Here is a 57,671-nt window from a genome sequence, read left to right as displayed (position 1 = left end):
CGTCAAAAGTCTGTCGTCGCTGTGTTCGGTCGCGTCGGGGGCGTCGATCGGCCGGGAAGGCCCGATGGTCCAGCTCGCGGCGATGTTCGCCTCGCTCGTCGGACGCATACTGGCGTTCCCGCCCGAGCGCTTGCGGCTGCTGGTGGCGTGTGGCGCGACCGCAGGCATCACGTCCGCTTACAACGCCCCGATAGCGGGGGCGCTCTTTATCTCCGAGATCGTCTACGGCTCGATCTCGACGGCCACGCTCGGGCCGCTGGTCGTCGCCTCCGTCATCGCCAATATCGTCATTCGTCAGTTCCTCGGTTACGACGCGGTCTATCAGATGCCGCGCTTCGACTTCGTCTCCGGCTGGGAAGTCTTTTTCTATGTGGGCCTCGGCCTGCTGGCCGGCGTGCTTGCGCCGTTGTTCCTGCGCCTGCTCGACAGCGCCAAAGCGCGCTTTAGCGCCTTGCCGGTCCCGCTGTTCCTGCGTCTTGCGCTCGGCGGACTGGTGGTTGGTGCGCTGTCGTTGCAGGTGCCACAGGTCTGGGGCAACGGTTACAGCGTCGTGAATTCGATTCTGCATACGCATTGGGCGTGGCAAGCGCTGGCGATGGTGCTGGTATTCAAGGTGCTGGCGACGGCATCGTCCGCCGGGTCGGGCGCCGTGGGCGGGGTTTTCACGCCGACACTTTTCGTGGGCGCTGCGCTTGGCAGTCTCTACGGCCTGGCGATGAATGCGCTGGCGCCTGCGACGGCATCCGTGGCGAGCAGCTATGCCGTGGTCGGCATGGGCGCGTTTCTCGCGGCGACCACGTATGCGCCGCTGATGTCGATTCTGATGATCTTCGAGATGACGTTGAGTTATCAGGTCGTGCTCCCGCTCATGCTGGCATGCGTTACCGCATACCTGACGGCGCACACGATTCGTGCCGACTCCGTCTACGCCAAGTCGTTGCGACGCAACCTCGTGGCCGGTCGCTGGCTGTCGATGACGGGCGAGGGCAGTGACATGCGACTGTCGTCGCTCGCCGTGGACAACGATGCGGTGGTGAGCGCCGCCGACAGCTCGGATGTCATCGGCGAGCGCCTCATCGAGACCGGCTATCGCAATCTCGTGGTGCGCGCGCAGGACGGTCGTCTGATCGGCACGCTCGACGCAGCGCGCTGGTGGCGGCGGCAGGCGACGGGCGAGCCGACGCTCTGGACCGAAGTGGTGACGCCTTGCAAGGCGCTCGACGGCGACATGGCGCTCGTGAGCGCACTGCGCGCCGTGGGCACGATGCACGCCGACTGGGTGCCGGTAGCGGACGTCGACGGGAAGTGGCTTGGCGTGGTGTCGTTGCCAGGACTGATCGACATCGTGACGCAAGAGCGGGGGAGCGAATGAACCGTCGTGCGGGCATGGGGCCACGGGTCCCGTTTGAGCCGATCACCCCGGCGCAGCCGTCGACCACGGAAGACGGCACGCCGTATTCCGAAGCGTTCGAGGACGTCTATCACAGCGTGGGCGGCCCGCTCGGTCAGGCGCGCTATGTCTTCCTCGGCGGCAACGGCTTACCCGAACGCTGGCGCGGCCGCGAGCAATTCGTCATCGTCGAGACGGGTTTCGGTCTGGGCCTGAATTTCCTCGCCACATGGGCCGCCTGGCGCGATGACCCGCAGCGGCCCGCACGGCTACATTTCGTGTCGGTGGAGAAGTATCCGTTCCGCCCTCAGGATTTGCGACGCATGCTCGAGCCGATGCTCGTGCAACCGGGCATGTCCGAGCTCGCGCCGCTGGTGCAACGCTTGTGCGATGGGTGGCCGGCGCCGGTGGCGGGCTGGCATCGACTTGAACTCGCCCCCGGCGTAGTGCTGAGCGTGGGCTTCGGCGACGCGCTGGATCTGCTGACGCTGCTGCGTGTCGGCGCGGACGCCTTCTACCTCGACGGCTTCTCTCCGGCCAAGAATCCGGATATCTGGACGCCGGACATCTTCAAGGCGCTTGGACGGCTGGCACGTGACGGCGCAACGCTCGCAACATACACCGCCGTGGGGCAGATTCGACGTGACCTGATCGCTTCCGGCTTTCAGGTCGCGCGCCATCACGGCTACGGCCCGAAGCGCTCGATGCTGGCCGGTCCTTACGCACCGCCGTACCGCATGCGGCGCTATGACCCGCCGGTCGCGCCATCGCCTCGCGCGCGTGAGGCGATCGTAGTGGGCGCCGGTATGGCCGGGGCCGCCATGGCGCGATGCCTCGTGGCGCGCGGATGGCGCGTGCGTCTGTTCGAACGGGCGCAGGCACCGGGTTCGGCGGCCTCGGGCAATCCCGCCGGGGTATTCCATCCGCAACTCTCGGCCGATGACAACATCTTGTCGCGCCTCACGCGCGCCGGCTTCCTCTATGCGCTCTCGCAGTGGCGCACCTTGCCGGGCGGCCTGCCCGGGCGGGCGGACGGGCTGCTTCAGGTCGCGACGTCCGACGACGAAGCCCTCGCCTTACAGCATCTGCTGGGTACGCACGCGTATCCGGAGTCGTACGCCAAGTGGGTGGATGTGGCGCAGGCTTCGGCACTCGCCGGGGAGACGCTGGCCCATAGCGGCGTCTGGTATCCCGAGGGCGGATGGCTCGCGCCCGCGATGCTGTGTCGCGCGGAACTGGTAGCGGCGGGTGCCTCGCTGGACGCACGTTACGGCGTGAGTGTCGAGCGCCTCGCACGTCGGGAGGACGGTCGGTGGACCGCGCTCGACGAAACCGGACGGGTGCTGGCTGAGGCCGATGTCGCCATCGTCACGGCAGCCGACGTCTCGCAAAAGCTGCTCTCCCCTTATCTGTCGTCCGAATTCGTGCCGCTCAAGCGCGTTCGGGGACAGTTGACCTTCTTGCCCCCGGACGCCTTGCCAGGCTTGCGCGTTCCTGTCTGTGGCGATGGCTATGTGGCGCCGTCGCCGCTGGGCGGCGCAGGTCCGATCACGGGGGCGACATATGGTTTCGACGATCCCTCGCCCGACGTGCGACTCGCCGATCATCAGGCCAATTTGCGGCGTCTGGCCGTCCTGTTGCCCGCCCATGCCGAAGCCTTCGGCGACAACGGGCTCGCCAACGAGCATGCAGCCGAGGCGCTCGGCGGACGCACGGCGTTCCGGGCGCTGCTACCCGACCGACTGCCAATGGCGGGGCAGTTGCCGGACATGAACGCGATCGAACCGCGAAGACGGCGTCTGACCGGGGGCCACCTGCGGGATCTGCCGCGACTGGACGGCCTTTATGCGAGTTTTGCGTTCGGGTCGCGAGGGTTGGTCTTCGCGTCGTTGTGCGCGGAACTCGTCGCCAGTCAGATCGAGGGCGAACCGTGGCCCATCGGCAGCGATCTGGCAGACGCCATCGATCCGGCGCGTTACCTGATGCATGCCCTGCGCAAGGCGTGAGCCGAAAGGCGGCGGACGGCTTGGGTGAACGCTCGCACGGGTATCCACCGTCAACATCATCAGACAAAACCCGGCGCCGTCCGCTGTTCACGTGGTTCGGACCGGATCGGGCCGCAGCCTCATGCGTCTTCACTCTGAAAAGTCGGATCTTGAGATTAAATCGAATCTGACCCTATAGGGGTGAAAAGCCCGCCCCATGCGGGGCCGACGCGCCCTCTGGCGCTCGCCCCCGTACTTTCCGACCTTTTCGATGAATGCGGCAATCTCCGACGCCACGCAGGAGTCTGCGTCAGCCGTTGGCAGAAGGTAAAACCGATCTCAGGAAGCTAATGCCCCGGACATGCCCGCCGGGCGGGGCTCGGAGCATCGTAACGACCGTTTGAAAGCCTCGGAAACCGACTGTGGCAAAATGACCCCAACCCTTCGGGTTCGTCGCGCATTTGTCCTTTGTCTGCAACCCCGCGCGCGACTTTCTTTCCTTTTCACCACTTGATGCGCCGTCAAGCGGCGCAAAGCGAGCATTAATGACGTCGGAACTGTCCCTTTTCCCGGGCTGGCCGCCGGCGCCCGATCCCGTTTTCTTCGCCGGGCTGGCATTGGTATTTGCCGGACTCGCCGGGGAAATCTGTTTCCGGAGACTGCGCCTGCCGCGCATCACCGGTTACGCCGTGGTCGGGCTGGTCGGTGGCGCCCTGGGTCTTTCATCCATGCTGGACGCGCAGACAAGCGCGGCCATCCGGCTGCTGATAGACCTGGCGCTGGGCCTGCTGCTGTTCGAACTCGGCAGTCGCCTCAACCTGAAATGGATGCGATCCAATCCATGGATCATCGTCACCAGTGCGCTGGAAGCTTTGCTTACCTTCGTCGCGGTCTACGCGGTGTTGCGTGTCTTCAGCGTATCGCCGCTCACGGCGGTCCTTATCGCGTCAATCAGCATGGCGACATCGCCGGCGGTGGTCATCCAGCTCAAGAACGAGTTGCGGGCCGAAGGCCAGGTGACGGAACGTCTGCTGGCCCTGGCGGCGCTCAACAGTGTGTATGCGGTCGTAGCGGTCAAGCTTGTCTACGGCTGGATGCATCAGGCGTACCACTCCAGCTTCTGGGTCGTGCTGTTCCATCCGCTCTACCTGCTGATCGGGTCGATCGTTCTGGCATTCGTGCTGGCCAAAGCCTGCAATCTGGTTTTCCGCAAGTTCGGCAGTCAGGACCACCATGCCTTCGTAATGCTCATCGGCCTGATCATGCTCATGGTTGCGCTGGTGCACATGCTCAAGCTGCCGAACTCGCTCACGCTGCTCCTCGCCGGAATCATTTTCCGGAATCTGGATGAGCGTCCGCAGCTGTGGCCGGCGTACTTCGGCACGGCTGGATGGTTGCTGGCCGTGGTGCTGTTCGTGCTCACGTCGCTCGCATTCCAGTGGGAATACCTGGTGCTCGGCGGATTGGCGGCGCTGGCGATCATCGTCGTTCGCGGCGCAGCCAAGGTCGTGGGCACGGTGGCCGTCGCGCATCAGGCCGGTATCAGCTACAAGCAGGCCATCGCGCTCGGATTGTCGTTGTGTCCGATGGCCAGTCTCGCGTTCGTACTCGTTGCCGATACGTACGACATCTACCCGCAGTTCGATCCGATGCTCAAGGCAGTGGTGATGTGCACCATTGCCGTGCTGCAACTGGTGGCACCGCTGGTGGTCTATTGGGCATTGGCCCTTGTCGGTGAACGGAAGGATTAAGCCATGTCACTAGAAGAATTCATTCCCTCGAAGCCCTGCACCTTCGGGGTGGAGCTGGAAATGCAGATCGTCAATCGTCACGATTACGATCTGACCAAGGCGGCCGCCGACGTCATGCGGCTTGTCGCCAAGGAAACGCACCCGGGCGATATCAAGCCGGAGATGACCGAGAGCATGATCGAGCTCTCAACCGATATCTGTCATCACCACAGCGATGCGCTTACGCAACTGCGTCGGGTGCGCGACGTGCTGGTCTCGGCGAGCGAGCAGCTCAATGTCGGGCTGTGTGGCGGCGGCACGCACGCTTTCCAGCGCTGGAGCGAGCGGACCATCTACGACTCGCCGCGCTTTCACTTCCTGTCCGAACTCTATGGCTACCTGGCCAAGCAGTTCACGGTTTTCGGTCAGCACGTCCACATCGGGTGCCCGGATCCGGACAGCGCGTTGTACCTCTTGCACGCGATGTCGCGCTACATCCCCCATTTCATCGCGCTGTCGGCCTCGTCGCCGTACGTGCAGGGGGTGGATACCGGGTTCCACTCGGCCCGTCTGAACTCCGTTTTCGCGTTCCCGCTGTCGGGTCGTGCGCCGTTCGTACTGAAGTGGTCGGACTTCGAAGCCTACTTCGACAAGATGGTGAAGACCGGGGTCGTGGAAAGCATGAAGGACTTCTACTGGGATATTCGTCCTAAACCGGGTTTTGGGACGATCGAGGTGCGGGTGATGGATACCCCCTTGTCGGTGGACCGCGCGGCCGCCATTGCCTGTTACATCCAGTCTCTGGCCCACTATCTGCTCAATGAGCGCCCGTTCGAGCTCAGCGAGGACGATTATCTGGTTTACACCTTCAACCGCTTCGAGGCCTGCCGTTTCGGTCTGGAAGGGGCTTACGTCGATCCTCAGACGGGTGAGCGCTCGATGCTGGGCGATCACATCGCCAAGACCCTGGACCTGATCAAGCCGCATGCCGTGGTGCTTGAAGCCGAGGCTGCCTGCGAAGACATCCGTCAACTCGTCTCGTCGGGCAAGAACGACGCCGTGTGGCTTCGCGAGGTGCACGCCGATGCGAAATCGCTTAACGAGATGGTGCGTCAGCAATGTCTGCGCTGGGCGACGTGATGAACGGGATCGCCCGAACCCCGCGCTATCGACCGTGAACCGGTCGGTGTGAGGAAACCCCGCCTTGGCGGGGTTTTTTATTGCCCTGGCTCCCATGGCGAGACATGCGGCAGCCGATCGGGGGCTGCTCGGCCGTCGGTATGTGCCCTTTCTGCAGTCATTCGTGCGGCACACCGCTTGGAGCGCATGCCTTTCGTGCCGCTCTCAGAGGCAAAACCCGTGGGAAGTGGCTTCCAGACACCGGAATTACGCATCGCCAGCGCTGCGTTTTCCACTGTTCAGGCCGACAGGGTTTTGCCGTTTTCGCGTCGCTCGTAGCAAGGTTTTAAGGTTTTAATAGGTTTACTGTATGTATACATAGTAGTAGTTAACAAAGGCAGCCAGCTCCTGTGGATAACCACAGTTAACGTTGTGTAAACAGGAAGTTGCCGGAATGAGAACTGGATGGACAAACAGCGGGTATCCCGAGAACAACTCTGAACAGTTTTCGACCCCTGTGGAAAGATTCGCGACTTATCCCGAACCCATGCACAACTAGTCCGATAAGTTATCCAGAAAGTTATCCACAGGCGCTTAAATTTTATGCAGAGCACCCCCGAAAACCCTGTTTTGTGGATAATTTTGACGTTCTCGCTTTGGCCAACCGGTTCGCGGCTACAATCTCGCCACTTGTTTTTGCGACCTGCCGGACGTGGTGTAAGAAGTGAGCGATGTTGGTTTTGCTGGCCGTAACGAGCGAGAGCGTCCTTACCGTCAAATTTCTCAATTCGCGTGTCCCGATGCCGCTGCTTGCGGACGCGCCGATCAGTGCTTTCCCTTTTTTCTCGCCCGACACAGACCTCGGAAGCTGACGACCGACGGTTGTGTTTCGAATCATTTGCGTTCTGTCCGAAACGCAGGGGAATTCGTGCGCGCGCGTCACGAGCGGAAGACGATGCGGGGATATCTCGAATATCGAGGGAATTTCGTGGGGGACGTAACAGGGACGCGGCGTTCGGCAAACGCATCGCTACGGTCTGCGAGCCACGTCCCACGCGGGTTTGCAGGCCGATTGAAAATTGGTGTGGGGTACGACGTGCTTTGATACGGCGCGACGCGTTACACCAATTCAGCAAACGATGTAATTCGCATGGGATGCGAAATGATTTTTGTCTATACGCCGCTTGATCAAACAAGTGCGCAGGACACCAATATTTTGTAAACATCGTGAGTAGGATTTGGGAGATCAGTACAAGAACTGATACGCCAAAATTCAACTCAGAACACACAATGGAATCGTGGTGGGGCGGCGCGTTCAACAGCGACTCGCCGTCGAGTATCGACACGGAAGTAGCTTAGGGTTTCCCCCGGGCGGGGCGCCAAAATATACGATGCATGAGGTCAAGACGTGTGATGCACCGCCCGTGAGTTCATTTGACAAGCTGTTTTATCGACGTATAGTTTTTAGAAATCCTAACGAAAATCATGGCTACCCCGACCCCACTTGATGAACCGCTCTCCAAGCGCGTAACGGCAGGCTTGTTGCGCATGGGAACCGCGTTACGGAGCCACGCCTGGGAAGGCGCGGCACTGTCTGGATTGACGCCGACGCAGGGTGAGATTCTTACGCTCCTGCTCATGCGCGGCGTACCGATGCGACTGGGCGAGATTGCGGAGGATGCCGCCCTGACGTCGGCCACGGTCAGCGAGGCCGTGAGTACGCTGGAAAGCAAGGGGCTTGTCGAAAAGCGGCGCGACGCCAACGATGGTCGTGCGCTGGCGCTGCGGCTCACCGCGAAGGGACGCACGTCGGCCAAGCGGGCGTCGCAATGGGCAAGTTTCGTGACCACGGCCGCCGATCTGCTGAGCGAAAAGGACAGGGCACAGCTGTACCGCATGCTCGTCAAGCTCATCTCGACAATGGAGAGCCGGGGCGATGTGCCGCAGCAGCGCATGTGCCTGACGTGCGAACACTTCGAGACGGCGGCGCGCGGCAAGGGCACCTACCATTGCAACTACTTCAATACGACCTACGACGACTCGCGACTCGCACTCGACTGCAATGCCCATGTCGAGGCGGATCTGGCGACGCGTAACAAGGTGTGGAAGCTGTACAGCAAGACCTGAGCATCGGGCCATCGTCTGTCGCGCTCGGGTGTTGCACCCGAGCGGCGCGAATCAGGGGGAGAACGTCATCCACGACCGGGTGACGTTTTTTTTTCGTCCGACGTTGTCACGCACATGTCCGTCGCGTGCCTGTACACTGCGCTTTTTTGCATCCACCAAACCTCATCGCATAGAGATGGCAGCCAAGCGCAGAATCGAAGTCAGAAAGTCAGGCGTCCACGGGAAGGGTGTGTATGCGGTCAAGCGTCTCAAGAAAGGGGACCGCGTGATCCAGTACAAGGGCGAGATCATTTCGTGGCGCGAGGCCTTGCGCCGCCATCCGCATGATCCGGCGCACCCGACGCATACCTTTTATTTCAGCCTGGAAGACGGACGCTGCATCGACGGCAAGGTCGACGGCAACAATGCTCGTTGGATCAACCATGCCTGCTCGCCGAACTGCGAGGCGCGGGAGGAAGGGGATCGCGTCTATATCTATGCGATGCGCGATATCGATGCGGGCGAAGAACTCTTCTACGACTACGGTCTCGTGATCGACGCCCGCTACACCAAAAAACTCAAACGCGAATACGCCTGTCACTGTGGCAGCAAGGCGTGTCGCGGCACGATGCTCGCGCCGAAGCGCTGAGCATGTGACGCCGGTGATGCGTCAGCCCGACGTGCGATCGCCGGCGTACTGATCGATGGCTGTTGCCAGATCGATGTCGCGCTGCGTGAGGCCATCGGCGTCGTGCGTCGATAGCGTAATGTCCACGCGGTTATAGACGTTGAACCACTCCGGGTGATGGTTCATGGTCTCCGCCTTGAGTGCGACCTGCGTCATGAAACCGAAAGCTTCGTTGAAGTCGTGAAACGTGAAACTGCGCTGGATGGCGTCGCGTCCGACCACCTGGTGCCACTCGGGCAGCACTTCGGCCAGCGTGGCGCGTTCCTCGGATGAGAGTCGTGTTGTCATGGCATTCCTTTCAAAGCATTTGATGCGAGTTGGTTGCAGCTTTGGTGCGATCAGGTGCCGATCGGGCGAATGCAAACATTCGAACGGATGGGAATCCACCGGCACCAATGCGGCGTCGAAGACGACTGCGTGCGGTGTGGGGGGACGACTCTTCAATATCCGACGCAGCACCATGCGACACCGACGAAACGGCGCGACGCCGTTTCATGGATCTATTGTTCCACAGCCGGACCGAGCCTGTGTGTAAGCGCTGTCTGATAGCGCGCGCGGGAAGGGCAGATCGGGCGCGTGGCGTTGGCTCGGGGCGCCCTTGATGGCGACGTCACGACAGCGGGCAGACCTTGGGACACTGCGGTCCGGAATGCCCGGGCCGTGCCATCATGCCGCCAGCAGAACTTCCGTGTCCTCGGGACGACGTGCGTTGGCCTCGAACGAGGGTTGCGCGGCGAACGTCCTGAACAGGGTCGGCAGATCCGAGAGCATGGCGTCGAACAACTGTGCGAAGTCGTCGATCACGAAGTACGTCTGCTGAAAGGTGTCGATGCGGTATTGCGTGCGTAACACGCGCTCCAACGAGAACCCGACACGGTTGGGCTCGTGCGAGGTCAGCGAGAACTCCGTTTCACCACGACTGGAGACGATGCCCGCACCGTAGATGCGCAGGCCGTTGCCATCACGCATCAAACCGAATTCGACGGTGTACCAGTACAGGCGAGCGAGCAGCGGCAACGCGCCGAGCGATTGGGCGACCGTGCCGGCTTTCCCGTAAGCTTGCATGAAGTCGGCGAACACCGGATTGGCGAGCAACGGCACATGGCCGAACACGTCATGGAAAAGATCGGGTTCCTGAAGGTAGTCGAGCTGATCCGGGCGACGCATCCACCATGTGGCGGGAAAGCGTCGATTGGCGAGGTGATCGAAGAACACGTGATCCGGCACGAGACCGGGCACCGCCACGACTTGCCAGCCGGTCGCAGCGATCAGTTTTTCGTTCAGCCGATCGAACTCCGGCACGCGACGAGCGTCCATGTCGAGAGCGCGGATGCCGTCCATGAAGGCATCGCACACGCGGCCCGGCAGCATGGCCGTCTGACGTTCGTAGAGTTGCTGCCACACCGCGTGATCCACCGCGCCGTATTGCTCGACGGGTTGATCGATGGTGAAGTCGGGGCGGGTCGCGAGACCCGCTTCGAATTGCTCCTGGAGCATGGCAGTAAGGGACATGATGCGAACGACTCAATCAAGCGGTGACAATGATTGAAAGTGTATTGCGCATGGCATGCGAAATGGGCGCATAATGCGCCTGTGGTGAAAGTCGTTTGCATAAATTTCGCATAAAAATGTGATTTATTGCGGAGAATCGTCATGCTTGATCTGGATAGCTTCGATTTGGCCCTTCTGGACGCCTTGCAGAAGGAAGGACGGGCCACCCATCACCAGTTGGCGGAGCATGTGGCGCTCTCGGCGTCGCAGATCGGTCGGCGCCTGCAACGGCTCGAAGCCGCAGGTGTCATCGAGGGGTATCGCGTGGTGTTGCGGCCCGAGGCATTGGGCCTGGCGGTGACGGCTTTCACGACACTGCGTCTGCAGCATCATGGCGATCAGGTCATCGAACGTTTCCAGGCGGAAATCGATCTGCTGCCCGAAGTGCTCGAATGCCACGCGGTCGTCGGCGAAGCCGATTACCTCTTGAGGATCGTGGTGCCGGATCTGAATGCACTGTCCGCATTCGTAATGAAGCGCCTCATGCAGGTGCCGGGCGTGGAGAACGTGCGTTCGAACATCGTGCTGAGCGCATTCAAGCGCAGCAACGCGCTGCCACTGAGTTACCTGTCGAACAACCGGCCGGCGTCGCGATAAGCCGCTGAGTTCTCGAGTCCATGCGGGCTCGGGCACGTCGATCTATCCAGAGGGCGTCGGGCGCGCATGGCACTCGACGCCACATCAGTCGTTTTCGCTCACGCCTGCGTCGCCCGATGCGCAGCGCTCAGTCCTCCGGCATTAGCAACGGCTTCACATATCGTCCGTAGATCAGCGACTGGATCAGCGCAACGGTCGACCCGATAAGCACTTCGATCACACGCAGCATGGCGAGGCTCAGTTCTTCGTGCAGGCCTTGCCCCTGCCCGCTGAGCGCCGCCGACATCAGAATGACCACAGTCGCGGGCCCGAGCCGCCAGTTCGCCGGGTAGTTCTGCACCAGCATTGCCGCCAGCGTGGCGATCGTAATCCCCACGAGCATCGCCGCGAGTCCCGGCCCCATCACCAGCAAGACGATACATGCCACGATCGCGCCCGTAATCGTGTTGACCGTGCGCGCCTTGAAATTGCTGCGCGCCTGCAGCGGGTCCGGCTCGGTCACGATAATGAGCGAAATCATCGCCCAATAGGGCTCGGGGAAGCCCGCCGCGCGCAGACCGAACCAGACGATCAGCGAGCCGCTGAGAATCTTCACCAGATAGACCAGTGCGTTCTTTTTCGGATGGAGAAAGGCGACGGACATGAGGGGTGTACGTAGAGAATGCGGAAAGATCGAGGAAAGATGTCAGTGTGACATAGCCCGATTCCCGGACGACGATCCGCGCAACGATTGAGACGAATTCCGAACGGATGACTAAGACGTTTCCGACCCGGGCGCGTCTCCCATCCTAAATATCGAATTCCGTCCCGGTTCTGTTGGGAAACGGTTCGAGATGCCAAAGACTGCGGGTTAGAATCGCCTCACCAGAACCCGGGAGGAGTCCGGCATGCATAGCCGAACGCAACGCGTCTGGCCGGCTGCGCCACTGGCGTGGGCGGCGCTGAGTCTTGGAATGCTCGCGGTATCGCCTGCGCAGGCGGCACGCGTGGTGAGCGTCAGCCCGCAGGGCGAAGTCGCCAGCGTGAGCCAGGTGGTCGTCAAATTCGACGAAGCGATGGTTCCCGCCGGTGATCCTCGCGCGACGGCACCGGCCGCCGTAAGGTGTTCCGATGCCTCGTTGACCGGCGACGGCCATTGGCTCGAACCCAAGATCTGGGTCTACGATTTCAAGGGCGATTTGCCGCCGGGGGCGAAGTGTTCCGTCGAGATGCGAAGCGGCCTGTCCGCCGTCTCGGGCACAGCCCTGTCCGGCGCCACGAAGTACGCATTCAATACCGGCGGCCCGGCAGTCTCGTCCATCCGACCGTCGTATGGCCCCATCGACGAGAATCAGATATTTATCCTCACGCTCAACGGTGCGGCCAATCCCGGGAGTGTGCGCCAGAACGCATGGTGCGAAACGGAAGGTATCGGCGAGCGTATCGGCGTGAAGTGGATCGAGGGCGACACACGCACGGCGTTGCTCAAGCGCTTCAATCTCGACAAGCAGTCGGGGCGCGTGGTCATGCTGCAATGCAATCGCACGCTAGCCGCGGGCGCGAAAATGCATCTGGTCTGGGGCGCGGGGATTGCCACGCCGTCCGGCGTGCCAACAAAGCAGGCGCGACGTTTCGAGTATGAGGTGCGCGAACCGTTCACCGCCAGCTTCAGTTGCGAGCGGGAGAATGCCAATGCGCCATGCACGCCGTTGCGGCCGCTGCGCCTCACGTTCAACTCACCGGTCGCACGTGACATGGCCGCCAGGATCCGGCTGCAGGGCGCCGGCGCCGAGCGCGCTCCGAAGTTTAGCGATACGGAACGTTCCTCCAGCGTGGTGGACGTCTCGTTCGAAGCGCCTTTCCCGGAAAAGGCCGAACTGACACTTTCGCTGCCGACCGGGTTCACGGACGACAGCGGCCGGGCGCTCGACAACGCCAGTGAATTCCCGTTGAAGACCAGAACGGCAACGATGCCGCCGTTGGCCAAGTTTGCGGCCGCGCCGTTCGGTATCGTGGAGCGCTTCGCGGAACCGGGCATGCCGCCCATGCTGCCGGTCACATTACGCAAGGTCGAACCGGCCTTGCAAATCCATGGTCTCGGCGTGTCCGGAGAAGCCGCAGCCGGTCGTACCTTGCAATTGCGGGTGGATGACGACGCACAGGTCATGGCATGGATGTCTCGCGTGCGGCGCTTCGACGAAACGACGATGACGCGCAAGCAGATCGCCGAGGAAATGCCTTCGATCCTGACTGCGCCAGCGGCAAAGGAATCGTTCGGACCTAACGCAGCGGCTATCGTCGAAGACAAGATCACGCGGTACGACACGCGCAGCCTGTCGCTGCTCTCTGGATTGCAGGGCGTTCAGGCGCTCACGCTGCCGGTGCCAAAGGAGAAGGATCCGCGACCGTTCGAGGTGGTTGGGATTCCCTTCCAGAAGCCGGGTTTCTATGTCGTGGAACTGGCATCGCAATCGCTCGGCGCAGCGTTGCTGGGCAAGTCGCTGCCAATGTACGTGCGCACGACGGTGCTCGTCACGAATCTTGGCGTGCACTTCAAGATGGGGCGTGAGAACGCGCTTGCTTGGGTGACCACGCTCGACAAGGGGCAGCCTGTCGCCAATGCCAAGGTGCGGGTGCTGGATTGCGACGGCAGCGAAGTCGCGAGCGCCGTGACCGACAAGACGGGGGTCGCCAGGTTCGACAAGGCGCTCGAACGTTACCGGTATTGCCAGAAGACGGGACGCTCCGGCTACTTTGTGGTGGCGCGCACGCAGGGCAACGATCCTGACATGGCGTTCGTGTCGTCCGACTGGGATCGCGGTATCGAGCCGTGGCGCTTCCATGTGCCGACCGACGGTGGCGACAGCCCGACGGTTCGTGCGCAGACGGTGTTCGACCGCATGCTGTTCCGCGTCGGCGAGACGGTATCGATGAAGCACTTCATCCGTCAGGAGACGATGCAGGGGCTCGCGTTGCCCGCCAGCTTGCCGTCTCAGTTGACGATCACGCATGAGGGCTCGGGTCAGACGTATACGCAGCCTGTCACGTGGCGTAACGGTCGGCTTGCCGAAAACACGTTCCAGATCCCGCCGGGCGCAAAGCTTGGCGAATATACCGTCACGCTGAACTACGCGGATAACGACTCGCGACCCAAGACGTATCCGCAGTCGCTCGATGCAGGGCGTTTCCGGGTGGAGGCGTTCCGTCTGCCCGTGCTGACAGGATCGATCGGCGTGCGTGACGCGGCAAAATCGCCCCTCATCAACAAGACGGAAGCCCCCGTCAACGTGCAGGTCAATTACGTCGCCGGCGGGCCGGCGGGCAACCTGCCCGTTCGTGTGTCGGCCTTGATGCGCGTGCGCGATCTGACGTTCGACGGCTACGACGATTTCAGTTTTACGCCGTATCGTCCGCCGTCAGCGCAGTCGGGTGGCGACGATGACGATGCCGGTAGCGACGAAACGTCGGGGTCCAGCGATCAGAAGCTTGTCGCCGATAAACAGAGACTGGTGCTCGATCGCAACGGCGTGGGAAGTCTGACGCTCAAGGATCTGCCAAAGGTGGATCGCCCGAGCGATCTGGTGCTCGAAGCGAGCTTTGCCGACCCCAACGGCGAGATTCAGACGCTGCGCGGCAACGCTACCCTGTGGCCGGCCAATCTGATTACCGGTGTGCGCAGCGAGAGTTGGGTATCGGTCACGAACAAGCTGCCGGTCAAGGCGTTGGCGCTCGACCTGCAAGGCAAGCCCAAGTCTGGCGTGGCAATGGAAGTGCGCGCCGAGGCGCGTATCACGACCAGTAGCCGCAAACGCATGGTTGGCGGCTTCTACGCTTACGACAATCGCACTGAGGTCAAGGATCTCGGCAAGGTGTGCAGTGGCAAGACTGACGAGCGGGGGCAATTGTCCTGCGATGTGTCGCTCTCACAACCGGGCGAAGTCATGCTGGTGGCGCAGGCGAAAGATGACAAGGGCAATCTGAGCACGTCGACAACCGCTGTCTGGGTCACCGGCCGAGGCGAAGTCTGGTTCGGCGGGGACAACACCGATCGCATGGACGTGCTGCCGGAGCGCCGCGCTTACGAGCCGGGCGAGACGGCCAAGTTGCAAGTTCGCATGCCGTTCCGCACGGCGACGGCGCTCGTGGCGATCGAGCGCGAAGGCGTCATGGAGACGCGAACCATGGAGATTTCGGGCAAGGAGCCGAATATCTCCCTGAAAGTCGATCCCGCGTGGGGACCGAACGTCTACGTTTCGGTGCTCGCGGTGCGAGGGCGGATTCATGAGGTGCCCTGGTACTCGTTCTTTCAGTGGGGCTGGAAACAGCCGCTGGAGTGGTTCCGGGCGTTCTGGTACGAGGGGCGCGAATATCAGGCGCCCACGGGGCTGGTAGATCTGGGCAAGCCGGCCTATCGCTTCGGTCTGACCGAGTTGCGTGTGGGGACGGCCGGGCAACGTCTGACGGTGGAGGTGAAGCCCGATGCGACCACCTATCCGGTGCGGGGGCGCGCCAAGGTGCGCATCAAGGTCACGCAACCGGACGGCAAGCCGGTGGCGGCCGGCTCAGAGGTGGCCGTGGCTGCGGTGGACGAAGCGCTGCTGGAACTCGCGCCGAACACCAGCTGGAATCTGCTCGACGCCATGTGGCAGCGCCGCAGCTATACGGTGACGACGGCGACCGCGCAGATGGAGATCATCGGCCGTCGGCATTACGGACGCAAGGCCGTGCCTGCCGGCGGTGGCGGGGGCAAGAGCCCGACACGCGAGTTGTTCGACACGCTGTTGCTGTGGCAACCCCGCGTGGTTCTCGACGACAAGGGAGAAGCGACGGTCGATGTGCCGCTCAATGACTCTCTGTCGAGCTTTCGCATCGTGGCGGTGGCGGACGACGGCAAGCCGGGCACGCAGGCGCTCGGCTGGTTCGGTACGGGATCGGCGACCATTCGCGCCACGCAGGATTTGCAGCTGATTTCCGGGCTGCCGCCGTTGGTGCGCGAGGGCGACAACTACCGTGCACAGTTCACCGTGCGCAATACGACCCAGCATGCCATGCAGGTGCAGTTGAGCGCGCGCGCGACCCAACTGACATCGGCGCCGCAGAGCGTGGCCGTACCGGCCGGCGAGTCGCGGGAAGTGGCGTGGGAAGTGACCGCGCCCACCGGGTTGGCGGACACCCGTGCACAGCGGGTGCTGTGGGAGGTCAGCGCACAGGCGCCTGCGGCCGGTGGCGCTCCTGCGGCAAGCGACGCCATCAAGGTGGGGCAGGACATCCAGCCGTCGCTGCCTGCGAGCGTCCAGCAGTCGGTCCTCATGCAGGTCGAAGGCAGTCTCACTTTGCCAATGGCCCCGCCAGCCGGTGCCGTCGCCGACAGTACAGGCAAGTTGCGCGGTGGCGTTCGCGTCAGTCTGCAGCCGCGTCTGTCGCAAGGATTGCCGGGGGTGAAGCGTTGGTTCGAGTTGTATCCCTACGCGTGTCTGGAGCAACAGGCATCGAAGGCGCTCGGTCTGCGGGACGTGGCGCAGTGGAAGCGCGTGATGGGCACCTTGCCGTCCTATCTGGACGAAGACGGTCTCGCGAGCTATTTCCCACCGCAGGAAGGCTTTGCCAACCAGGGCAGCGATACGCTGACGGCTTATCTGCTGGCGATGAGCAACGAAGCCAAGGCGCTCGACCCGGCATATGGCCTGCCGGACGACGCACTGGCGCGCATGGCGGATGGTCTGACGGCATTCGTGGAAGGGCGTCTCACCCGCCGTTTCTGGGCGCCGCGCGACGACCTCACCCTGCGCAAGCTCAGTGCCATCGAGGCGTTGTCGCGCTATGGCCGGGCGAACGCGCGCATGCTCGGCTCGCTCACGATTGCACCGAACGACTGGCCGACGTCAGCCGTGATCGACTGGTACGCGATCCTGCAACGGATGCCCGATGTACCGCAGCGCACCGAGCGGCTGGCGCAGGCCGAGCAGATCCTTCGGGCGCGTCTGACGTATCAGGGCACACGTGTGGGTTTCTCGACGCAAGGCAGCGACGGTCTCTGGTGGCTCATGGTCGGACCGGAAACCAACGCGGCGCGACTGGCGCTGCTGATGAACGCGAACCCCGCATGGAAGGACGAAATGCCGCGTCTCGTCATCGGTCTGCTGGGGCTGCAATCGCGCGGCGCCTGGTCGACGACGACGGCCAACGTGTGGGGCGGTCTGGCGGTGGATCGGTTCTCCGCTCGCTTCGAACGGGAGACACCGTCGGGGCACACCTCGGTTCAGTGGCAGAGCGACAATCAGACGAGCGGCGGTGTGCAGAGCGTGGATTGGGACAAGCTGAAGGCAGGCGCTGTGCCGCCCGCGATCTCGTTGCCGTGGCTTGCCAACGCCAAGGCCGGCGCTGACAACGGGCGAGATGTCCTGCGTCTGGAGCAGACGGGGGCAGGCAAGCCCTGGGCCACGATCCAGAGTCTGGCGGCGGTGCCGCTCAAGGCGCCTTTCGCGGCAGGCTACCGTGTGACGCGCAGTGTCCAGGTACAGGATGCCGCTGAACGGTCGGGGGACAGCTTCGTGCGCGGTGCGGTACTGCGGGTACGGCTCGATATCGATGCGCAGGCGGACATGCGTTGGGTGGTGGTCAGCGATCCCCTGCCCGGCGGTGCGACCGTTCTGGGCGGCGGTCTCGGACGCGACTCAGCTATCGCTACACAGGGCGAGAAGAGCGAAGGCGCAATGCCCGCATTCGAGGAGCGCGCGCAGGACGCCTATCGTGCGTACTACGACTATCTGCCGAAGGGGCAGCATCGGATCGAGTACACCGTTCGCCTGAACAACGTGGGCAAATTCGCGACCCCGCCAACGCGTGTGGAAGCGATGTATGAACCCGCGATGTATGGTGAGTCGCCCAACCCGCCGGTGCAGGTGGTGCCGGCAAAGCCATGAAGCACGCCGACGGAAGGGAACAGGCACGGGACGGCCGAACGGGAGAGGCAATGGGCGATGCAACAGGAGACGCAACAGGAGACGCAACGAGATGACGTCGAACTTCTTTGCACCGGCGGCGGCGCTACCGCGCGAGGCGCGTCGCTTCTGGTGGCTCGCCGCAATCGCGGGCGCTGCCTACGCCTTGTCGCTGCGTAGTACGCCATATGCCGACCAGGCCATCGCGAAGCTCTTCCTGTGTGCGCTGTTGCTGTTTGCCGCGATGTATCACCGCGTGCCCGGCGAACGCAGCTGGCTTTGCGCGGCGCTGATCTTTTCGGGCGCAGGGGATGTCCTGCTCGCCATTCCGACATTGGCGCAGGGCTTCGTCATGGGACTGGGGGCTTTTCTGGTGGCGCACCTCGCGTATTTCGTACTGTTCTGGCGCGTGCGTCGTCGGTGGGGCGCCGTGCCGATGTGGCACCGTATCGCGATTGGCGTCGTCTGGATCGCGGCGGCGCTGTCGTACGCCATGTACTGGCCCGGCATGGGCGCGCTCAAGGCGCCGGTCGCCTGCTATGTGATCGTGTTGGCCATGATGGCGACGGCGGCGCTGCTCGCCGAGCTTCGCGCAGAATGGGCTGCTGTCGGCGCGTTGCTGTTCACGGTATCGGATGCGCTCATCGGCACCACCCGTTTCGTGGGGTCGGTCCCCGCGCAGGAGTACGCCATCTGGATTCTTTACGCGCTCGCACAGCTTTTGCTCGTCGCGGGGGTGATGGCGCCGCGGGCGTCGCACCCGGCACAGGGCGCTGCGCAATAAACGCATGGCAAAGGATGGTGTGATGGTCGCAGTGCGTGGAGGGCGTGTAGCGCATGGCGGACGCGCAGTACGCGGAGTGCGTGGAGCGCGTGGAGTGCGTCGCTGCCGCGGCGTGCGTCTGATGTCGCGGGAACTTGCACGCAAGCTGATGCTGAGTTTAGCGCTCACGGTCGCCATGCTCACCACACCCGCGACCGCCAGCGCGGTACCGACTTTTGAGGAAGTGCGTCAGGACTGGCGCGCGTCGGACTGGATTCTGCTGGATCGCCGTGGTGAGCCTGTGCAGCGGCTACGCGCTGACATGCAGGCGCAACGCGGCGACTGGATCACGCTCGCCGAAGTCTCGCCCGCTTTTCGTCAGGCGCTGATCGTCTCCGAGGACAAGCGTTTTTACGAGCACAGCGGGGTCGACTGGCGAGGCGTGGCCGCTGCCGCTTGGGGCAATCTCTGGCATTCACGCACGCGCGGCGCGTCGACGCTGACCATGCAGCTGGCGGGGTTGCTCGACGACGATCTGCGCCCGAGTGCGCGAAATCGTTCGGTGACGCAAAAGATCGGGCAGGCCGCGACAGCCGTGTGGCTGGAGCAGCGCTGGCGCAAGGACCAAATTCTCGAGGCGTATCTCAATCTCGTGCCGTTTCGCGGAGAGCTCGTCGGCATTTCGGCCGTTTCTCAGACACTCTTCGGCAAACTCCCGAGCGGCCTGGACGCCCGTGAGGCGGCGCTGGCCGTCGCGCTGCTGCGTGCGCCCAATGCACCTGCGGCGCGTGTCTCGCAGCGTGCCTGCGGCATTCTCAAGGATATCGGGCAAGCGGCTGATTGCAGCGGATTGGAAGGCTATACGCAACTCGTGTTCTCGCGCCCCGCGAGCGTGATGGCCACGCGAGATGCCGTCAATCTGGCGCCGCATTTCGCGCGACGCGTCTTTAACGAAACTCGCCCCCCGGCAGGCACGCGGATTACCAGCACGCTGGACGCGAATCTTCAGCGGGTGGCCGTCAATACGCTCCAGCAAACCCTGCGTGAGTTGAGCGCACCGGGGCGCTCACGCAATGTTCAGGATGGCGCCATTGTCGTGATCGACAATGCGAGTGGCGACATTCTTGCTTGGGTCGGCTCATCAGGCGTGCTGTCGTCGGCGTCGCAGGTCGATGGTGTTACGTCGCTGCGTCAGGCAGGCTCCACGCTCAAACCGTTTCTCTACGCGCAGGCCATCGCCGAGGAACGTCTGACAGCCGCATCGCTGCTGGACGATTCGCCCATCGATTTGCCCACGGGCGGCGGTCTGTACATTCCGCAAAACTACGACCGTCACTTCAAGGGATGGGTAAGCACGCGTACGGCATTGGGGTCGTCGCTGAACGTGCCTGCCGTGCGCACGCTGGTGATGGTCACGCCGCGCCGGTTTGCGCAAACGCTCGTGACGCTCGGATTGCCGCTCACGCAAAGCGGCGACTACTACGGGTTCAGTCTGGCGCTGGGCAGTGCGGATGTCACTTTGTTGTCGCTCACGAACGCCTATCGTGCGCTGGCGAACGGCGGCATGGTGAGCGCAACGACTGAGCGTATGTCAGGCCGGGACGACAGGCCCCTCACGTCAACGCCGTCCACGTCGTCGACCTCGCGCCCATCCGACCCGGGCAAGAAAGGCACCGCGAAAGCCGCGACCCGACAGGGTGCGAATACGGTCGTTTTCTCGCCGCAGGTGAGCTTCATCGTCTCGGACATGATCGCCGACCGGCAGGCGCGCACGCGCACGTTCGGTCTGGACAGCCCGCTTTCCACCCGGTACTGGACAGCGGTGAAGACAGGCACGAGCAAGGACATGCGCGACAACTGGGCAGTGGGCTACTCGCGCCGCTACACGGTGGGCGTGTGGGTCGGCAATGCGGATGGCGCGCCGATGTGGGACGTCTCCGGTGTCTCCGGGGCGGCGCCGATCTGGCACCGCTTGATGGACTTCCTGCATCGTCGTACGGCCAGCGCGCCGCCCATGCCGCCGCCCGGGCTCGAACATGTCGCAGTGCAGTATGCCGAGCACGTTGAACCTGCACGTGAAGAGTGGTTTTTACCGGGCACGTCGCAAAGCACCATTGCGCTGTCGGCGCTCGCGAGCAAGGCGCCCGGCGGGCCGCTCTGGCGCATTGCGGGGCCTGCGGACGGAACCATCGTCGCCCTCGACCCGGACATTCCTCCGGCCAATCAGCGGGTGTGGTTCCAGGTGGCGGCCGCATGGCCCAAGGGCGCTGCGTGGCGACTCGACGGCAAGCCGCTCTCGGGCACTGCGCGTGTGGGATGGTTGCCGTGGCCGGGGCGTCACGTACTCGAACTCGTGGACGCCTCCGGTGCGGTGCGTGACAGTGTGCGTTTCGAGGTACGCGGTGCGAGCGTGAGCGACGACAAGCGCATGCGCAACGCGAGCCGCTGAGCGTATGTGCGCGACCCTGCCTGCAGACGCCGATGCCGACACCGATGCCGACACCGATGCCGATAGGGAAGCATCGATACGAATTGTCACGATTAAATTTTGATGTGGCAGACGCGTTACCGCGATGCGCGCTACACTGAAATCAGACTTGGCAAAGCGTGACGCGATGCAACGGCGATGAGTGCGAGCTCCGGCGTTCGATGGCGCACGCCCCGAAGCGGAGACAATCGATGATCACGCTGGATGCGCACCAGACCGCGCAGTTGTTGCCTTATCCCCAGTTGGCCGATGGCATCGAGGCCATGCTCATGGAGATGCGCTCAGGCACCGCGCGCGCACCGGAGCGTCTGCATTTTCCCCTGACCGAACCCGAACGCGGCCGCCGTGGCGGCGTGCTGCTCGTCATGCCAGCCGTCAATCGCGACGTCGCGATGACCAAGCACATTACCGTTCACCCCGAGAATTGTCGCGCGGGCAAGCCGTCGATCATCGGCGAAGTGATGGTGTTCGATCCGCACACGGGCGAGCGCCTGATGTTGCTCGACGGGCCGACAGTGACCGGACGCCGAACCGCCGCCGTGACACTCTTCGCTGCGCGAAAGTTTGCACCGCGTCCGAAAGGACCCGTGCTGATCGTTGGTGCGGGTGTGCAGGCCCGCGCGCATCTCGAAGCGTTCGCGGCGGGCATGGGGACGCGTCATTTCATGATCTTCTCGCGCAGTCCCGAGCGCGCGCATGCGCTGGCCGAGCATGCGGCGACCCTCGGCGTGGAGGCCACCGTCGTCGATGCCATCGAGCCGGCACTCAGTACTGTGAGCATCGTGGTCACGGCCACGACCAGCAGCGAACCCGTGTTGCCGGACAGCGACACGATGCGCTGGCGCGACGACATCTTCGTGGCGGGCGTAGGCGCGTTTCGTCCCGACATGCGTGAATTGCCGCCGCAGTTGTGCCGCGACGCAGCCGTGCGCGGCACGCTGGTGGTCGATACGTGGGAGGTGAAGCACGAGGCCGGCGATTTGCTACATGCCGCCATCGACTGGGCCCGTGCGGCGCCGCTCATGGACGCGATCATCACCCCGGATCGCTATCGCTCAAGCGGGCCGGTGCTCTTCAAGAGCGTGGGTTACGCGTTGTGGGATCTGGCCGCGGTGCTGTGTGCCCGTGCCAATCTGGCAAAGGATGGCGTGCCCGCGTCCTGACCGCTGCTCAGGCGGGTAACGCGAACGGCACGCTTGTTGCGGCCGTCGCCATCGATGCCGGATAGCCCATCGTCGCCTCGGGCGTCCCCGGCGTGATGACATGCACGGCAAGCCCCAGCGTCGTCTCGATGAGATCGGGACGCATCACTTCGTGCGGCGTGCCGGTCGCGAGAATGCGGCCATCGGCAAGCAGGGCCATCCGGTCGGCATGGCGCGCCGCGAGGTTGATGTCATGCACGATGGCCATCGCCCCGAACCCCCATGACTTTGCCAATTCGCGTGTGAGCGCCAGTAGGTGATGCTGATGCGCCAGATCGAGCGCCGCCGTCGGTTCGTCGAGCAGCAGATAACGTGGCACCGATGGCACTGATGCCACCGACGGGACCGAGGCGTCCGCGTCCGGCCAAAGCTGTGCCAGCACGCGGGCGAACTGTACCCGTGCCCACTCGCCGCCCGAGAGCGTCATGACGTCGCGATGCATCAGCGGCAACGCGCCAGCCTTCTCCAGCGCGAGGGCCGCGATGTCGTGATCGCGCTTGCCGGACTTGGGAAACGGCAACCGACCCATCGTCACGATTTCCAGCGCACTGAACGGGAACGACAACTGCGCGGTCTGCGGCAATACGGCGCGCAAACGGGCCAGCGCCGAGGCCGAGTACCGGGCAAGCGGTGCGCCGTTGAGCGTGATGGCGCCGCTGGTCCGGGTGCGTGGCGGCAGTGGTTCGCCGGCGAGTGCCTTGAGCAAGGTACTTTTGCCCGCGCCGTTGCGGCCGAGCAGCACGAGCAATTCGCCGGGACGAATGTCGAGCGACAGGCCGTGGAGCACGGGGAATTCACCGTGAGCAATCGTGAGGTCGTAGGCGCTGAGCATGGCGATGTCCAGGTATCCCGAGGGTCAAAGTCCGAACTGTGCGCGGCGTCGCCACAGCAGCATGAGAAAGAAGGGCGCGCCGAGCAGCGCCGTCAGAATGCCCAGCGGCAATTCGGCGGGTGCGACCCACGTGCGCGCCACGAGATCGGCGAGCAGCGTGAGAATCGCGCCGAAAAGCGCGGCGGCCGGAAGTACCGCGCGCGGATCGGGGCCCACGACCAGCCGGACAATATGCGGCGCGATCAATCCGATGAATCCGATCATGCCGCTCGATGCCACCAACGCACCCACGCACAGCGCACACGCGACCATGACGCGACGTTTGACAGACTGCACTGCCACGCCCAGATGCAGCGCCTCGGCTTCTCCCAGCAACAGCGCATTGAGCGACCGACACTGCGAGGCGAGCGCGACGATCCCCAACGCGACGGGCCATACGATCACCGCGAGCATGGACCATTGCGCGCCGCCGAGGCTGCCCAGCGTCCAGAAGGTGAGCGTACGGAGTTGCGTGTCGTTGGCAAGGTAGGTCAGCAAGCCGATGGCCGCACCGGACACCGCGTTGATGGCGATACCCGCGAGCAGCAGTAGCGGCAGGGCAAGGCGGCCACGTCCGGCCGCCAGTCGATAGACCAGCGCAGTGACGCCCAGCGCACCGACGAACGCAGCGACCGGCAGCATCCAGAGCCCGAGCGACGCGGCCAGCGCCGTCGGCAACAGCACGCCACCGAGCACAATCACACCGGCTGCGCCCAATGCGGCACCGCTGGCAACACCGATCAGCCCCGGATCGGCGAGCGGATTGCGAAAGAGCGCCTGCAACGCCGCGCCGGCCGCACCGAAGCCCGCGCCGACGAGGACCCCGAGCAAAATGCGTGGCAGGCGGATCTGCAACATGACGTTGCGCGCCTGGTCCTGAACGAAGTCGCCCGTCGCGCCCCGGAACAGCGCGCTGATGGCTTCGTGCGGCGCGATTCGATACGCACCACCGCACAGGGCAGCCAGTACCGCGGCTGCCAGCAGGCCGGCGAGCACCGTCATGACGAGCCATCGCGGCGGACGTCGGCGAGCGACGCCCGCACGCGCCGGCTCGTTGGTGTTGACGCTTGCGGGACTCGACGTCTCGGTGCGAAGAGCACTGGACGACGATGACCTCGTCGGTGGGCGGATCGGCGGAGCGGCTGACATGACTTCGTTCAATGGCGAATGGCGGGATGCTGAGGGGGCGCGAAGCGAACGAGTGCGACGCGGCGAAACACGAAAGCGTTCGGCGCGTCACCTCGCGCTCCGGGCAGGCGTTCACATGGTGATCACGTGGTGTGCACGCGTCTGGCGAGCTCGGCGATCGCCTGTGGCAGACGCGGGCCGAAACCGAGCAGATACAGCGCATCGAAGCTCACCACGCGTCTGGCGCGCCCGGCGGGAGTATTGGCCAGACCGGGTTGGGCAAGCAGGGCGGCGGTCGGATCCGCCGACGATGGCCCCGTCGTGGTGGTCAGCAGCACGTCGGGTTGGGCGGCGACGGCCGCTTCGGCCGTGAGGGGACGGTAGCCGTTGAAGCCGCGCAACGCATTCTCGGCGTTGGCGTAGGCAAGCATTGCGTCGGCTGCCGTGTCCTGTCCGGCGACCATCACCTGATTGCCGGTGTGCCCGAGAATGAAAAGCACGCGCGGGCGACGGGCAATGCCGTACTGCGTGTCGATACTGTCACGCGCCCGCACCCAGTCGCTCATGAAACGGCCAGCCACACGCGCACCGTCGTCGCCGATATTCAGCGCGTTAGCGACACCGCGAATGGTCTCGCGCACCAGTTCGGCCGTATAGCCGTGCCTGAAGTGCTGCACGGGAACGCCCGCCGCCTCGATTTGCGCCAGCACATTGGGCGGCCCGGCTTCTGCACCGGCGAGCAACAGGTCGGGATGCAGCGACAGCACGCCTTCGGCGGACAACGTGCGCAGATAGCCGATCTTGGGCAGCTTCGTGGCGGCTTCGGGATAGAGGCTGGTGAGATCGTTGGCGATGACCCGATGCTGCGCGCCGAGCGCGTAGACGATCTCCGTCAGTGCGCCGCCGGCGACGACCACGCGCTTCGGGCCGTCCTTGGCACCGGACGCCGCCGGGGCGGCGTGCGCGAGCGTCGGGAGCAGGGGCAGCATCGCGCCGAGGCAGGCGCCCGCGGTCAGCCGGGCGCCCGCCGTCATCAGGGCGCGGCGCGTGAGCACGGACATGCCACGCGCGTCGAGGGACCGGTTCACGCTGATGCCTCCGCGATCCCGTGCGAGCCCTCCACGCGCAGCAGCGCTGCGCGCCAGTCCTCGCGTTCTGCCTGCCCCGGCTTGCGTTCGCCAAAGAACATGGCGATCACCATGCCGGCGGCGTCAAGCAATTCGAGCGACGAGACGATGCCGTCCGCCGTGGGCTTGCGCACGATCCAGGCCGTATCGACGAGGTCTTCGCGCAGATGGAGGTTGAAGCCCGGATCAAGAACGTTGACCCAGGGGCCCATGACCTTGATGTTCGACACAGGACCGGTGTGGATCTGGATCATGCCTGCGTTGCCCACGAACACCATGATCGGCAATTCGGTGCTGGCGGCGTCGTCGAGCAAGGCGCGCACGGACGCGGCCGCGACCCGCTGCGCATGCCCTTGCGGTGCGAGACGCAACGCCTGTGCGCGCGATACGCCGTGACGCTTGAGCATATCGAAGAACTGATGCGTGTCGGTCATCGCGAGCCAGTCACGCTGGAAAGCGGTGGTGTCGATGTCGGCGTCCGGTGTCTCGGCCTTCGGTGCGTCGGCTGCCACGACTTGTTCGCCCGGCGTCTGATCGTCGGCACGGAAGCGGGCGACGAGCGCGTCGTAGGCGAGGGCATCGCTATGGTCGCGCAGGAACATCTTGTGCACGGCGGTGCCGGACTTGTCGAAGAACTGCAGCGAGCGGCGCGGCCCGTTTTCGGCGGGCGTCTGGACCGCGTAACCGTACGCCCACTGGTGATAGAAGATGCGCAGGTCGAGGTCCTTGCCCAGACCGAGGCCGATCGTGCCCTGATGCGAGAGTTTCTCGTACTGACCGTCCTTTTCATGCACGGCAGCGTTGTTGCGTGTGAGCGCCATGACGCGCCCGAGCGTCGGCAGCGCTTCGACGATTTCGACGAATTCCGGGCGCAGACGCACGACATGGTCGCCGACGAAGGCAGCGACCGTCTCGCCTTCGGACACACCGAGCGCGGCGGCGGCATCGCGGTCTCGCAGGTTCTGTTCGGTCTTCACCCGCTGGAATTCGCTGCGCAGACGGGCGACGGCGGCCGGCGCCGGGAATGTCGGGCGGGCGGTGGAGGTGGCGTTTTGAGCGTTCATCATGGTGATTCCTTGAAAAGCGTGTTGGCTGGCAATGTCATGCAAGGGGCTTGCAGTGCCTTGCGATGGCTGGCACGCGCCGGTCCACGTGCTTCCGTGCGAACCGGCGCGGTTCCGACAATCGATCCGAAGGATCAGTACTGAAGCTTCAGGCTCACAGCGACGCTGCGGCCCGGTGCCGAATACGCGTCCTTGACGGTCGAGTTCTCGGCGAGGTTGCGAACGTCCGACCAGTTCCAGTACTTGCGGTCGAACACGTTGTAAATGCCGGCGTACACCGTCGCGTGCTTGTTGATGTGATATCCGCCCGACAGATCGAGCACGATCGACGAGGGCGGCGCCCAGCAGTTCTGGTTCTGTTGCGTGCCTGCCGTGCAGGACCTGGCGATCTGGCTCTGCGACTTGGCCGCCTGGAACATGAGGTCCGCCTGAGCGAACCACGTGCTGTTCGGCTCGTAGCGCACACCCACCACCATCGAGAACGGGTTGACGGTGTTGAGCGGCTGGCTGGCCGCGCCGTTGTCCTCGGTCGTGCCATGCGTGTAGGCCATTGCCGTGCGCAGCGTGACGCCGCCCTTGAGCGCCCACGTGGCTCGCCCTTCCCAACCCTGAATGCTGGCGCGGCTGAAGTTCACATACTGGTAGATGAGCGGATCGTTGGGACGGCCCGAGCCGCTGATGTTCTGCTGCGAAATGAAGTTGCGGTACTTGCCCGCGAACACGGCGGTGCTGTACGTGACAGGGCCGAGCGTGGTCGCCAGGCGTCCGCGCAGCCCCAGCTCCAGCGTGTCGCTCGTCTCCGGCTTCAGGTTCGGATTCGCGATCGACATGTAGCCGTAGACCGGATTGGAGAAGCCGTTGTTGACCTGATCGGGCGTCGGCGTGCGGAAGCCGCGTGCGTATTGCACGTAGGGAATCAGCGACGGCGCGATCTCGTACATGATCGCCAGGCGCGGCGAGAACGCCGAATCGTTGGACTCGGTCGGCGGCGCGAGGGCGCCCGATGCCGTCTGCGAGACATACAGCGGATCGTTCTTCTTGGGCGAGAGCCAGTAAGCGTCGTAGCGGATGCCCGGCGTGACGGTGAGCGCGCCGTAGCGGATTTCGTCTTGCAGGAACGCGCCGAAAAGCGTGTAGTCGGTATCGGGGAACGCCTTGTTCGGGAACGACTCACCGACACCCGGCACCGTGCCGTTGCGGTAACTGGTCACATACGCGAGGCTCGCGTCGGTGCCGTACACGAGCTTGTGCGCGAGCGGGCCGGTCGTGAAGTTGCTCTCGGCCTGCAATGAGCCTCCGACGGTGCGTTCCTTGTACGTGTTGTCGCGCGTACGATCGCCTGCCGTACGTTTTTCGTACGAGTACTGGTTGTTCTTCGCGTCCTGGAAATAGAGCAGGGCGTGGGCGTTCTGGAAGTACGGTTGCGAGGCGTCCTGGAAGTCGTAGTCGAGGCTCACGCGATTGCGTTCGAGCCGGTCGCTCGTGTGCAGGCCGAGCGTGGTCGGCGGGTTGACGGCGGACAGGACGTCCGAGTCGGTGCGTCGGCGCACGGTCTCTGCCGTGAGCTTGAACGTCGAGAACGGCGTGGCCTTGAAGACAAGTTTGCCGAGCACCGAGTCGCCGTTGGTGTCCTGCGGGTTGGCGGTCGTGCGTGCCGTGCTGGCGGTGTCGTTGGTGCCTTTGCCGTCGAGTTCGTGGCCCTTGTTGCCATCGACGATCACCATGCCCTGCCACTGCTCGCCGCCCCACGCGGCCTGGGCCGTCGTGCCGAAGCTGCGGTCCATGGAGTTGTAGTACGGGCGCAGCGAGAAGTAGGTGGACTTGCCGAACACGTCGAGCAGGTCCTGCGGGTCTTTGGTAAGGAAATTGACGACGCCGGTGAGGCCGTCGCTGCCATAGAGCGACGAGGCCGGTCCGCGAAGGATTTCGATGCGTCGCAGCAGGTCCATGCTCATGTAGTCGCCGCGACCGGCTTCGAGCGGGCCGAATGCGTACGAGGAGGGCATGCGGATACCGTCTTCGAAGAGGGCGACGCGATTGCCTTCGAGACCACGGATGTTGATGCTGGAATTGCCGTCGCGACCGCCGCCGGCGGCTGCCGAGGCCGGTCGATAGGGAGCGCGACGCACCGTCACGCCGGGCTCGTAGCGCAGGGCCTCCTTGATGTCCTGCGCCTGTTGTTCTTCGAGGTCCTGATCGGTGATGACCGAAATGGACGCCGGCGTGCGTTCGCTCGACGTCGGCGTGCGCGTGGCCGTCACGTTCACTTCACGCAGATTGGCTTCGGCGAGTTGCAACGGGGCGCCGCGCATGCCGGGCGCTTCGGAGGTTTTCCGCGAGTTTGGCGATGCCTGCGCAATCTGGAGCGCTTGTGCGGCCTGGCCCGTCTGCGCGTGGTCGGCCGGCGCCTGTTGCGCGAAAGCGGCGGGCAGCCAGAAAGCGGCAATCACCGCGCCCGCGAGCGGGTGCAGACGCCGACGCGGCTCGGACGCGCGCGGGTGGCGCGAGGTCTCGATTCCGGCGAATCCGACGATTCCGGCGCGCTCGCCGCTTCGCGAATCGTTGACGCCGTAACCCCGGCGCATGGTCATGACAAAGGCGCGGCCCCCGCCGCTCGACGACTGCTTCACTGCTGCTCTCCAGTGCAAAAACCCCGTTGCTGGCTGGCAAGCGCTCGTGGCAATCGGCGTGCGCTCAGCGTCTTACTCGACGCTTCACGACACGCTGGCAGGCGCGGCTGGCGAAAAACTCTTGCGCCACCCGGCCGTTGTGTCGGCCTCGGACGAAGAACTTGATTCGATGTTTAAATGAGAATCATTTGCATTTTTAGCCGGGATTTTCCGGAACGTCAAGTGCGAATGTTGTGCAATGTCAACGTGTGGGAAGCAAACGAAGGGCGCGCGGGTGCCCGACAGCTAGCACGGCCGCCATGAGCGCCCCCCGCCCGTCGGGCTCAGATCGGAAGGCTCGTGTCGAACTTGATTTCGCGCAGTACCACGCTCGTCTTCACGTTCGAGACCGCAGGCAACCGGAAGATGTGTTCGTGCAAGAACGCGTCGTACGCCTTGATGTCCGGCGCCACGATTTTGAGGATGTAGTCGGCTTCCCCCGTGGTGCTGTAGCACTCGGTGACCTCAGGACACGAGCGAATTTCGCGCTCGAACTGCTCCGTGCCGCCTTCCGTGTGACGCGTGAGTTGCACGTGCGCGAGGGCACACACGTGCAGCCCCAGCTTCTCCCGGTCGAGCAGCACGGTGTAGCGCTGGATCACGCCGCTTTGCTCCATGTCCTTGATGCGACGCCAGCACGGCGTGGCCGACAGCCCTACGTTTTCGGACAACTCCTGCGCGGAGCGCCGGGAATCGATCTGCAACAGACGCAGGATCTGTCGGGCAAAGTTATCGAGTAATTCCATTTCTCAAAACTGCCTTTATCGAAATAAACGTTTCTTATTGTGCGCTCAAACGAGTGAAATAGTAAAAATCTTTCTCCAGCCTCCCCATACACTGCTTCCATAACCGACGCGTCGCCGTTCTATGCGATTCGCGTCGAGACGAACAGAACAAATGCCCCCGCAGTACCGCCGGATGTCGGGCCGACGCCGATGACGACAGCGCGACAGCCGGTGCGGGGATCAGGAGATATCGAATGAATGCCCCCATGCGCGCCGCACTCGCGACGCCCACCGCCAACCCGCTGGCCCATCCCGACTATCAACTCTCCGATGCACTGACGGCGCGCAAAGGGCAGATTTTCCTGACCGGCACGCAGGCGCTCGTGCGGATCTTGCTGATGCAGCACCAACTGGACGCCGCGCGTGGCTTGAATACCGCCGGTTTCATCAGCGGCTATCGGGGCTCGCCGCTGGGTGGCGTGGATCAGCAGTTGTGGAAGGCGAAGAAGTTGCTCGATGCGGCGAACGTGAAATTCCTGCCCGCCATCAACGAAGAGCTTGGCGGCACGGCAGTGATGGGCACGCAGCGCGTGGAAGCGGATCCCGAGCGCACCGTCGAAGGCGTGTTCGGCATGTGGTACGGCAAGGGGCCGGGGGTGGATCGCGCGGGCGATGCACTCAAGCATGGCAACGCTTACGGCGCGTCGCGTCACGGTGGCGTTCTGGTGGTGGCTGGCGACGATCACGGTTGTGTGTCCTCGTCGATGCCGCATCAGAGCGATTTCACGATGATGTCGTGGAGCATGCCGGTGCTCAATCCGGCGGATATCGGCGAGCTCGTCGAATTCGGTCTTTACGGATATGCACTGTCGCGTTTTTCCGGCGCGTGGGCGGGTCTGAAGGCCATCTCCGAGACGGTCGAGTCGCGCGGCACGGTCGACCTCGACAAGATCCGTACCGACTGGACGGAGCCGCTCGATTACGTCGCACCCGCGGGCGGCCTGCACAACCGCTGGCCCGACCTGCCGAGTCTTGCGCTCGAAGCGCGTCTTGCCGACAAACTCGACGCCGTGCGCGCGTTCTCGCGCGTGAACAGCATCGACAAGTGGATTGCCTCGGCGCCCGATGCCGATATCGGCATCGTGACGTGCGGCAAGGCGCACCTCGATCTGATGGAAACGCTGCGTCGTCTGGACATTACGGTCGACGATCTCGCCGCAGCCGGGGTTCGCATCTACAAGGTGGGCCTGTCGTTCCCGCTGGACATGTCCCGTCTGGACACTTTCGTTGCCGGGCTGAAGGAAATTCTCGTCATCGAGGAAAAGGGCCCGGTCGTCGAACAACAGATCAAGCAGTATCTCTACAACCGCACAACCGGCACGCGTCCGGTCGTGCTGGGCAAGACCGACGCCGAGGGGCGCGCCTTGCTCTCCGCGCTGGGCGAACTGCGTCCGTCGCGCGTGCTGCCGGTGTTCGCCGAGTGGCTGGCGAAGCATCGTCCGATGCTCGATCGCCGCGAGCGCGTGGTCGATCTCGTGGCGCACGACATCCTCTCGAACGCTGCCGACGGCGTGCGCCGTGTACCGTACTTCTGCTCGGGCTGTCCGCACAACACGTCGACGAAGGTGCCCGAAGGCTCCATCGCGCAAGCGGGGATCGGCTGTCACTTCATGGCGTCGTGGATGGACCGCGATACCACCGGCCTGATCCAGATGGGCGGCGAGGGTGTGGACTGGGCGGCGCATTCGCATTTCACGAAGCGCGCGCACGTCTTCCAGAATCTGGGCGACGGCACGTACTTCCACTCGGGGTTGCTGGCGATTCGCCAGGCCGTGGCCTCGAAGGCGAACATCACCTACAAGATCCTGTACAACGACGCGGTCGCGATGACCGGCGGTCAGCCGGTGGACGGCTCGATTTCCGTGCCGCAGATCGCGCGTCAGGTTGAGGCCGAAGGCATTGCGAAGCTCGTCGTGGTGAGCGATGAGCCCGAGAAGTATGTCGGTCACGAAGGGCAGTTCCCAAAGGGCACGACGTTCCATCATCGCAGCGAGCTCGACGCCGTGCAGCGCGAACTGCGCGAGATCCCGGGCGCGACCGTGCTGATCTACGATCAGACGTGCGCGGCGGAGAAGCGTCGTCGTCGCAAGAAAAACGAATTTCCGAATCCGGATCGCCGTCTGTTCATCAACGAAGCGGTCTGCGAAGGCTGCGGCGATTGCGGCGTGGCATCGAACTGTTTGTCTGTGGAGCCGGTGGAAACGGCGATGGGACGCAAGCGTCGTATCGATCAGTCGTCCTGCAACAAGGATTTCTCGTGCGTGAACGGCTTTTGTCCGAGTTTCGTGTCGGTCAAGGGCGCGCAGTTGAAGAAGGCGCTTGCGGCTGCGTTCGATCAGGCGGCGTTCGAGGCACGCCTTAACGCGCTGCCGCAACCGGTGGCACTCGCGGGCGACGCGCCGTTCGACATCATGGTCACGGGCGTGGGCGGCACGGGCGTCGTGACGATCGGCGCGCTCATCACGATGGCGGCGCACCTCGAAGGCAAGAGCGCTTCCGTGCTCGACTTCATGGGCTTCGCACAGAAGGGCGGCGCGGTGCTGTCGTTCGTGCGCTTTGCCAACACGCCGCAGGCGCTCAATCAGGTGCGCATCGACACGCAGCAGGCCGACGTGCTGCTCGCTTGCGACATGGTCGTGGGCGCGAGCGCCGACGCCTTGCAAACGGTGCGTCGCGATCGCACGCGGGTGGTCGTCAACACCCATGCCATTCCGAACGCGACGTTCGTGCAGAATCCTGACGCGAATCTGCATGCCGACGCGTTGCTCGAAAAGATGCGTCACGCAGCGGGGAACGACAAGCTCGACGCGTGCGACGCTCAGGCGCTGGCGCAACGCTTCCTTGGCGACACGATGGGGTCGAACATCATCATGCTCGGTTACGCATGGCAGTTGGGCCTCGTGCCGGTGTCGCTGCATGCACTGCAACGCGCCATCGAACTGAACAACGTGGCGGTGCCGATGAACCAGCTGGCTTTGGCCATCGGACGTCTGGCCGCAGGCGATCCCGCTGCGCTCACCGAGACGACGATGAAGGCAGTTAATGCCACCCATGCGCCGGTGCATGCACCGGTGGCGGACGACATGACGCTCGATGCGCTCATCGCCCATCGCGTGGCGTTGCTCACGCAGTACCAGAGTGCCGCGTATGCGTCCCAATTCAAGGCATTCGTGACGAAGGTTGCCGATGCGGAAACGCGTGTGGCCGGCGCGCCGGGGCGTTTGGCGCGTGCTGTCGCTCAGCAGCTGTCGCGTCTGATGGCGTACAAGGACGAGTACGAAGTCGCGCGTTTGTATGCGCAAACGGCATTCACCGACGCGCTGGGCGAGACGTTCGAGGGCAAGCCGGGGCGTGACTTCCGACTGGAATTCCACATGGCGCCGCCGCTCATCGCGCGTGGCAAGGACGGTGGCGCGCCGAAGAAGGTGACGATCGGCCCGTGGCTGTGGCCGGTGCTGCGTGGCATGGCGAAGCTGCGCGGCTTGCGTGGCGGTGCGCTCGACATCTTCGGTTACACGCTGGAGCGCCGCATGGAGCGTCAGTTGATCGTGGATTACCGTGCGACGATGGAGCGTGCGCTGGCGGGGCTCTCGGCCGATACGCTGGCGGATGCGATCGCACTTGCCGAAGCCCCGGCGAAGATTCGCGGTTACGGTCACGTGAAGCTGGCGAATCTGGCGATGGCCAAACGTGTGGAGGCGACCATCGCCGGCCGTCTGGGCATCACCCCGGCCACGGGCGACGCCGTCGAGCAGGCGTTGGCGCACGCACGCACCAGCGGCAAGTCGCTCAAGGGCATTCCGGTGGTGACGACGCGCTGAGTTAAATGCACCGCTTTCCGCCAGTGTGTCGGATTGCGGGGGCTGAGATGCGACGAAGTACGGTGGGCGTGAGCGATGTTTTGTCTCACGCCCTATTTTTATCGATGAGGCTTGTCCTGCGAGACGGGGACCGCCGCGGCGAATATCCCAAGTCCGACTGCCGTGGCGCCGGCGCAAAAGAATACGAACTCGAGACTGGTGATGTTCGACAGGGCGCCGCCCAACAGGGGGGCAACGATCATCAATAGGATCTGTGTACTCCGTGCAGTCGACGTTACCGTTCCCAGGACTTCGCGCGGACAGTGTTGCTGAAACGTGAGCATCACCAACATACTGCCTACACCGTATGCGAATCCGTTGACGACCCATAGCGAGAGCATGGTGGAAGGCGGTATGACCACGTCTGCGTAAACCATGACGGCAGGCGTCAAGACGGTAGCGCCGAAGAGTATTGACGACGTCGCGAGTAAAGTACGTGGCGACAGGTGTTGCACAGCGGTCTTGAATACCAGTGACCCAAGGATGGCGCCTGCTGCGGTGCACCCGACAATATTTCCGAAGGTACCGTCGGAATACCCGCGGGCCTTCAGGAACAAAGCGAGCAAGGCATCATAAAAGCCGAGTACGAACGCCTGGCATAACGTAACAACAAAGACTCGGCGCAAGCGTGGATGATTTCGCAAAACCGCGCAAAAGACGGCCCAGACAGGACGGGAGCCATTGGAGCCATTCAAGCCGCCGGCGCCACTTGCAGACTCGTAGTTTACCGACGGTCGTCGAGACAGCAGAATGACGCCGGTCATGCTCAGCGAAGCAGAAATGGCAAATCCTGGCAGGCGACATGCCACGCACATTGCAGCAAAAAGCGGAGCGAACAGCTTCGCCCCTTGGTCAATCAGGGCGACGCGGCTCGTATTGGCCACAAGCGCTTCATTGTTCAGCAATCGCCTAAACAACAATTGTTCTGCCGGGCCGGGAAGAAGATTGGCGAGGCCTTTCAACGCGATGCACACCAGAAAAATGGGAAGGGTGGGCGCGAGCCAAAGCGCCAACGCCGCTGTCGCCCGCAGGACATAGCTCCAGCGGAGCATTGACCATGGACAATGCCGGTCAACGACGGCCCCGACCCAGGGGCCGGCAAGTACGCCGGGAACGCCATAGAGCATCATGGCAAGACCGATGACCACGGTGTCGACGGTCCACTGAAACGCCAGACTTTCGAAGATCAAAGTGAAGTCTATCCACAGAACCGCGGCGCCAATCGCACGCGAGGCAAGCAGGCGCAGGTAGCTTCTTTCGCGCAAAGCAGAGGTCAAAGCAAATCTCTCAGTGGTGGCGCCGTGAGGCGGGGGGCGCATCTTGATATCCGGGGTTCCGTGGCGCTATTCCATTTGGACATTCCCTTTCGGTGTGGCGTCATCGGACTTCCGACATGACCCTGAAGCCTGGAACAGACTTCGTTTCGAACGGCTTCAGCCCCCGTTTCCATGTCGATGGCGCGCGATCGGGTGCCGTCGGCGGTGTCTCACCGAGCATCCTTGCGCGTGATGGAGAAGCAGGCTGTGGGAGGGGTTTCTGTACCGTCGTCGGGCCGACGCGCTACCATTCGGGGAGTGACGCTTGATTACGGAGAGGAAAATGAGTGTTTCGAAGGCGCCTGCGGATCGCAAGGTGATCCTCACGGGTGACCGTCCGACGGGCCCGCTGCATCTGGGCCATTACGTCGGTAGTCTGAAAAACCGTGTTGAATATCAGCACGAGTACAAGCAATTCATTCTGGTCGCCGACGCACAGGCCCTGACCGACAACACCGACGATGAAGGCAAGGGCCGCGACAAGGTCCATCGCAATGTCTCCGAGGTGGCGCTCGACTATCTGGCCGTCGGCATCGACCCGGACGTCACGACCATCTGCGTGCAGACCTGGCTGCCCGAGCTGACCGAACTCACGTTCTATTACCTGAACCTGGTGACCGTGGCGCGGCTGGAGCGTAACCCCACCGTCAAGCAGGAAATCAGCCTGCGCAACTTCGAACGCGATATTCCGGCGGGCTTTCTCACGTACCCCGTGAGCCAGGCCGCTGACATCACGGCATTTCGCGCCACGCTGGTGCCCGTGGGCGAAGACCAGCTGCCGATGATCGAGCAGACCAACGAAATCGTGCGCCGCCTCAATCGCATGGCCAACCGCGAGATCCTGACCGAAGCGAAGGCGCTCGTGCCGCCGATCGGTCGCCTGCCCGGCATCGACGGCAAGGCCAAGATGAGCAAGTCGCTGGGCAACGTCATCAACATTTCGTCGACGCCCGACGAGATCCGCGCCGCCGTGAAGAAGTGCTACACGGACCCGCTGCATCTGAAGGTCGAAGATCCGGGCCACCTGGAGGGGAACGTGGCGTTCGCGTACCTCGACGCGTTCGATCAGGACAAGGAAGGCTTGCAAGCCCTGAAGGATCATTACGTGCGGGGCGGTCTGGCGGACTCGAAGGTCAAGGCGCGTCTGGAAGAACGCCTGCAGGAAATGCTGCGCCCGATGCGCGAGCGTCGCGAGCAGTATGCGAAGAACCCGGACTACGTGTGGGACATGCTGCGCGCCGGTACCGAACGGGCGCGCGAGACCGTTTCGCAAACGCTCGACGACGTGCGTTCCGTGTTCGTCACGCCGGGCTGGAAAAAGTAACCCGCACAGACAACAACCGCAGTCGCAGGCTATGCGTGCCCCGCGCCGCACACTGCCCCCTGACGCGTTGGCGCGATCGCCAATACTCAGGGGGCAGTGCTTTTTGTGCGCGCTGTTTAGTGAGGTCCGCCCGCTTCAGGCGGTTGGGAAATAGCCGTGTCCGGTATTGGCGCGACCGGGTCGTGCGCCGTTTGGGGAACGTGGCTGGCGTCTTGCAGGGCTTGCCGCGTGACCGACGTCGATGTCAGCGACTCGGCGGCGAGCCCCGATCCGACGTCGGACGGTGTCGGCGATTTCGATTCACAGCGCTGCATGTCGCGCTCGAATGTCTCGCCGACATGCGCTTGCGCGTCGTTCGGGGGTGATGCGCCCTGCACTTCGCCGGACCGCTCGCCCGGCGTCCTGCGCTCGAGCATCTCCAATATCTGTGCGGCTTCTTCGGTAAGTTTCTGGGCGCGTTCGAACATGAGCGCGATCTCGTTTTCATAGAGCAGAAGGCGTTCCCGCGTCGAGAAGGCGACGCCGGTAGATGCGGCAATCTCGCTGGGCGCAGAGGCGGTAATCCTTGGCAACATGGTGATGTCCTGTTTGCGATGTCGCGATGAAGTAAAAGAAGGGGGATTTCGGGGTGTTGGGTGTGACGCCGCTAAGACACCGTGAGCTTGTGGGCAATAGTGGCTTGCGTCGTTTCCAGCCCCCCGAGCACGTTGGTCAGTCGCTTGAGCTGCTGACCCAGGTCGTCAGCCTCCAGCCATCCCGCGGCGGACTGCCGCGCACAGATGCCCGTGCTGATCACCACGTACACATTGCGCACCCGTTCGATGCAGCCCGACATTTCGGCCCAGCCCCGATTGCGGGAGTAGCCAATGACGCTGAACATGCTGTGAATGGCACCGAGTATGCCCACGCATATCGAACCGAATTTGAGACCGAGCGCCACCCCGGCGAGGGTGGGCAGCGCGGCTGGCAACAGGGCGGCGGCGATAGCGAGCGAGGCCGATATCGCGGCAAGTGCGACGATGACGCCGATCTTCGTTTTCCAGCGCCGCCGCTCCCTCGGAATGGCGGCCGTGGCTTGCTGAAGGTATTTGTGAATGATGAGGGCGGTCTGGAACAGCGCGCGGCCTATCGCGGCGAACGCCTTCGCGACATGTCTTCGCTTCTCGAGCGCAGATAACGAATGGGGAGCGTGCAGATACTCGCGCTGAATCGCCTTGCGTCGCGTCTCGGCACAATTCACGGCATCGAGCATCATGCCGATGTCCCGCACGGTGACCTCGATATGGGAGAGCGTGACGAACGCCGCCTTCGCGTTTGGCGTGAGCGCATCGATGTCCGTGATCGTCCTTTGTGAGCCGACCGTCTTCCAGGTCCCCCAGGGCAACTGACGTGAACGGTAAATCTTCTTCATGGCCATTTCGAGTTTCGGCGGCAGCGAGTCGATGGCGAGCATGTCGTCGCCCTGCGCGCGTAACGCCGCGCCCACATGTGCGACATATTCATTGATCGCCGAGAAGTCTTCGGGCAACGGCGCGTAATCGACTTCGGCATCCACCTCCGCGAGCATTGCCGCCCATTTCTCCCGGATCGAATTCAGCTCCTTCACGATAGACGCCTTCACGCCTTCCAACGAACGGGAAGTGTCCTTTTCTTCGAGCGACGGCACGTTGCGCTGCGTCACCGTCACGTGGCGCCAGCCCTCGGAAGACGGCGCCGAGGCGGCTGACGAAACGGGTGCCGCGTTGGGGGCGAGCGAAACGCCGAAGCGCTGCGGGAAGTCGAAAGGCGCATAGGAGATCATGGTGGGGACCCTGTTCCTCGTTTTCGTGTTTTGAGGCTAGTCCCACAACTTGCGTACTGCTTCAACTTTTTGCGCATGGGGGGCGGCGCGATTGGCCCAACGACATACGTCACGAGAATAAAAAACGCCACGACGCATTCGCTGTCGTGGCGTTGTTCATCGGACGCACGCGTCGTCCTTGCAGTTAGATACGCGCGATATCGAGGCGATTCCTATCGACGTGCCTGACGTCGCGGGGTCCTCTTCTCGTCGGCGAACGGCGCCAACCCAGGGCGCCTGACGATTACGGTTGCTTGGCGACCTTGCCGTCCTTGAAGACCCAGCGAATCGCTTCGCCCTGACCGGTCAGCACGTCGATCGATTCGAGCGGATTGCCGTCGACGACCAGCACGTCGGCCAACGCGCCCGCTGCGATCACGCCCAACTCGCCGGTACGGTTCAGAATTTCGGCGCCGATCACCGTGGCCGAGCGCAGGGTGTCGGCCGCGCCCAGCACTTCGGCGCGAATCGTCAGCTCGTCGGACTGGTACTTGTGCATGTCGCCGAGCAGGTCCGAGCCGAAGCCCATCTTCACACCGGCGTCGCGATAGATCGTTAGCGATTCGCGACCGGCGCGTTGCACGCTTTCGACCTTGGCGACGGATTCCGGCGGCAAGCCGAGCGATGCGCCGTCCTTGGCCAGTGCGTCATAGGTCACGAGCGTCGGCACGACATATGCGCCTTTTTCCGCCATGAGCGTGGCCGTTTCGGCGTCGCACAGGTTGCCGTGTTCGATGGTGCGCACACCGCAACGCACGGCACGGGCAATCGCCTTCGGCGTGTAGGCATGGGCCATGACATACGTCTGCGCGGCTTCGGCTTCTGCCACGGCCGCGCGGATTTCGTCTTCCGAATACTGCGTGTTGGCGATCGGGTCGACCGGCGAGGCCACGCCGCCCGAGGCCATCAGCTTGATCTGCGTGGCGCCCTTCTGGATTTCTTCGCGCACGGCAAGACGAATGGGATCGACGCCGTCGACGACGCGTCCGATCGCCCCGGCACGGAACGCGCACGAGCACGGCTCCAGGGTGTCGCTGCGCGGACGGAAGTCGCCGTGGCCGCCGGTCTGCGAGAGCGCCTTGCCCGAGGGGAAGATGCGCGGGCCCGGAATCACACCCTGCTCGATTGCCTGTTGCAGTGCCCAGTCGGCGCCGCCGGCGTCGCGCACGGTCGTAAAGCCGCGGTTGAGCATGCCCTGCATGATGGGCAGTGACTTGAGCACGGTCAGCACGTTCGGCTGACTGGCGTTGGTGCCGAGGTTCGGGTGCGATGCGAGTACGTGCACGTGGCAATCGATCATGCCCGGCATGACGGTCTTGCCGGTGACATCGATCACCGTGGCCCCTGCGATGTCGAGCGGCGTAGCGCTCACCGCCGTAATGCGATTGCCGGTGATGGCCACATCGTGACGCTCAAGCAGGCGACCAGCGGCCGCATCGAGCACGTTGCCGCCGCGAAGCACGGTTGTCGACGTGGGAGACGTGGAGGACATGTGGGAATTCCTTGAAAAAAAAGCACAAGGCGCGCCGGGTGAGGGGGCGCGCCTTGTTCGGGGGGAAACTCAGGCCTTCGGAAGCGGCTTGACGAAGCGGGTGCCGACCAGGCTGATGGCCGCCGCGACGATCACGTAGATCGCCGGGGCCATGTTGCTGCCCGTGCGGGCAATCAGCCACGTGATGATCAGCGCGGCAAATCCGCCGAAGATCGTCACGGCGAAGTTGTATGCCACCGACAGACCGGTCGAGAGCACCTTGGCCGGGAACAGCTCCGAGAAGGCGGCGAGGATCGGGCCGGTGTAGCAGGCGATCAGCAAGCCGAACACGATCTGGAACGTGAGCAACGAGGGCAGGCCGGGGGAGACGTTCAGATACGTGAACATCGGCCATGCAAGCAACAGGATCAGCAGCGCCGAACCCGACAGGAACGGACGGCGGCCGATACGATCCGCCATGCGTCCGACGATCGGTGCGAACACGAGGATCATGGCGCCGCCAACCATGCCGGCGGTGAAACCGTTCGAGGCGGGCAGGTGCAGCACGCGCTGGGCATACGTCGGCATGTAGAACAGCAGAACGTACGTGCAGATCGTCCACAACACGACCATCGAGAAGCTCGCGAGCGTTTCCTTGGGGTACTGGGAGAAGACGTCGCGCAGCGGCGTGTCCGACTTCTCTGCGTGCTGGAACGTGGGCGTTTCGTCGATCTTGGCGCGGATGTAGAAACCGACCGGACCAATCAGCATGCCGACGATGAACGGCACACGCCAGCCCCACGATTCGAGCGACGCCTTGTCGAGTTCGGTCGTCACGAACGTGCCCACGGCGGCGCCCAGCAGCACGGCGAAGCCGATGCTCGACTGAATCCATGCCGAGTAGTAAGCGCGCTGGTTCGGCGGTGCGTATTCCGTGAGGAATGCCGTCGCGCCGCCCATCTCACCGCCGGCCGAGAAGCCTTGCAGCAAACGCGCGAGCACGATGATCAGCGGTGCGGCCAGACCGATCTGGTCGTACGTGGGCGCCAGACCGATCATCGCGGTGCCGGCGGCCATCAGCAAAATGGTGAGCGAGAGCGCTGCCTTGCGGCCCACACGGTCGGAGTAGATGCCGAGCACGATGCCGCCGACCGGGCGCATGAAGAAGCCCACGCCGAAGGTGGCCACGGCCAGCAGGAACGACGAAAGGTCGTCGCCGGTGGGGAAGAACTGCTTCGCGATAATGGCCGCGAAGAAGCTGTAGACGGTGAAGTCGAACCATTCAAGACCGTTACCGATCACCGTCGCCACGATCGCGTGACGGCGCTGGCGGGCCATGTTGTCTTGAGGCACTGCGTAGGACGCCTGCATCTGGGTCTCCCGGAGGATGGGTGGCGTCCGTCGCGTGTCTTGCACTCACGTCATGCCGGTAATACGCCTGCTTTTTTGTCGGATCACGTTCGTCGGCATGGCCTGGCGAGCGAAGTTCGGCCAATATCGCCGACAAACGTGTGCGGATAGGACAGAAAGTAGTGCAGACAAAATGACAGGCAAAGCGATAATTCCGCATGTTGCCATGCGTACAGCGCATGGCAACTTTTGAGACCTCACGTAACCCCTATGATGGGAAACGGGTTTCCGAGTAAATCCAGTTGCGGAAAATTCGCGCTGCGGCATGCTCATGACGCTCGGCAGGCCACACGAGATAGTAGCCGCCGCCCAGACTTGCCGTTGCATCGCATGCGCGAACGAGCAGTCCTGCGTCGAGGCATGGGTCGATCATGTGTCGCCAGCCCATCACCAGTCCGCCGCCTTCAATGGCCATCTGTACCAGCAGCGGGTAGTAGTTGGCGCTGACCATTCGTGGAAACTTGGGGGTATTTACGCCCTGCAACTCGAACCAGTCGGGCCACGACATCCACTTGCGCTGGCCGTCCTCGATGAACAGCAGCGTTTCGTCGAGGAGATCGGCCGGGGCCAGTTTGCGCCCGGCGAGGTAGGCGGGCGAGCAGACGGGGAAGACTTCCTCGTCGAAAAGACGCCGTCCGGCAAAGTCGGGCGGCAGATCGTTGCGTACGTAATAGACGCCGAGATCGAACTCGGACGCAGAGAGCGACGTGATGCCGTCTTTCACGATCACGCGAATCTTGATGTCGGGATGCGCTGCGCGAAAGCGCATGAGTTGCGGTGTCATCCAGAGCACGGCGACACCGGACGAACAGGCGACCGTCAGTTCCAGGTCGCCACGCCGTTTCATGAGGTCGGCCGTGGCTTCTGCGCATTCGCCGAGCAGACGCTGGATCTGCTCGGCGTAGCGTTGTCCGGCCACCGTCAACCGCAGCGTGCGATGCTCACGGGTGAAAAGCGCGCGCCCGAGAAACTCTTCGAGCTGCGCGATCTGGCGGCTCACTGCGCTTTGCGTGAGATTGAGCTCCGCCGCCGCCCGGGTGAAGCTCGAATGCCGCACGGCGGCGTCGAAAGCAATCAGACAATGCAGCGGCGGCAGGGGCGAGATCGGCATGCGCAGTGACGGTGTAACGTTGTAACGGTGCGACGGGAGGGCGCTCAGCGCTTGCCGACCATTTGCTCCGGGCGCACCCACGCGTCGAACTGCTCGGCCGTGACGTGACCCAGCGCGAGGGCGGCCGCCTTGAGCGTGGTGCCTTCCTTGTGGGCCTTCTTCGCGATCTGCGCAGCCTTGTCGTAACCGATGTGCGGATTGAGCGCGGTCACGAGCATGAGCGACTCATCGAGCAGCGAGGCGATGCGCGCGCGATTCGGTTCGATGCCGATGGCGCAGTTGTCGTTGAAACTCACCGCGCCGTCGGCCAGCACGCGCACGCTTTGCAGGAAGTTGTGAATGAGCAGCGGCTTGAACACGTTCAGCTCGAAATTGCCCATCGAGCCGCCGACGTTGATGGCGACGTCGTTACCCAGCACCTGGGCACAGAGCATCGTCATCGCTTCGCACTGAGTCGGGTTGACCTTGCCCGGCATGATGGAGCTGCCCGGTTCGTTCTCCGGAATCTGCAACTCGCCGATGCCGCAACGCGGGCCGCTGGCGAGCCAGCGCACGTCGTTGGCGATCTTCATGAAGCTGGCGGCGAGCGTCTTGAGCGTGCCGTGCGCATGCACGATGGCGTCGTTCGCGGCGAGCGCTTCGAACTTGTTCGGGGCCGTGACAAACGGCAGGCCGGTGTCGCGCGCGAGCGTGTCGGCAACCTTCTTCGCGAATTCCGGGTGCGCGTTCAGGCCGGTGCCCACTGCAGTGCCGCCGAGCGCGAGTTCGGCCACGTGCGGCAGCGCGTCGTCCACATGCCGGAGGCCATGATCGATCTGTGCGACCCAGCCGGAAATTTCCTGACCGAGCGTGAGCGGCGTGGCGTCCTGCAAGTGCGTGCGCCCGATCTTGACGATGTCGTCGTAGGCGCGCGCCTTGGCGTGAAGCGTGTCGCGCAGCTGGCCGACACTGGGCTTTAGGTGATTCACGAGGGCGTCGAGCGCGGCCACGCTCATGGCGGTCGGGAACACGTCGTTGGACGACTGTCCCTTGTTCACGTCGTCGTTCGGATGCACGAGTCGCTCTTCGCCGCGCACGCCGCCGAGCAGTTCGCTGGCGCGGTTCGCGAGCACTTCGTTCATGTTCATGTTCGACTGCGTGCCCGAGCCCGTTTGCCACACGGCGAGCGGGAATTCCTCGTCATGCTGGCCGGCGATGACTTCGTCGGCGGCCTTGATGATGGCGTCTGCCTTCTTGGCGTCGAGCACGCCCAGATCCTTGTTGACCTCGGCAGCGGCACGTTTCACACGCGCGAGCGCCCGCACGAGTTCGCGTGGCATCTTCTCGGTGGAAATCTTGAAGTTCAGCAGCGAGCGCTGCGTTTGGGCACCCCACAGACGATCGGCAGGCACGGCAATTTCACCGAAAGTATCGCGTTCCATTCGCACATCGGACATGGTCGACTCCTTGAAGACAGACTTAAATTCTAGATCGTTGAAAGAGATCTGACACGGCAGGTCGCAGGCGGACGCGCCATGCCACGGGAATGATTTGCGAGGGACACGGCCTTTTCGAATGTCGTGAAGCGAAGGCCTGAGCAGGCATATACGCATGCAGGCACGGATTATGCGCCCGATTTGCGATGCGAGGGTGTCGGGCCGGGTGTCCGAAAGGCGTGCGGGAGGGCCCCGCCCGCCACCGGCTGCCGGCGGCAGGATTTCCGGCGATCAGGCCCAGACGCTCGCCACGAGCTGCAACGCGGCGGCGATGGCGGCTTCGTCGCGCCGCGAGGCGAGCGTAACGAAGGCGAGCTCGGTGGGCACCGACACGGCGTCGGCGATCACCAGACCGTGCGCGCGCGCCTCGCGCAGCGCGATGGAGTCGCGAACCAGCGACAGCCCGATACCCGACTTGACCAGATCGAGCATGGATGGCTCCTGATCGACTTCCGCAACCTTCAGCGGGGAGACACCGACCTCGCCGAAGGCGGCGCACAGCAGGCGATGATGGGCGGACTCCGGCGGTGTCCAGATCCACGGCAACGCCGCGAGTTCGCGCCAGCCGCGCCGGGCGACCCGCTCGCGCCATCCGGCCGGGGCCAGCACCTGGTACGAGAACGGCGTGAGCGTGATCGCGTGGAATTTCCCCGGATCCGGCTGGCCGATGTAGAACCCGACGTCCAGTTCGCTTCGTTCCAGGCGTTGCAGCACATCGCCCGACATGCTGTGGCGCAAGGCGGTTTCGATCTGCGGATACGACTCCACCAGGCGCTTCAGGAATGCGCCCAGTCGCGTGAATTCGGGATCGAGAATCGTGCCGATGCGAAGGCGTCCGCGTACCGTGTCGCGCAGGGCGCCCGCGGCCTGCTGAAAGTCGGCTAGTGCCGAGAGCATGCGTTCGGCCAGTGGCAGGAGCGCCTGCGCGTCGCGTGTAAGCGTGAGCCCATGCGCCGTGCGGGTGAAGAGCGTGAGACGCAGCGTCTCCTGCAACGCCTTGACCTGAAGGCTGACGGCGGGTTGTGTCAGATGCAGCCGTTGCGCGGCGCGGGTGAGATTGCCTTCTCGGGCGATGGCGACGAAGGCACGAAGATGGGCGAGTTCCATGGCGCGAGGGACGGAAAGTGGGCGGCGACCGGCAACATAAGGGAATCTTATATTGCTTTTGATAATTTCTCATTGGCTTGGCGCGCGGCGCGGCAGTACGCTATGCACACCTTGCAGCGCGGGCAGGGCCGGGGCGCATTGGTTGGCTTGTCCGGGCGCTAGTGCATGTTGGCAGGCTTGTGGCATCGACGACGTCATCCGGTTCGATGCAACGAACGCGATAAACATGAGTAATTCTGATGGGATACCGGGCATTCGACCGTCCAACGTTGCGTTGACGGCGTCACGACAAAAATGAACCCGACGCGTGGGGTGACAGTCCACCTCAGTCGGGTGCCGCATCAGGGCCGGCACCGCACCATGGCGAGTGCCGCGCCATCGACGGAGACGAGCGGGAATGAGCAAGCAGGGGCAGCAGCGAACCGACCAGCAAGAGCGATTCGATTACATCATCGTGGGGGCCGGCTCGGCCGGGTGTGTGCTGGCAAACCGTCTCACGCAGGACCCGGACGTCTCCGTGCTGTTGCTCGAAGCGGGCGGCAAGGACGACTATCACTGGATTCACATCCCCGTGGGTTATCTGTATTGCATCGGCAACCCGCGCACCGACTGGCTATTTCGCACGCAGGCGGAAGCCGGTTTGAACGGACGCTCGCTCGCTTATCCGCGCGGGCGCGTGCTCGGTGGCAGTTCGTCGATCAACGGCATGATCTACATGCGCGGCCAGCGCGAGGATTACGACCTTTGGGCCGACGCCACTGGCGACGACGGCTGGCGTTGGGACAATGTGCTGCCGCTATTCAAGCGCAGCGAAGACCACTACAAGGGTGGCTCGGAATTTCATGGCAGCGGTGGCGAGTGGCGCGTCGAGAAGCAGCGTCTGTCGTGGCGCGTGCTCGATTCGTTTGCCGATGCTGCCGAGCAGATCGGCATTCCGAAAACCGATGACTTCAATCGCGGCGATAACTTCGGCATTGGCTACTTCGAAGTGAATCAGCGACGCGGCGTGCGATGGAGCGCCGCGAAGGGTTTTCTGCGGCCCGCGTCGCAACGCCCGAATCTCACGGTCATCACGGGGGCGAGTGTCAGTCGTTTGCTGTTCGACGGCACGCGTTGCACCGGTGTGGCGTATCGCGGCGGGAACGAGGATTTCACGGCGCTCGCGAACGTCGAGACCCTTCTTGCGGCGGGGGCGGTGAATTCGCCGCATCTGCTCGAAGTCTCGGGCATTGGCGACGGCGAACGGCTGCGGGGCTTCGGCATCGACGTGGTGTCGCATGTGCCGGGCGTAGGAGAGAACTTGCAGGACCACCTGCAATTGCGCACGGTGTATAAGCTGCGCGGTGCGAAGACGCTCAACCTGTCGGCGAACAGTCTGATCGGCAAGCTGACGATCGGCATGCAGTATGCGTTCACGCAGCGCGGGCCGATGAGTATGGCGCCATCGCAGCTCGGTGCGTTTGCGCGCAGTCGCGACGATGTGGCGCGTCCTGATCTGGAGTACCACGTGCAGCCGTTGTCGCTGGAGAAGTTCGGCGATCCGCTACACAAGTTCAATGCGTTCACGGCATCGGTGTGCAATCTGCGACCGACTTCGCGCGGCAATGTGCATCTGACGTCGCCCGATGTGCGGGTCGCACCGAATATCGCGCCGCATTATCTGTCCACGGACGAGGACTTGCGAGTTGCGGCGGACGCCATCAAGCTCACGCGCCGTATCGTGGGGGCGCCGGCATTCGCGCGATACGAGCCGCGCGAGTATCTCCCCGGGCCGTCGTATCAGACGGACGACGATCTGAAGCGCGCAGCGGGCGACATCGGCACGACGATCTTCCATCCCGTCGGCACGTGCCGCATGGGACGCGACGACGATGCGAATGCCGTCGTCGACGCCCAACTGCGCGTGCGCGGCGTGCAAGGTTTGCGTGTGGTGGATGCCTCCGTCATGCCGACGATCACGTCGGGCAACACCAACTCCCCGACGATCATGATCGCCGAGCGCGCCAGCGACATGATTCGCGCGGCACGCAAGGCGGGGAAATGACGCTAAGGGAGGGACAGCGATTTTCTGGGACGGTGGGCGTCAGCATGGCTTGCTCCCTGCGGTAAGGAGCGCCGCTTCAATCAGACGAGTCTTGAAGGGGATGACGACTTGATCTTTGTGCGAGGGGATTGCTACGGGAACGTAAGGAGAATGCCGCTCGCATCATCTCGACGCTTGCGGTCCGTGTTACTGGCAAGCGTCGCTTCGTGGTGCCGAACGGCGTGCAGCAACGCACCAAGTCCAGACTGGGTTGCTAATCTCAGCGCTTGCGCGGACGTCATTAACCCATAGGTGTCCCACGCTCGCGACAGGCCATCCGTTCCCACCAAGATCTGTGCAGGCGTATGGAGAGACGTTTGGAGTTTCTTGGCATTGAAGGCGCTTACCGGGTTCAGCGTGAGGGCTGAACTCAGTTCGTTGCGTTGCTGCTCGCAGCGTCTTGCCTGTAGCTGCGAAAGTCGGTCGCCGGTGAACCCGGAGTGAGGTTTCCACGGATCGTAAGTCCGAGGTACTGACAAGGGCGCTCTGAGGTCGGTGTCCAACGGAATTGGACCTTCATGCAATAGTTCGAAGCAATCGGCGTAACGATAAATTGAGACCGCGACCCTCGATGAGGAGACCACATCCATCTCCACAATCGTCGCGGCGGCTACAGGCCACTCATGCACCGGGCGCTTCGATCCTGAAGCGCTAAAGTACGCCTGCTTTATCGAAATTAGCTCCTGGTGCAATCTTGACGGCATGAAGGCGGAATCAGCCATGTTCGAAAGTGCGTCGGCCACCTTTCGCGCGAACCAACCAGCGTCTGAAATATCGTCAAACGTGGTGAATGGCGATTCCGAGAGCGTTGATGCGCCATCGATAGCCCACGCGAGAACCGATCCTGGGCGGCGAAGGTATCCGACGACATCTTCGGTAGGAATGTTCGCGTAAATACCCTCGGAAATATGCGTGACGTCCGGCATCATAACGTTGACTCTCCCTTCAATATTTGGCCGATATCGTGTCCGTGGGGCGATCCGTCACACCATGCTTTCGGTCGCAAGGCGGACCATCGCGGGCTCCCGACGGGGCACCCAAACATCGTCACATGGGGAATGGATGGCGGGTTTGGAGATATTCTGATTTCTCATCTGCACTGACGGCTTCGTGAGTCTGCGGCCGAAAAAACGACCGAAATCCCAAAAGTGCGCTGCATGGCCACGACGTTCCGCTTCACGCGGTTTTCTGTGGCTTCCCCCAAAACTTACGTAGTAATACCTAATGTATGCGGAGGTGCGCGACGATGGCTGATCGAAATCGGCTATCGGACGTGCATTTGCGTGTGCCGCAAAAGCCTTGTCGCACTAGGGCGCGGCGTGCTGTCGGTCCATGTGACCGAACGTTCTGCAACACGTGTGAGCATGCGTGTTTCGACGGATGCGAAGCCTAGTGCAAATCCCAATGATCGCGTTGCAACAAACCACACACAATAACGATTCCTTATAGGCGACCGAACCAAGAATTCGGCGTCCTTCAAAGGACGCGGGGCACTCTGCCGACGACGCCAACCCGTGCGTCATCTGCCTGCCTTGCGGTTGTCACAGACGATGGTGCCCAAGCCTTTTGCTTCGCACCGCCAACCAGGAATGTGGCAGGAGACATGGCGAACAACGATTTCATTCTCGAAACCCGCGGACTCACGAAGGAGTTCCGCGGCTTCACCGCCGTCAATGGGGTTGACCTGCGCGTCGCGCGCGGCACCATCCATGCCCTCATCGGCCCGAACGGCGCCGGCAAGACCACCTGCTTCAACCTGCTCACGAAATTCCTCGTGCCCAGCGCCGGGACCATTACGTTCAACGGTGAAGACATCACCCGCGAAGCACCCGCGCAAATCGCACGCCGCGGCATCATCCGCTCGTTCCAGATCTCCGCCGTGTTTCCGCACCTGAGCGTGCTCGAGAACGTGCGCATCGGTTTGCAACGCAACCTCGGCACCGCGTTCCACTTCTGGAGCAGCAGCCGCACGCTGCGCCAACTCGACGCCCGTGCGATGGAACTGCTCGCGGAAGTCGGCCTTACCGAATTCGCCCATACGCTTACCGTGGAGCTGCCATACGGCCGCAAGCGCGCGCTCGAAATCGCGACCACACTTGCTATGGAACCCGAACTAATGTTGCTCGACGAGCCCACGCAAGGCATGGGGCACGAAGACGTCGATCGTGTCACCGCGCTCATCAAGAAGGTGTCGGCGGGCCGCACGATTCTGATGGTCGAGCACAACATGAACGTGATCGCCGGCATCTCCGACACGATCACCGTGCTTCAGCGCGGCGAAGTGCTTGCCGAAGGGCCGTATCACGAAGTCTCGAAGAATCCGCAGGTGATGGAAGCCTATATGGGCACAGCGGACGGCGAATTGCAGGGAGCCCACGGGTGAGGACGTCTATGTACGGAAACGGTGGTAACCAGGGTGGCGAGCGTGGCAAGGGCGGGGCAGGCGTGCCCGCACTGGAAGTCGAAGGACTTCAGGCCTGGTACGGCGAGTCGCACATTCTGCACGGGGTGGATCTGACGGTCGGGCGTGGCGAAGTCGTTACGCTGCTCGGTCGCAACGGGGCGGGGCGCACGACCACGCTGCGCGCGATCATGGGACTCACGGGGCAGCGTCAGGGCTCGATCCGTATCGCGGGGGAAGAGACCATTCATCTTCCGACGTACAAGGTCGCGCACCACGGCGTGGGGTATTGCCCCGAGGAGCGCGGCATCTTCGCGAGCCTGTCATGCGAAGAGAATCTGTTGCTGCCGCCGTATATCGGCATGAGCGGCAATCGTCGCGAAGATGGCGGGCGTGGCATGTCGCTCGAAGAAATTTACGACATGTTCCCGAACCTCAAGGAGCGACGCCACAGCCAGGGCACGCGCCTGTCCGGCGGCGAGCAACAGATGCTGGCCGTAGCGCGCATTTTGCGCACCGGCGCGAACCTGCTGTTGCTCGACGAAATCTCCGAAGGCCTTGCGCCGGTGATCGTGCAGACATTGGCCCGCATGATCACCACGCTCAAGGCGCGTGGCTACACCATCGTGATGGTGGAACAGAATTTCCGTTTTGCGGCTCCGCTGGCCGATCGCTTCTATGTGATGGAGCACGGCAAGATCGTGGAGCGCTTCGGCGCTCCGGAGCTGGAGACGAAGATGCCGGTGCTGCACGAATTGTTGGGCGTATGAGGTGAGCTACCCGGTGCGTTCGCGTGCCGGGCGATGGACCCAGGCGATCAAATCCACGAAGGAGACGAAGATGACGATGCGAATGAAGGCGTTGGCCGTTGCGGCTGCGTTCGGTTTTGCGGCAATGGCCTCGCAGGCCCATGCCGATGGCAACACGGTGAAGATCGGTTTCATCACCGATATGTCGGGCCTGTACACCGACATCGACGGTCAGGGCGGCGCGGAAGCCATCAAGATGGCGATTGCCGACTTCGGCGGCAAGGTGCTCGGCAAGCCGGTCGAACTGGTGACGGCCGACCACCAGAACAAGGCGGACGTCGCGGCGTCGAAGGCGCGCGAATGGTTCGACCGCGGCGGCGTGGACATGCTCATCGGCGGCACCAACTCAGGCACCGGCCTTGCGATGAACAAGGTCTCGGCCGAGAAGAAGAAGGTCTACATCAACGTGGGCGCAGGCTCCGACGCGCTGACCAACGACCAGTGCCAACCGTACGGCGTGCACTACGCCTATGACACCGTGGCGCTCGCGCGCGGCACGGGCTCGGCCGTGGTGAAGGCGGGCGGCAAATCGTGGTTCTTCCTGACGGCCGACTACGCGTTCGGTCATGCGCTCGAGAAGTCGACGGCCGACGTGGTCAAGGCCAACGGCGGCACGGTGGTGGGGCAGGTGCGCCACCCGCTCTCGGCGTCGGACTTCTCGTCGTATCTGCTGCAGGCCGGTAACTCCAAGGCGCAGGTGCTCGGCCTGGCCAACGCCGGCGGCGACACGATCAACGCGATTAAGGCGGCGAAGGAATTCGGGATCAAGGGCAAGATGCAGATCGCCGGCCTGCTGGTGTTCATCAACGACATTCACTCGCTGGGTCTGGACAACACCGAAGGCATGTACCTGACCGACAGCTGGTACTGGGACAAGGACGAGAAGACGCGCGCTTTCGCCAAGCGTTACTTCGACAAGATGAAGAAGATGCCGTCGAGCCTGCAAGCCGGTGACTACTCGGCCACGACCACTTACCTGAAGGCCGTTCAGGCGGCCGGCACCACGGATGCCGACAAGGTCATGGAGCAGCTTCGCAAGATCAAGATCGATGACATGTTCAGCAAGGGTTACATCCGCAAGGACGGCACGATGGTCCACGACATGTACCTGATGCAGGTCAAGTCGAAGAAGGAATCGAAGGAGCCGTGGGACTACTACAAGGTGGTCGCCACGATTCCGGGCGACAAGGCCTTCACTACCGAAGCCGAATCGACCTGCAAGCTCAAGTAAGCGCAGTAGCGTCAGCGTTTAGCAAAAACACGTAAGCGATGCACTGATAGCGGCGGGACGCGTGTCCCGTCGCGACCTTTCTCCCAGAGAATCGATTTCGATGGAATTCCTCGGCATCCCCCTGCCAGCGCTGTTGAGCCAACTGCTGCTGGGACTCGTGAACGGCTCGTTCTACGCCATGCTGAGTCTCGGCCTGGCAGTGATTTTCGGTCTGCTCAACGTGATCAATTTCGCGCACGGCGCGTTGTTCATGCTGGGTGCCATGCTCGCCTGGATGGGCGGCAACTATCTCGGCCTCAATTACTGGGTCATGCTGATTCTCGCCCCCGTTGTCGTGGGTGTCATCGGCATCGTGATCGAGCGCACCATGCTGCGCTGGATCTACAAGCTCGATCATTTGTACGGTCTTTTGCTGACGTTCGGCATCACGCTCGTGCTCGAAGGCGTGTTCCGCTCGATCTACGGCGTGTCCGGCCAGCCGTTCGATGCGCCTGAAGCGCTGTCCGGCGCAACCAACCTCGGCTTCATGTTCATGCCGAACTATCGCGCCTGGGTGGTGGTGGCGTCGCTCGTCATCTGCTTCGTGACGTGGTTCATCATCGAGAAGACGAAGATCGGTGCGTATCTGCGGGCAGGCACGGAAAATCCGAAGCTCGTGGAAGCGTTCGGCGTGAACGTCCCCCTCATGATCACGCTCACGTATGGCTTCGGTGTTGCGCTCGCCGCGTTCGCCGGCGTGCTGGCTGCACCGGTCATCCAGATTTCGCCGTTGATGGGGCAATCGATGATCATCACCGTGTTTGCGGTGGTCGTGATCGGTGGCATGGGCTCGATCATGGGCTCGATCGTCACGGGGCTGATGCTCGGTGTGATCGAAGGTTTCACCAAGGTGTTCTACCCGGAAGCCTCGGCGACCGTGGTGTTCTTCATCATGGTGATCGTGTTGCTGCTGCGCCCGGCTGGGCTGTTCGGCAAACAAAAGTAAGGGGCGGAACAATGCAACAACAGATGCCACAACGCGTGCTGTATTCCCTGCTGCTTCTTGCGCTGATCGTCGCGCCGTTCGCCGGCGCGTATCCGGTCTTCGTCATGAAGGTGCTGTGCTTTGCGCTCTTCGCGTGCGCGTTCAATCTGCTGCTGGGCTTTACCGGGCTGCTGTCGTTCGGACATGCGGCGTTTTTCGGTAGCGCCGGTTACATCACGGGGTACGCGATTCGCAATCTTGGATTCACGCCGGAAGTCGGGATTCTGGCGGGCGTGATCGCGGGCGCTGTCCTGGGGCTGGTGATCGGCTTGCTCGCGATTCGCCGCCAGGGCATTTACTTCGCGATGATTACGCTGGCGCTCGCACAGATGCTTTATTTCTTCTGTCTGCAAGCGCCGTTCACCGGCGGCGAAGATGGCCTGCAAGGTGTGCCGCGCGGCTCACTTTTCGGCGTGCTGCCGCTCGACTCGGATCTCACGCTGTATTACGTGGTGCTTGCGATCTGCGCGGCGGGGTTCCTGCTCATCATGCGTATCGTGCATTCGCCGTTCGGTCAGGTGCTCAAGGCGATCAAGGAAAACGAGCCGCGCGCCATCTCGCTGGGGTACGACGTCGATCGGTTCAAGCTGCTCGCCTTCGTGCTCTCGGCCACGCTGGCCGCGCTCGCGGGCTCGACCAAGACGGTCGTGCTCGGCTTCGAGACGCTCACCGACGTTCACTGGACGATGTCGGGCATGGTGATTCTGATGACCCTTGTCGGCGGTCTCGGGACGATGCTCGGACCGGTCGTGGGGGCGGTGGTGATCATCGTGCTGGAAAACAAGCTCGGCGATATCGGCTCCTGGCTTGCAACGGCCACCGGTGTCACGTGGTTCCAGACGCTCGGCGAGTCGGTCACCATCGTGATCGGTGCGATCTTCATCATCTGTGTGCTCTCGTTCCGGCGCGGGCTGGTCGGTGAGCTTACGGCGCGCAGCCGGTTTTTCCGGACGATGTCGCAGCAGTCGTAGGCATGGCATCGGCGTTCGAACAACGCCGCAAGCGCCCGGCGAAACGGGGCAGAGGGGAGATGGGGGGATGTCCGGGCAGGCGCTGACGCATGGCGGATGCACCGGTGTGGGGCATCCGCTCATCACCCTGGCGCACGAATGTCAGAAAAAACCTAATTTGTAGGGGTAAATGCTGACTTGTGGTGCATTGGGTGCTCCTTTATTCTCTCTCTCAGTTCGCGTCACGGCAGGATATAGGGGCGAGGAACGAGGAGACAACAAGCGCGATAACGCGCACCGCCAAAAAAGAAAGCGCTGTTGGAGCAGACTCCAACAGCGCTTTTTATATTGTGCTTCGCGCCTTCGTACCTTCGTACCTTCGCACCCGGCGAAGCGATCACATGCCGACCGACCGGCGTCCCGCAATTTCCGCAGTTTCCGCCATATTCGCCATTTCTGCGATCACGCTGCCCCATACGGTTCGCTCGCATTTCCCCGTCAAACTCGCATCGTTGCCGCGCCGATTCGTCTATTCGGGCGGCGATTTCGCCATGTCGCGAGAATTCACCCCTTCATGTACGCGCAATGCGCAATAAAAGCGCTATGCTCGCCGTTTTCGTCTGGCGGTCCGCAATGTGCGGAAATGCCTGTGTGGCGCGAGCGCCTTGTATGGGGAATGTATGTTGACGAGTTGGGCGCTGACCGATTTGCTGATGCTCGCCGGTGGCGCATTTCTGGCCGGTCTGGTCGATGCCGTGGTCGGTGGTGGCGGGCTGATTGCTGTGCCGACGCTGTTCGCCGTCTTTCCCAATGCCGCGCCGCCGCTGCTGTTCGGCACCAACAAGATGGCGGGTATCTGGGGCACGGCCTCTGCCGCGCTGCGTTATGCGCGCGGCATTCAACTGCGCTGGGCCATCCTTCTGCCCGCCACGCTCGCGGCATTCGTCTTCTCTTTCTGCGGTGCCTATGCCGTCACGCACGTGCCAGCCGACATGCTGCGCAAGCTGTTGCCGTTCGTGCTGGTGGCCGTGGCGGTCTACACGCTGCGCAAGAAGGATTTCGGGACGGTGCACGCCCCTGTGAGGGGCAGCAGCGGGGTGACCCTCATGGCGATCGCCGTGGGCGGCGCCATCGGCTTTTACGACGGTTTCTTCGGCCCGGGCACGGGCAGCTTCCTGGTGTTCCTGTTTGTCCGCCTGTTCGGTCAGGATTTCGTGAACGCGTCCGCGTCGTCGAAGATCGTGAACGTGGCGACCAACCTGGCGGCCCTGCTGCTGTTCGGCATGGGCGGACACGTGTGGTGGCAGGTCGGGGCGGGCATGGCGGTGATGAACGTCCTGGGCAGTCTGGTCGGCAGCCGTCTCGCGCTCAAGCATGGCGTGGGCTTCGTGCGGCGCATGTTCCTCGGCGTGCTCGCGGTGTTGATCGTGAAGACGGGCTACGACGCCTTTTTGCGTGGCTGATCACGCAAGATCGGGCATCATCGGGGGCGGCCCGCTGTGGTGGATGCCACACGTGGGGAAACCGCACTTTACGAACTGGCATCGGTGCCCGTAAGATGGGCGTCGATTTACCGACTGCGCGGTCGGTTAATGTAAAAAAACGAATTCGAAATTTTTGTGAGGAGACCCAAATGAAACTGAAGTTGCTGTGCATGGCATCGGCCATGATGCTCGTCGCGGGCGTTGCGAACGCTCAGGTGAAGATTGGCGTGTCGCTGTCGGCGACCGGCCCGGCGGCTTCGCTGGGCATCCCCGAGAAGAACACGATTGCGCTGATGCCGAAGACGATCGACGGCCAATCGGTGCAGTACATCGTGCTGGACGACGCGACCGACACGACGACGGCCGTCAAGAACATGCGCAAGCTGATCAGCGAAGACCATGTCGACGCCGTGCTCGGCTCGACCGTCACGCCGAACTCGCTGGCCATGGTCGACGTGGCGGCGGAGACGCAGACCCCGGTGATTTCGATGGCCGCCGGTGCCGCTATCGTCGAACCGATGGACGCCAAGCGCACGTGGGCCTTCAAGACCCCGCAAAACGACATTCTGATGGCGACCGCTATCGCGAAGCACATGGCTGACAGCGGCGTGAAAACGGCCGCATTCATCGGCTTCTCGGATGCCTACGGCGAAGGCTGGTACAAGGAGTTCCAGAAGGCCGCAGACCTGAACAAGATCAAGATCGTGGCGAACGAGCGCTTCAATCGCGCAGATACGTCCGTCACCGGTCAGGCGCTGAAGATCATGGGCGAGAACCCGGACGCCGTGCTGATCGCCGGTTCGGGCACGCCGGCAGCACTGCCGCAACGCACGCTCAAGGAGCGCGGCTACAAGGGCAAGCTGTATCAGACCCACGGCGTGGCGAACAACGACTTCCTGCGCGTTTGCGGTAAGGACTGCGAAGGAACCTACTTGCCGGCTGGCCCGCTGCTCGTCGTCGAGCAACTGCCGAACGACAATCCGGTGAAGAAGTCGGCGGCTGCTTACAAGGCGGCTTATGAAAAGGCCTATGGCGCCGGCTCGATCTCGACCTTCGGTGGCCACGCCTGGGACGGCGGTCTGCTGCTGCAAAAGGCGATTCCGGTCGCGCTGAAGAAGGCCAAGCCGGGCACCGCAGAGTTCCGCGCAGCCCTGCGCGACGCGCTGGAAGGCGTGAAGGACATGCCGGGCACCGCCGGTATCTTCAACATGAGCAAGAACGACCACAACGGTCTGGATCAGCGCTCGCGTGTGATGGTGCAAATCGTCGACGGCAAGTGGAAATTGGCGAACTGATGCGCGTCGGGGCTGCCTATAGCATGCAGGCATGCCCCGCTGTCACATCAGAAGTCATTGCGGTATCGATGTCCGGTTTGACCAGCCGGGCCGAAAGAACGGGCGTTCGCGCCCGTTTTTTTTAAGCGTGGTAGTTTCGCGCATCGCAAAGAGACGGCAGGACATGCATTTGCGAGCGGCACATGAGAGGCCGCATTGTCCCAACCTGATCGCCGCAGCCGGGGGGCTGAACGGCCGATCCTTTCGAGCGTAAATCCATGACGGGTGAATTCGAACACCGCAACCTATCTCTGGTGTTGCTGCAATCGCGCGAAGCGGTAATGGGGCTTTTTCGCCCCTTGCTCAATTGCTACGACATCACGGAACAACAATGGCGTGTCATACGGGCCGTCAACGATAGCGAATCCGGGGAAATGGAAATCGGGCAGGTCGCGCGTGAGTGCTGCATTCTGAGCCCCAGTCTCTCCGGCATGCTCGAACGCATGGAGGCGTCCGGTCTCATCATGCGCCGCCGGGTGGCCGCCGATCAGCGCCGGGTGATGGTGTCGCTCACGCCGTCGAGCCGTGCCCTGTGCAAGAAGCTCGGGCCGCTGGTCGAGGAGCGGTATCGCTATCTGGAAGACAAGGTCGGGCGCGACACACTCGCCGAAATCTACCGGTTGCTCGACGTCGTACGTGAGGCGCTGCCTGCGGAAGTGCTGGCCGAAGCGCCATCGCTGCCGACCAAGCCGCGCCGCCGCCGCAAGGCGGCCTGAGCCGGTCGGGGGCAAGAAGGGGATGAGAAGCGAGTGAGAAGGGAGTGAGATGGCGAGGTCAGTGGAGACCGGACTTCGCCGTCTCAGTAGTCACCCGGGTTTTACCAATGCATAACGATTTATACAATTCATAATTCGCTGCACTGCCGCACGGGGATGTGCGGGTGTGTCGATGTGAAGGGGAACGGGGCGGCAGCGCGCCGCACCGTGCATCACACCGGCTGTCTCGCCAGCCGGTTCAAGAAGTACTCAAACGAAGTGAGAGGAGCATGGATCTTTCGATTGCAGCCATCCTGGCGCAGGACGGCATCACCACGGGTGCGATTTATGCCTTGTTGGCATTGGCGCTCGTGCTGGTGTTCTCCGTCACCCGCGTCATCTTCATTCCGCAGGGCGAGTTCGTGTCGTATGGCGCGCTCACGCTAGCGGCACTCCAGACCCAGAAGTTTCCGCTCACGAGCTGGCTGCTCGTGGCGATGGGCATCTGCACGTTCATCGTGGAGACGTCGGGTGTGCTGCGTCATAGCGAGCGTCGCAAACTC

At 63.1% G+C, this 57,671-nt stretch carries 40 protein-coding genes and 1 pseudogene (1 of these 41 running past the window's edge); 23 read left to right on the top strand and 18 right to left on the bottom strand.

What is annotated here, in order from left to right:
- The 6 genes from PCA31118_RS05605 to PCA31118_RS05580 form a co-directional block, all read left to right on the top strand.
- Window positions 1–1,372, top strand: the 3' portion of a protein-coding gene (locus PCA31118_RS05605) for a ClcB-like voltage-gated chloride channel protein (protein WP_150625130.1). 329 nt of this gene lie to the left of the window's left edge; only the last 1,372 of its 1,701 coding nucleotides appear in the window; the start codon falls outside the window, past its left edge; it ends in the stop codon at window positions 1,370–1,372.
- Entirely contained in the window at window positions 1,369–3,396 is a 2,028-nt protein-coding gene (gene mnmC / locus PCA31118_RS05600; protein WP_246190094.1) for a bifunctional tRNA (5-methylaminomethyl-2-thiouridine)(34)-methyltransferase MnmC2/FAD-dependent 5-carboxymethylaminomethyl-2-thiouridine(34) oxidoreductase MnmC1, read from the top strand. The genes PCA31118_RS05605 and mnmC overlap by 4 nt, the downstream gene beginning before the upstream one ends.
- Before the next feature lie 524 nt (window positions 3,397–3,920).
- Window positions 3,921–5,126 (top strand): cation:proton antiporter, encoded by a 1,206-nt coding sequence (locus tag PCA31118_RS05595; RefSeq protein WP_150623867.1) that lies wholly within the window; start codon window positions 3,921–3,923, stop codon window positions 5,124–5,126.
- A 3-nt stretch (window positions 5,127–5,129) separates the two neighbouring features.
- Window positions 5,130–6,245, top strand: coding sequence for a YbdK family carboxylate-amine ligase (locus PCA31118_RS05590; protein WP_150623865.1), 1,116 nt, complete (start codon window positions 5,130–5,132; stop codon window positions 6,243–6,245).
- A gap of 1,464 nt (window positions 6,246–7,709) precedes the next feature.
- Window positions 7,710–8,351: a MarR family winged helix-turn-helix transcriptional regulator gene (locus tag PCA31118_RS05585; RefSeq protein ID WP_174990352.1), complete on the top strand. Its 642-nt coding sequence runs from the start codon at window positions 7,710–7,712 to the stop codon at window positions 8,349–8,351.
- Between the two features lie 175 nt (window positions 8,352–8,526).
- Window positions 8,527–8,979 (top strand): SET domain-containing protein, encoded by a 453-nt coding sequence (locus PCA31118_RS05580; protein WP_044457528.1) that lies wholly within the window; start codon window positions 8,527–8,529, stop codon window positions 8,977–8,979.
- 21 nt (window positions 8,980–9,000) lie between these two features.
- On the opposite strand, the gene PCA31118_RS05575 is transcribed toward PCA31118_RS05580, so the two are convergent.
- Together PCA31118_RS05575 and phhA are read right to left on the bottom strand one after the other, a co-directional pair.
- Complete coding sequence (locus PCA31118_RS05575) at window positions 9,001–9,306, bottom strand: 4a-hydroxytetrahydrobiopterin dehydratase (protein WP_150623863.1); 306 nt, start codon at window positions 9,304–9,306, stop codon at window positions 9,001–9,003.
- 378 nt (window positions 9,307–9,684) lie between these two features.
- On the bottom strand, window positions 9,685–10,530 hold the full coding sequence (gene phhA / locus PCA31118_RS05570) for a phenylalanine 4-monooxygenase (protein WP_150623861.1): 846 nt from the start codon (window positions 10,528–10,530) through the stop codon (window positions 9,685–9,687).
- Window positions 10,531–10,671: 141 nt separating this feature from the next.
- Here phhA and PCA31118_RS05565 point away from each other — a divergent pair, with 141 nt between their 5' ends.
- Window positions 10,672–11,166, top strand: coding sequence for an Lrp/AsnC family transcriptional regulator (locus PCA31118_RS05565; protein ID WP_039394205.1), 495 nt, complete (start codon window positions 10,672–10,674; stop codon window positions 11,164–11,166).
- 127 nt (window positions 11,167–11,293) lie between these two features.
- Here PCA31118_RS05565 and PCA31118_RS05560 read toward each other — a convergent pair whose 3' ends face one another.
- Window positions 11,294–11,809: an FUSC family protein gene (locus PCA31118_RS05560; RefSeq protein ID WP_150623859.1), complete on the bottom strand. Its 516-nt coding sequence runs from the start codon at window positions 11,807–11,809 to the stop codon at window positions 11,294–11,296.
- A gap of 244 nt (window positions 11,810–12,053) precedes the next feature.
- On the opposite strand from PCA31118_RS05560, the gene PCA31118_RS05555 reads away from it, so the two are divergent.
- From PCA31118_RS05555 to PCA31118_RS05540, 4 genes are all read left to right on the top strand, one after another.
- Window positions 12,054–18,068 (top strand): alpha-2-macroglobulin family protein, encoded by a 6,015-nt coding sequence (locus PCA31118_RS05555; RefSeq protein WP_150623857.1) that lies wholly within the window; start codon window positions 12,054–12,056, stop codon window positions 18,066–18,068.
- Between the two features lie 91 nt (window positions 18,069–18,159).
- Window positions 18,160–18,870, top strand: a complete 711-nt coding sequence (locus PCA31118_RS05550) for a lysoplasmalogenase (protein ID WP_150623855.1) — start codon at window positions 18,160–18,162, stop codon at window positions 18,868–18,870.
- A gap of 121 nt (window positions 18,871–18,991) precedes the next feature.
- Window positions 18,992–21,298, top strand: a complete 2,307-nt coding sequence (gene pbpC / locus PCA31118_RS05545; RefSeq protein WP_150623853.1) for a penicillin-binding protein 1C — start codon at window positions 18,992–18,994, stop codon at window positions 21,296–21,298.
- Between the two features lie 230 nt (window positions 21,299–21,528).
- Window positions 21,529–22,500 (top strand): delta(1)-pyrroline-2-carboxylate reductase family protein, encoded by a 972-nt coding sequence (locus PCA31118_RS05540; protein WP_150623851.1) that lies wholly within the window; start codon window positions 21,529–21,531, stop codon window positions 22,498–22,500.
- Between the two features lie 7 nt (window positions 22,501–22,507).
- Here the strand turns inward: PCA31118_RS05540 and PCA31118_RS05535 are convergent, their stop codons facing one another.
- From PCA31118_RS05535 to PCA31118_RS05510, 6 genes are all read right to left on the bottom strand, one after another.
- Window positions 22,508–23,371 (bottom strand): heme ABC transporter ATP-binding protein, encoded by an 864-nt coding sequence (locus PCA31118_RS05535; protein WP_150623849.1) that lies wholly within the window; start codon window positions 23,369–23,371, stop codon window positions 22,508–22,510.
- A gap of 24 nt (window positions 23,372–23,395) precedes the next feature.
- Window positions 23,396–24,559 (bottom strand): FecCD family ABC transporter permease, encoded by a 1,164-nt coding sequence (locus PCA31118_RS05530; RefSeq protein WP_246190093.1) that lies wholly within the window; start codon window positions 24,557–24,559, stop codon window positions 23,396–23,398.
- Window positions 24,560–24,681: 122 nt separating this feature from the next.
- Window positions 24,682–25,572: a heme/hemin ABC transporter substrate-binding protein gene (locus PCA31118_RS05525; protein ID WP_425495333.1), complete on the bottom strand. Its 891-nt coding sequence runs from the start codon at window positions 25,570–25,572 to the stop codon at window positions 24,682–24,684.
- 50 nt (window positions 25,573–25,622) lie between these two features.
- The gene (locus tag PCA31118_RS05520; RefSeq protein ID WP_150623845.1) at window positions 25,623–26,732 is read right to left on the bottom strand and encodes a hemin-degrading factor; all 1,110 of its coding nucleotides are present in this window, start codon (window positions 26,730–26,732) and stop codon (window positions 25,623–25,625) included.
- 131 nt (window positions 26,733–26,863) lie between these two features.
- Window positions 26,864–29,359, bottom strand: a complete 2,496-nt coding sequence (locus tag PCA31118_RS05515; protein ID WP_246190091.1) for a TonB-dependent hemoglobin/transferrin/lactoferrin family receptor — start codon at window positions 29,357–29,359, stop codon at window positions 26,864–26,866.
- A gap of 323 nt (window positions 29,360–29,682) precedes the next feature.
- Window positions 29,683–30,144, bottom strand: a complete 462-nt coding sequence (locus tag PCA31118_RS05510) for an Lrp/AsnC family transcriptional regulator (protein WP_044457521.1) — start codon at window positions 30,142–30,144, stop codon at window positions 29,683–29,685.
- Between the two features lie 233 nt (window positions 30,145–30,377).
- On the opposite strand from PCA31118_RS05510, the gene PCA31118_RS05505 reads away from it, so the two are divergent.
- Window positions 30,378–34,004 carry an indolepyruvate ferredoxin oxidoreductase family protein gene (locus PCA31118_RS05505; RefSeq protein WP_150623843.1) on the top strand — a complete coding sequence of 1,209 codons (3,627 nt, stop codon included), beginning with the start codon at window positions 30,378–30,380 and terminating at the stop codon, window positions 34,002–34,004.
- A 98-nt stretch (window positions 34,005–34,102) separates the two neighbouring features.
- Here PCA31118_RS05505 and PCA31118_RS05500 read toward each other — a convergent pair whose 3' ends face one another.
- A complete protein-coding gene (locus PCA31118_RS05500) occupies window positions 34,103–35,320 on the bottom strand; it encodes an MFS transporter (RefSeq protein ID WP_174990351.1) in 1,218 nt (405 codons plus the stop codon).
- Between the two features lie 322 nt (window positions 35,321–35,642).
- On the opposite strand from PCA31118_RS05500, the gene trpS reads away from it, so the two are divergent.
- Window positions 35,643–36,683 (top strand): tryptophan--tRNA ligase, encoded by a 1,041-nt coding sequence (gene trpS, locus PCA31118_RS05495; RefSeq protein WP_150623839.1) that lies wholly within the window; start codon window positions 35,643–35,645, stop codon window positions 36,681–36,683.
- A gap of 116 nt (window positions 36,684–36,799) precedes the next feature.
- Here the strand turns inward: trpS and PCA31118_RS05490 are convergent, their stop codons facing one another.
- From PCA31118_RS05490 to PCA31118_RS05460, 7 genes are all read right to left on the bottom strand, one after another.
- Window positions 36,800–37,258 (bottom strand): hypothetical protein, encoded by a 459-nt coding sequence (locus PCA31118_RS05490; protein ID WP_150623837.1) that lies wholly within the window; start codon window positions 37,256–37,258, stop codon window positions 36,800–36,802.
- A 71-nt stretch (window positions 37,259–37,329) separates the two neighbouring features.
- Window positions 37,330–38,484 (bottom strand): hypothetical protein, encoded by a 1,155-nt coding sequence (locus PCA31118_RS05485; RefSeq protein WP_150623835.1) that lies wholly within the window; start codon window positions 38,482–38,484, stop codon window positions 37,330–37,332.
- Window positions 38,485–38,767: 283 nt separating this feature from the next.
- Window positions 38,768–40,015: a metal-dependent hydrolase family protein gene (locus tag PCA31118_RS05480; RefSeq protein ID WP_150623833.1), complete on the bottom strand. Its 1,248-nt coding sequence runs from the start codon at window positions 40,013–40,015 to the stop codon at window positions 38,768–38,770.
- A gap of 69 nt (window positions 40,016–40,084) precedes the next feature.
- The gene (locus tag PCA31118_RS05475; protein WP_150623831.1) at window positions 40,085–41,365 is read right to left on the bottom strand and encodes an MFS transporter; all 1,281 of its coding nucleotides are present in this window, start codon (window positions 41,363–41,365) and stop codon (window positions 40,085–40,087) included.
- A 247-nt stretch (window positions 41,366–41,612) separates the two neighbouring features.
- Window positions 41,613–42,515, bottom strand: coding sequence for a LysR substrate-binding domain-containing protein (locus tag PCA31118_RS05470; RefSeq protein WP_150623829.1), 903 nt, complete (start codon window positions 42,513–42,515; stop codon window positions 41,613–41,615).
- A 44-nt stretch (window positions 42,516–42,559) separates the two neighbouring features.
- Window positions 42,560–43,951: a class II fumarate hydratase gene (gene fumC / locus PCA31118_RS05465; RefSeq protein ID WP_150623827.1), complete on the bottom strand. Its 1,392-nt coding sequence runs from the start codon at window positions 43,949–43,951 to the stop codon at window positions 42,560–42,562.
- 270 nt (window positions 43,952–44,221) lie between these two features.
- The gene (locus PCA31118_RS05460; protein WP_150623825.1) at window positions 44,222–45,097 is read right to left on the bottom strand and encodes a LysR family transcriptional regulator; all 876 of its coding nucleotides are present in this window, start codon (window positions 45,095–45,097) and stop codon (window positions 44,222–44,224) included.
- 397 nt (window positions 45,098–45,494) lie between these two features.
- Between PCA31118_RS05460 and PCA31118_RS05455 the strand changes: the two genes are divergently transcribed.
- On the top strand, window positions 45,495–47,141 hold the full coding sequence (locus tag PCA31118_RS05455; protein WP_150623823.1) for a GMC family oxidoreductase: 1,647 nt from the start codon (window positions 45,495–45,497) through the stop codon (window positions 47,139–47,141).
- Between the two features lie 131 nt (window positions 47,142–47,272).
- Here the strand turns inward: PCA31118_RS05455 and PCA31118_RS05450 are convergent, their stop codons facing one another.
- Complete coding sequence (locus tag PCA31118_RS05450; RefSeq protein WP_150623821.1) at window positions 47,273–48,109, bottom strand: hypothetical protein; 837 nt, start codon at window positions 48,107–48,109, stop codon at window positions 47,273–47,275.
- Between the two features lie 674 nt (window positions 48,110–48,783).
- Between PCA31118_RS05450 and PCA31118_RS05445 the strand changes: the two genes are divergently transcribed.
- From PCA31118_RS05445 to PCA31118_RS05405, 9 genes and pseudogenes are all read left to right on the top strand, one after another.
- On the top strand, window positions 48,784–49,563 hold the full coding sequence (locus PCA31118_RS05445) for an ABC transporter ATP-binding protein (protein ID WP_044457509.1): 780 nt from the start codon (window positions 48,784–48,786) through the stop codon (window positions 49,561–49,563).
- An 8-nt stretch (window positions 49,564–49,571) separates the two neighbouring features.
- Window positions 49,572–50,351 carry an ABC transporter ATP-binding protein gene (locus PCA31118_RS05440; protein ID WP_150623819.1) on the top strand — a complete coding sequence of 260 codons (780 nt, stop codon included), beginning with the start codon at window positions 49,572–49,574 and terminating at the stop codon, window positions 50,349–50,351.
- Window positions 50,352–50,427: 76 nt separating this feature from the next.
- Window positions 50,428–51,621 (top strand): ABC transporter substrate-binding protein, encoded by a 1,194-nt coding sequence (locus PCA31118_RS05435; RefSeq protein ID WP_150625125.1) that lies wholly within the window; start codon window positions 50,428–50,430, stop codon window positions 51,619–51,621.
- Between the two features lie 100 nt (window positions 51,622–51,721).
- Window positions 51,722–52,606 carry a branched-chain amino acid ABC transporter permease gene (locus PCA31118_RS05430; RefSeq protein WP_044457507.1) on the top strand — a complete coding sequence of 295 codons (885 nt, stop codon included), beginning with the start codon at window positions 51,722–51,724 and terminating at the stop codon, window positions 52,604–52,606.
- A gap of 11 nt (window positions 52,607–52,617) precedes the next feature.
- A complete protein-coding gene (locus PCA31118_RS05425; protein WP_044457506.1) occupies window positions 52,618–53,616 on the top strand; it encodes a branched-chain amino acid ABC transporter permease in 999 nt (332 codons plus the stop codon).
- Between the two features lie 659 nt (window positions 53,617–54,275).
- A complete protein-coding gene (locus PCA31118_RS05420; RefSeq protein WP_150623817.1) occupies window positions 54,276–55,058 on the top strand; it encodes a sulfite exporter TauE/SafE family protein in 783 nt (260 codons plus the stop codon).
- Window positions 55,059–55,228: 170 nt separating this feature from the next.
- Window positions 55,229–56,374 (top strand): ABC transporter substrate-binding protein, encoded by a 1,146-nt coding sequence (locus tag PCA31118_RS05415; protein WP_150623815.1) that lies wholly within the window; start codon window positions 55,229–55,231, stop codon window positions 56,372–56,374.
- Window positions 56,375–56,631: 257 nt separating this feature from the next.
- Window positions 56,632–57,129 (top strand): homoprotocatechuate degradation operon regulator HpaR, encoded by a 498-nt coding sequence (hpaR, locus tag PCA31118_RS05410; protein ID WP_150623813.1) that lies wholly within the window; start codon window positions 56,632–56,634, stop codon window positions 57,127–57,129.
- Between the two features lie 269 nt (window positions 57,130–57,398).
- Window positions 57,399–57,671, top strand: a pseudogene (locus PCA31118_RS05405) (branched-chain amino acid ABC transporter permease); the annotation flags it as partial.

The sequence above is a fragment of the Pandoraea captiosa genome, assembly GCF_902459775.1.
In the GTDB taxonomy this organism is placed as follows: Bacteria; Pseudomonadota; Gammaproteobacteria; order Burkholderiales; family Burkholderiaceae; genus Pandoraea; species Pandoraea captiosa.
The sequence above is the reverse complement of the archived record's forward strand: the minus strand, read 5'-3'. Positions and strand labels throughout refer to the sequence as shown.

Excerpts from the sequence above, each read along its gene's own strand:
- PCA31118_RS05475 (WP_150623831.1), bottom strand. The coding sequence starts at position 41,365 with ATGCAGGCGTCCTACGCAGTGCCTCAAGACAACATGGCCCGCCAGCGC.
- PCA31118_RS05565 (WP_039394205.1), top strand. The coding sequence starts at position 10,672 with ATGCTTGATCTGGATAGCTTCGATTTGGCCCTTCTGGACGCCTTGCAG.
- pbpC (WP_150623853.1), top strand. The coding sequence starts at position 18,992 with ATGTCGCGGGAACTTGCACGCAAGCTGATGCTGAGTTTAGCGCTCACG.
- PCA31118_RS05550 (WP_150623855.1), top strand. The coding sequence starts at position 18,160 with ATGACGTCGAACTTCTTTGCACCGGCGGCGGCGCTACCGCGCGAGGCG.
- PCA31118_RS05560 (WP_150623859.1), bottom strand. The coding sequence starts at position 11,809 with ATGTCCGTCGCCTTTCTCCATCCGAAAAAGAACGCACTGGTCTATCTG.
- PCA31118_RS05435 (WP_150625125.1), top strand. The coding sequence starts at position 50,428 with ATGCGAATGAAGGCGTTGGCCGTTGCGGCTGCGTTCGGTTTTGCGGCA.
- PCA31118_RS05540 (WP_150623851.1), top strand. The coding sequence starts at position 21,529 with ATGATCACGCTGGATGCGCACCAGACCGCGCAGTTGTTGCCTTATCCC.
- PCA31118_RS05510 (WP_044457521.1), bottom strand. The coding sequence starts at position 30,144 with ATGGAATTACTCGATAACTTTGCCCGACAGATCCTGCGTCTGTTGCAG.
- phhA (WP_150623861.1), bottom strand. The coding sequence starts at position 10,530 with ATGTCCCTTACTGCCATGCTCCAGGAGCAATTCGAAGCGGGTCTCGCG.
- PCA31118_RS05415 (WP_150623815.1), top strand. The coding sequence starts at position 55,229 with ATGAAACTGAAGTTGCTGTGCATGGCATCGGCCATGATGCTCGTCGCG.
- PCA31118_RS05430 (WP_044457507.1), top strand. The coding sequence starts at position 51,722 with ATGGAATTCCTCGGCATCCCCCTGCCAGCGCTGTTGAGCCAACTGCTG.
- PCA31118_RS05520 (WP_150623845.1), bottom strand. The coding sequence starts at position 26,732 with ATGATGAACGCTCAAAACGCCACCTCCACCGCCCGCCCGACATTCCCG.
- PCA31118_RS05460 (WP_150623825.1), bottom strand. The coding sequence starts at position 45,097 with ATGGAACTCGCCCATCTTCGTGCCTTCGTCGCCATCGCCCGAGAAGGC.
- PCA31118_RS05585 (WP_174990352.1), top strand. The coding sequence starts at position 7,710 with ATGGCTACCCCGACCCCACTTGATGAACCGCTCTCCAAGCGCGTAACG.
- PCA31118_RS05580 (WP_044457528.1), top strand. The coding sequence starts at position 8,527 with ATGGCAGCCAAGCGCAGAATCGAAGTCAGAAAGTCAGGCGTCCACGGG.
- PCA31118_RS05525 (WP_425495333.1), bottom strand. The coding sequence starts at position 25,572 with ATGACGGCGGGCGCCCGGCTGACCGCGGGCGCCTGCCTCGGCGCGATG.
- PCA31118_RS05490 (WP_150623837.1), bottom strand. The coding sequence starts at position 37,258 with ATGTTGCCAAGGATTACCGCCTCTGCGCCCAGCGAGATTGCCGCATCT.
- PCA31118_RS05595 (WP_150623867.1), top strand. The coding sequence starts at position 3,921 with ATGACGTCGGAACTGTCCCTTTTCCCGGGCTGGCCGCCGGCGCCCGAT.
- PCA31118_RS05590 (WP_150623865.1), top strand. The coding sequence starts at position 5,130 with ATGTCACTAGAAGAATTCATTCCCTCGAAGCCCTGCACCTTCGGGGTG.
- PCA31118_RS05420 (WP_150623817.1), top strand. The coding sequence starts at position 54,276 with ATGTTGACGAGTTGGGCGCTGACCGATTTGCTGATGCTCGCCGGTGGC.
- PCA31118_RS05440 (WP_150623819.1), top strand. The coding sequence starts at position 49,572 with ATGTACGGAAACGGTGGTAACCAGGGTGGCGAGCGTGGCAAGGGCGGG.
- trpS (WP_150623839.1), top strand. The coding sequence starts at position 35,643 with ATGAGTGTTTCGAAGGCGCCTGCGGATCGCAAGGTGATCCTCACGGGT.
- PCA31118_RS05455 (WP_150623823.1), top strand. The coding sequence starts at position 45,495 with ATGAGCAAGCAGGGGCAGCAGCGAACCGACCAGCAAGAGCGATTCGAT.
- PCA31118_RS05535 (WP_150623849.1), bottom strand. The coding sequence starts at position 23,371 with ATGCTCAGCGCCTACGACCTCACGATTGCTCACGGTGAATTCCCCGTG.
- PCA31118_RS05485 (WP_150623835.1), bottom strand. The coding sequence starts at position 38,484 with ATGATCTCCTATGCGCCTTTCGACTTCCCGCAGCGCTTCGGCGTTTCG.
- mnmC (WP_246190094.1), top strand. The coding sequence starts at position 1,369 with ATGAACCGTCGTGCGGGCATGGGGCCACGGGTCCCGTTTGAGCCGATC.
- PCA31118_RS05450 (WP_150623821.1), bottom strand. The coding sequence starts at position 48,109 with ATGATGCCGGACGTCACGCATATTTCCGAGGGTATTTACGCGAACATT.
- fumC (WP_150623827.1), bottom strand. The coding sequence starts at position 43,951 with ATGTCCGATGTGCGAATGGAACGCGATACTTTCGGTGAAATTGCCGTG.
- PCA31118_RS05480 (WP_150623833.1), bottom strand. The coding sequence starts at position 40,015 with ATGTCCTCCACGTCTCCCACGTCGACAACCGTGCTTCGCGGCGGCAAC.
- PCA31118_RS05530 (WP_246190093.1), bottom strand. The coding sequence starts at position 24,559 with ATGTCAGCCGCTCCGCCGATCCGCCCACCGACGAGGTCATCGTCGTCC.
- hpaR (WP_150623813.1), top strand. The coding sequence starts at position 56,632 with ATGACGGGTGAATTCGAACACCGCAACCTATCTCTGGTGTTGCTGCAA.
- PCA31118_RS05505 (WP_150623843.1), top strand. The coding sequence starts at position 30,378 with ATGAATGCCCCCATGCGCGCCGCACTCGCGACGCCCACCGCCAACCCG.
- PCA31118_RS05445 (WP_044457509.1), top strand. The coding sequence starts at position 48,784 with ATGGCGAACAACGATTTCATTCTCGAAACCCGCGGACTCACGAAGGAG.
- PCA31118_RS05470 (WP_150623829.1), bottom strand. The coding sequence starts at position 42,515 with ATGCCGATCTCGCCCCTGCCGCCGCTGCATTGTCTGATTGCTTTCGAC.
- PCA31118_RS05555 (WP_150623857.1), top strand. The coding sequence starts at position 12,054 with ATGCATAGCCGAACGCAACGCGTCTGGCCGGCTGCGCCACTGGCGTGG.
- PCA31118_RS05425 (WP_044457506.1), top strand. The coding sequence starts at position 52,618 with ATGCAACAACAGATGCCACAACGCGTGCTGTATTCCCTGCTGCTTCTT.
- PCA31118_RS05575 (WP_150623863.1), bottom strand. The coding sequence starts at position 9,306 with ATGACAACACGACTCTCATCCGAGGAACGCGCCACGCTGGCCGAAGTG.